Genomic DNA, 57,671 nt, shown 5'->3' on the forward strand with positions numbered 1-57,671 from the left:
CCCGTCTCTTCGTTGAGCCACTTCCTCCTTTTTATTTTAAGGAAACAGGCTTTGCCTCGGAGAGGAAAATCCTGTACGGTTACTTCCTCATAAAATCCTTTAGAAATCAGTTTAACTCCTTGGAGATGTTCAGGATGGATATTGAGCTCTTCCAGATAAATCTGATAAGCATTGTCCTGAAGGTTAGCTGAGGTAACCTTAAAAAATTCCAGTAGACCTTGAGGCAAAAGTAAACTGAGGTAATCCTTTTCTTCCATTTGTTTTTTAAACAAAGAAAATCAATTCACTCTAATCCCCCAAGTTTTCAGACTGATCCGTTGCTTGAGGCTTTCGAGATAATCCTGATAAGCAGCGAGATCGACCTTAGGGTCAATTTCGGAAGGGATCGTGATTGGGTTTTCATCCAGAAAAGTGTACAATTCGGGATAGTTGTTTTCGATATTGACAGTGAGCTGTGTGATTTCAGTCATGATCTGATTTAAGTCATTCATATAGATGGAGATTTAAAGATTTGGACACAAAAGGGGCATAATCACGAAGAGATGGATAAAGAACAAGAATACAAATAGAAAACCCATGAGGAGCGGAAAAAAAACCATTTTGCTCTTCTTTAAAGTACTGAGCGAATGCGCCAAAAACCCATGGAAACCGGTAACAAACATAAAAAAAGGCAGCATGGCAAAATAGTATAAAAATTCCGGATCGAAATTTTGGACGGATATTCCGTAAAAATAAATCCCCATCACCACAGACAGGACCATCAAAGCCAAATACAATCTTCTAGCCACCATGATTTTAATTGTTAAGGATGAAAATTTGGCTTTGCCTACGGAAGTCCACGCAAATAATGCTCATTGAAACTCAAAAGGGGCATGGTTGTGTGAAAATCCATGCGCTTGACGAGATCCTGGTGAAAAATCTTATCCAGGAAACTCTCCCGTCTTTTTTCAAGCATCACGAGCATATCCAACCGGTTGTCGTTGAGATAGGAATTAATGCCATCGTAGATATTATCGGCCAAAATTTGATGAAAATGGATTTTTTTAGCGGGGAGATTTTCCTTGACCAAGTTCTTAAACCATTCTTTCTTTTCATGTCCGCTATCGATTAAATAGGTGTTCACATGGGTGATGCTGATTTCCGGATCATAAGGTGCCAGGATTTCTATCAACTTTCGAATGGCCTCCACATCCATTTCATGGAAGTCTGTCAGGTACAGTACATTTTTTACCTCCCTGAAAATGGCAACTTCAGGCACCGCCAAGACGGGTGCTGGCGATCTTGGGATCAGGGATTTGGCAGTTCCACCCACTATAATCTCCTTGGCCATGCTCCCCCCTCTGGTCCCTATCACGATCAATTGAGGCTCCTGTTCCAGAGCAAACGAAACAATGCCTTTTACTTGAGAAAGGTTTTCGCGTGCATGGTAACTCACTTCCAGCCCCACACTGTCATCCTTCGCATATTCTTGAAAATAGGCCTTCAACTTGCTCAAGGAATCCTTGAGTGCCTCCCTTTCCATTTCGATAGGATCATCAGTATAGGGATAATTCCAGGAAGTGGGCACATCGAAAATATGAAGCATTACCAGAGACGCATGGTGTTTCTGCGCCATTTTTATCGCAAAAACCAAGGCCGCCGCCGCATTCTCAGAAAAATCGGTCGCAAAAAGGATTTTTTTCATCATGGTCGTCCTTTTGATTTAGAAATGAAGTTAGTCAAAAGCCGATGATTTGACAATGATATAAATCACATTTTATATCATTATTATGCTCTATATCAATATTAAATTGTTATTTCGCATATTTTTTAAATTTAAATACAATAAATTAGTGTAGAAATGAGCAATTTTCCTCTGCTTTTGAATTCAAAAAGTATTTACAACTTTTGCTTTGCACCGGATTTACTTATGCATGAATCCCAAAAAAACGGCTTTTATTTTTTAAAACCTTAACTCTACCATCACCCTTAAATAACAAGAAACCAAAGTTTTTCCTTCAGAAAAAAAACGCTGACAATTCCCGAATTTCTTTGTGAAAAGAGCAAAACAAGAACCCTAAAAACAAAAATCCCTTTTCCCACTTAAAATATTCTTTAAAAATTATATTTTTAAATATATTAATTAAATTTTTGTTTATTTAAATCGTTTAGATGTAAATATTAATTATTTTTAATATACTATAGTACATGTTTTGTTTTTGAAATAAACACTTTTCGACATGACCAACCTGCATTTCATTTTTGGTGGGCTTGTTTACGGATTCTTTGAAGTCTAAAATATACATACAGGATATGGAGTTGAATTCAGCAAAAAAAAACCAGTCTCTGAATTATGGAAAAGTCATTTCCGTAAGGGGTAGCGTGGTGGATATTTGGTTTGAAAACAATTTGCCTTCCATTTTTAACTTGCTGCACACGGGAAAAGACGGCGAGATTGCCATAGAGGTCATGGCACAAATAGATGCCAATCGGATTCGGGGCATTGCTCTGACGGCCACCCAAGGACTCGCGCGTGGGATGGTGGTGGAATCTTCCGGAAAGCAAATGGAAGTCCCCGTTGGTAAAAATATACTGGGGAGGATGTTTGATGTTTTTGGAAATACCATTGACCACAAAGAAGAGTTGAAGGAAGTCGTATGGCGCAGCATCCATCAGGCACATATTCCTTTGACAAGAAGATCCACTAAATCCGAGGTTTTTTTGACGGGTATCAAGGCCATCGATGTGCTCATCCCATTAGAGCGTGGCGGAAAGGCGGGCTTGTTTGGCGGTGCCGGAGTGGGCAAAACGGTTTTACTGACGGAGATGATCCACAACATGGTCGGGCACGGCAAGGGCGTCAGCATGTTTTGTGGCATCGGCGAGCGCTGCCGTGAAGGCCATGAACTCTATCATGAAATGAAAGCCGCCGGTGTTCTGGACAATATGGTCATGATGTTTGGCCAGATGAATGAACCTCCGGGTGCTCGTTTTAGGGTTGGACACGGAGCGCTTACGATGGCCGAATACTTCAGGGATGATGAATTCAAGGATGTTTTGTTGCTCATCGACAACATCTTCCGCTTTATCCAGGCGGGCATGGAAGTCTCTGGATTACTGGGTCAGATGCCTTCCAGATTGGGCTATCAACCCACCATGGGCACCGAGTTGTCCAAATTGGAGGAGCGGATCGCCAACACGGCTACGGGTGCCATCACTTCCATACAGGCCGTGTATGTTCCTGCAGATGACCTTACCGATCCGGCAGCGGTACACACCTTTGCGCACCTGTCGGCGGCTATCGTGCTTTCCCGAAAAAAAGCCAGTGAAGGCCTTTATCCGGCCATCGATTTGTTGCAATCCAATTCCAAAATGACTACTCCCGGAATCGTCGGCAAGGAACACTATGACCTTTCGCGAAAGGTCAAGCAAACGCTGGCGCAATATGAAGACCTCAAGGACATCATCGCCATGCTGGGACTCGAACAACTCTCGACACAAGACCGGAACCTGGTCAACCGCGCCAGGAGATTGGAGCGATTTCTAACGCAACCATTCTTCACCACCGAGCAATTCAGTGGCATCAGCGGAAAATACGTCAGCTTGGAGGATAGTCTTTCGGGTTGCGCAAGAATCCTTGCAGATGAATTCAAGGAAATACCCGAAAGCGCATTTTATATGGTTGGCAACATCGAGGAAGCATTGGAAAAGGCCAAGTCCATGGCCAATAATGAAAACCTTCACGATTCCAAAATCGCAAAAAACCAGGTACCCGTAAAATAAAAAATCCGCCATGGAAAATCAGTCGATGACACTTAAAATTCTCCTTCCCTTTATGGTTTTCGCAGAGATCGAAAATGTAATCAGGATAGTCGTGGAAACCGGCTCTGGGGCTTTTGGTTTGCTTCCGCAGAGATTGGACGGTGTGGCGGCATTGGTCCCGGGGATTTTGATTTTTGAAACGGCTTCGGAGGACGTCCAATATCTGGCCATAGATGAGGGAATCCTGATCAAGTCGGGCCGGGAAGTCTTGGTGGCTGTCCGCAATGCGATTGGCGGAGCCAACTTAGGAAAACTCCGGGAATCGGTTGAAAAGGAATTTATGGAATTGGACGAAACCGAAAGAAAAGTCCGATCTGTGATGGCGAAATTGGAAAGTGGCTTTATTTATCAACTGGAAAAATTCAGCAAACGATAAGAAAATGGAACCTCCCGGACAACGAAAAAAGGAAGATGAATTTTTCAGTCAACAGGTCGGGGCCAAAGAGCTTCGGAAACTGAAAACCCTCCGAGAAAAAAAAAGAAGCATTTGGTTTGGCTTGGGGATGTTTGGCATGGTCGGTTGGTCGGTGACGGTACCTACCTTATTGGGAACGATCTTGGGCATCTGGCTGGACAAGCACTATCCCCAATCGTTTTCTTGGACCTTGACCTTTTTGATCATTGGACTATTTGCAGGTTGCATGATCGCTTGGTTCTGGGTCGCCAATGAAAACCGGGAAATGAACCCGAATGAAGCACAGCAAAAGTTGGACTTTAAAAAAGAAAAAGACAATGGATGAGATCATAAATTTTGCATGGGGATTTATCGGCGGTTGGGTTTTGGGCATCTTCTTTTTTGGGGGCCTTTGGTGGACTGTCAACAAGGCAATTGCTGCAAAAAAACCGGGGTTTTGGTTTATCGGCAGTTTTTTGGTCCGAACCAGCATCACGGTGTTTGGCTTTTATTATCTCTCCCAAGGGAGTTGGCAAACCGTCCTTTTCGGCATTTTGGGTTTTCTGATTGCCCGGCACCTCATCCTCCACTCCACCAAACCAAGTGAGGAAAAGCAAATTCAACTGAAAAAAAAACCATCCAAACATGAAGCTCAGTCCTGACGAAACGGTTTTTTGGGAATATGGATATATCCATATCAACCTCACCGTGGTGACCACCTGGGCACTGATGGCGGTGATGGTCATTTCTTCCGGATGGATCACCAGAAACCTAAAATCGGACATCCGGATTTCCCGCTGGCAATTGATCCTTGAGATCATCGTCATCATGATCAACAATCAGATCAAGGAAATCGGCCTGGAAAAACCGGAGAGATACATCGCCTTTATCGGGACCTTGTTCCTTTTCATTGGGTTGGCAAATATCTGTATGATTTTTCCTTTTTACCAAGCACCCACAGGTTCTCTGTCCACTACTGCCGGTTTGGCAATCTGTGTATTCCTGTCGGTTCCGTATTATGGAATTCGGAAAAACGGTCTTCTGGCCTATTTACAAAGCTACTTGAAACCCACCTTCATCATGCTGCCCTTCAACCTGATCTCTGAGGTTTCACGGACGCTCGCGCTGGCGGTGAGGTTGTTTGGGAATATCATGAGTGGTGGCATGATCGTCGCCATTCTTTTGACCATTGCTCCTTTCATTTTCCCTGTGGTGATGAGTATGCTGGGCTTATTGACGGGAATTGTGCAAGCCTATATTTTCAGCGTTTTGGCAACGGTTTACATTGCCGCAGCCATCAGAATCAAAGCCATTGCCTAAACTCAATAATCAACTAAACAGAATTAAAATGGATAGTCTTACACTTATCGGAGTAGCCTCCATCGTTACGGCTGGATTGACCACCGCCATCGGAACAGCCTTTCCTGCCCTTGGCGAAGGCCGCTCGGTTTCCCAGGCATTGACCGCCATTGCGCAGCAACCCGATGCGGCACCCACCATCACAAGGACATTGTTCGTGGGTTTGGCCATGATCGAATCTACGGCAATCTATTGCTTTGTGCTTTCGTTGATCTTGGTGTTTGCCAACCCATTTTGGAATCATTTTCTTTAAGGACGAAATCGCTTCAAGATGCAAATCGATTGGTTTACCGTTGTCGCCCAGATACTCAATTTCCTCATTTTGGTGGGATTGCTCAGGCGATTTCTCTACCAACCCATTCTCAATGCCATCGATGCCCGAGAAAAAAAAATAGCCTCCCAACTTGAAGAGGCTGCCTCCAAGAAAGAGGAGGCCGAAAAGGAGAAGGAATTGTTTCTCCACAAAAACGAGGATTTTGACAGTGCCAAAATGGAATTGATGAAGAAAGCACATGACGACTCCGAACAGAAGCGGCTGCAGCTCCTGGAGGAAGCCAGAAACGAAGCCTCCACGATGCGTACCCAGTTGGTGAAGACCACAATGGAAGCACATCACTCCCTTAAGCAAGAAATCCAAGAGAAGGTCCATCGGGAAGTTTTCGCCATCACACAGAAAATGCTGTCAGACCTTGCTTCGATGGATTTGGAAGATCAGACCATCAAGGTCTTCCTAGGCCGGTTGAAAACCCTAAATGAAGGCGAGAAAAGACAATTTTTGGAAGCTTTCCAATCCAGCTCGACCCCGATTTTGGTTCGGAGCGCATTTGATTTGCCCGAAAAAAAACGGGAAGAAATTGAGCAAACGGTCTCTCAGGTTATCGGTGTACAAGCCCATTTCCTTTTCAAGACCGTCCCCGAATTGGTCAGCGGCATTGAGCTGACGACCAAGGGGTACAAATTGGCTTGGAGTATTGCCGAATATCTCCATGCGCTGGAAAAAAACATATCCGAAACGGCAATTGAAAAATCGAAAACAGTCTTTGATAAAACCTGATATGCCCCCGACCGAATCAAAAGAGTCTATCACCGATGCCTTTGATAAATTAAAGAAAGGCAGAGAAACCTTCGTTCCTTCTTTTTCTCCTCGGGAAGTAGGATATGTGATGAGTGTTTCGGCCGGAATAGTACGGGTTTCAGGACTTCAGGCAGCTGGTTATGAGGAATTGCTAAAGTTCCCCAAGGACCTTTTTGGCATTGCCTACAACCTGGACGAAACTGAAATCGGGGTGATACTACTCGGGGAAGACTCCCTGTTGAATGTCGGAGATGAGGTGGAACGAACCGGTCGGGTCTTGGACGTTCCTGTTGGGGAAGCACTGATAGGCAGGGTCGTCGATCCCTTGGGAAAGCCTTTGGACGATAAAGGGCACATTGGATTTAGCAAAAGGCTCCCCATCCAAAGACCCGCACCAGCCATCATGGATCGCGCCGAGGTCACCGTACCTTTGCAGACCGGGCTGAAAATCGTGGATGCGATGATCCCAATTGGCCGCGGACAAAGGGAGTTGATTTTGGGCGACCGCCAAACGGGTAAGACCGCCATCGCGATAGACACCATCCTCAACCAGCATGACAAAAATATGATCTGTGTGTATTGCGCCATTTCGCAACGCTCCTCTTCGGTGGCCAAAGTAATCGCACAACTGCATGAGAAGGGCGCAATGCACTATACCCTTGTCGTGGTGGCTGAGGGGAATTCTTCGCCGGGTCTAAAATACATTGCCCCATATGCGGCCACGAGCATTGCCGAATATTTTATGGAACGTGGTCAGGATGTGCTCATCGTGTATGACGACCTCACCCACCATGCACGGGCTTATCGTGAACTTTCCCTTCTGCTCAGAAGACCGCCCGGTCGTGAAGCTTTCCCTGGGGATATTTTTTATATCCATTCCAAATTGCTGGAAAGAGCCACCCATTTGAGCGATGAACTCGGAGGCGGATCGCTGACGGCTTTGCCGATCATCGAAACCGAGGCCCAAAACATCTCGGATTATATTCCCACCAATCTCATCTCCATCAATGATGGACAACTTTTTCTCTCTCCCAAGCTATTCGAGATGGGCGTTCTGCCTGCGATAGATATCGGGAAATCTGTTTCTCGGGTAGGTGGAAAGGCCCAATTGCCAGTTTTTCGGTCGATTACGGGGACACTGAAACTCGCCTATTCCCAGTTTGAGGAACTGGAAAGTTTTGCCCGATTTGGTACCCGCCTGGATGATGATACCCGAAAAAAAATCATCCATGGACAACGCATCCGAGAAGGACTCAAACAGGCAGAATTCCATCCCATGTCTGTTCCTGAACAAATTCTTATCCTGTTGGCTTTGACAAGCGGATTATTTGATTCCATTCCCCTTCAAAGAATGTTGGAATCTGAGCAGGCCTTGTTGATGAGCGCCAAAGAACTCCCGAGAGCGCTTGAGGGTCGATTGTACTCCGATAAAAAACTGAACGAAGCCGACCGCCAATCCATCTTAGAGATTGCTGCAGAAGTACTCTCTTCCTTCAAAGAAGAATTCGAACCCAAAAAAGACAGTCGATAATGGATACATTGGTGAGCTTGAGCCGAAAACTGGAAAGTGCAGAAGACCTCAAGTCGGTCGTGAGAACCATGAAGACAATGGCCGCTTCCAATATCGTCCAATATGAAATGTCTGTAAAATCCTTGGGAGATTATCATAGGGCGATAAACATGGGGATTTTCGCCTATTTTATGGAGCAAAAAAATACTATCGCGAACGAATTCCCCGGAACTAAAAAAAATCACCAAAAATCAATCTGTGCGATTGTTTTTGGCTCAGATCAAGGGTTGGTTGGCGGTTTCAATGATACGCTTGCCGATTTTGTGGCAAAAACCCTCAAGGATTTCCCAGGTGAAAAAGAAATCTGGGCGGTGGGTGAACGCATCCGGTTCCGCTTGATCGATGGTGGATTCAGGACTACACGGCTTTTTCGTGTGCCCAACTCGGTGGTAGCGATAACGCCCTTGGTCAGGGAAATCTTATTGGAAAGTCAGGAAAACAAGGATATGGATGCCTCCAAGGAATATCAAATCTTTCATAACCAGCCCAAACCAGTGATTGGATACCAGCCCATTGTGCAAAAATTATTGCCTTTGGATGAAAAGTGGAAAACCCTTCTGGGTGAAATTGACTGGGATTCAAAGAACATCCCTGAGGTGATGGGCGAAAAAGAACCCACCTTAAAAGCCCTTATCCGAGAATTTCTTTTTGTTTCCTTATTCAAAGCCTGCGCTGAATCTCTGGCGAGCGAAAATGCAAGCCGTTTGGCTGCGATGCAGCGAGCAGAAAAAAACATCGAAGAGATGTTGGTTGACCTCCATCAAAAATTCCATCAGATGCGGCAGCGCAATATAGACGAAGAATTGTTTGACTTGATGTCGGGATTTGAAGCTTTGAAGAAGGACCCAAGGAATAAGCAAAAAGACTCCTTAGCCGATTAGCCTATTGAGTGTCACGCTGCCAGTTTCCACTTCTTCTGCCAGTACAGAAATGCTTTTATTGGAAAGAATCGTTTTCAAATTGTCTCGGATCACCTTGAATTCATGGTGCATGGGACAGGGATTGATTTCAGAACATTTATTCAATCCCAAACCACAGCCGATAAAAAGATTATCCCCGTCAATGGCTTTGACGATATCGATCAGTGCAATCCCCTTTTGATCTTCATCAATATAAAACCCTCCATTTGGACCTTTTGCCGAACTTATGATTTTGTTTTTTGCAAGCATCTGCAATATTTTTCCAGTAAAAAATTCAGGGGCATCTATTGCCTGACAGATTTCCTTCACCCCTACTCTTTCAGAATTTCTACTTTTGGAACAAACGTAAATCACCGCGCGAATGCCGTATTGACAAGTCTTTGAAAACATCTTTTTTTTGGTTCTTGATTAATCTGCCAAAGGCCATTTCTTTGATGGTGATATTAATCCTTATTTCCGGAAATTAAAAGAAACCTCCAACAAGATCAAAATCCATTGCCTCAAGTCAGTGAACAAAAAAGTCGGTTCCAAGATTCAAGTTGAGTAATATTTGTTGCCCCTTGAAACTCGGCTCTTGGCCGTTCGCCTAATTTTCAGGATTATCGATTCCCCAATCCATCCGATTTTCTTATATTCTTTGGGCATCTCTACCCAGAAAACGGGTCATTTTTTCACAGAAGGAAGACCATTTAGCCAAAAAAAACAGGACAGTTAGACCTTATCCCAATGCACCCCTGCTATGCAGCACCAATTCTACGCCTTCTGAAATCGCCTAACCCTCTACCTTTCTTTACATTTTTTAAATTGACCAAATCGGTCAAATCCGTGGCTCTTCGAATGGCCTGATTTTCTTGCGGCTTCAACCCCATTGGGAAAGCCAATGCATATTTCGGAGTCAACATTTTCCAAAAAAAACGATGGCATCTTTCCCACCTCGAGGATTTCAGGTCGATCTCCCGATCTGTGCATGCTGGTCCCCAAACGAACGCAAATCTTCCCTTCCCTGAAATACAGATTGGATGGTTTTTTGAAATGCTGTTCTTTTTGAAAATCAGCATTCCAAAAAAACAATCCAATCTCCAGAACCTCCTATTTGGAAGTCGATTGAAATCCGGCTTCGAATTCCAAAGCTTTCGGAAACAAGATGTTGTTTTCCAGGTGAAAATGTTTGTGAAGGTCTTTTTCGAAATCGGCTAATAAAGTATAAGCGACATTGAAACTATTGGAGGCATCTTCTGGCGCCATAAAGTTGTTGGACAAGGCCTTTATTTTTCGAAAGATTTTTGCCTCCTGAGCATGGTCTTGGAGTATCTTCCGAATCGATGCCTCAGCGATACCTAAATGCTGTTCACCGATTTTCTTTTTCCCATCACTGGATTTGATCATTTTTCGGATATAGGGAAACAAAACAGCTTCCTCCTCTTTCATACTGACCAACAATTCCTCGGCAGAGGTTTTGAAAAGTTCGTGGATTGTCTGGATCTCGGGATAAAGTTCCGCCTCGGTTTTCGAAAGTTTCTTGAAGAATTTGAGCAGCAAGGGAATCCTTTCCCGGGTATAGCGGTGATGCTTTTTTTCGATATAATCGGCCAAAAGATCAATCGGCCAGGAATTGTAATCGAAAGGCTCATGGTTTTCCGTTTTTAGGACGCCATACAAGAGCGAAATCAATAGTTCCGGATCGTTTTGTTTGGATGCACACGCTTCCGGAATTGTTCTCTGCCCGTCACAGCAGAAGTCAATCCCAAAGGATTTAAAAATGGTGGCAGCCCTGTAATCGTTGGCGACGATCTCGCCGATGGTAAGTTGCATGAAATCAACCATAATACATTTGTTTTAGTTATAAAAATGATTTTGACTTTTATTAAATGCATATAAAACGGAAAATCAAAGCCGCTTTTTATGCATCCACAGCACTTAGTTTTTCAATTTCATTTTGAAAGCCAAGGATTTCCAATTTCATCCGGTTCAGCATGTCCTCCGCATCAGGTCTGATCGATGAGATCAGCGTTTGGTAGTACACTATTCCCGAAAGAAGATTGTTCCGAAATCGATCCAGATAGGCCTCATGTTTTTTGGGCTTTTCGGGGAGGAATTTTTCCATCTCTGTTTTCAGGTAACTCACATAAAGCTCCAGTTCTTTGACAAACATATGGGGACGGGCGGCATCCACCATGACAGAAGCCTTGCCATAGATATGGTCCACCATTTCTTTCAAGCTGAAAACAGCAGAATAATATGCCAAGTTTGGTCCTGGGCAAATGGTCACTGCCCTTAAGTTTCGGGCCGGGTTTACTTGGTTCACAAGAAGTGCCGGAGCCCCCAAACCTTCACAAAGACAATCTTTTTCCATCACTTTTTCAGCAGCTTTGGCATAACTTTCTCCGCTTCCCAACTCGGCCGACAACTGTTTCAGCTTTAAATGCTGGTATTGTCTGGAGGCAGAGCAAATCGGAATTTCTGTAAACTCGGTATTCAGCGACAGAAATTTCTTGTAACATGGGCTTCCCGGCCTGTTTTTGTCGATCCTTTCTTTCCGCTGGATTTCGGAGCTGGTCGTACGGAGATTGTTGAAAGGAACGCCCAATGGAGAGGCGTCGCTCAGGTAGTAGTCAGATTTTTTGGCATGTATCAACTTTTGGAGTGTTTCTTCATCCACATTCGTGGCTTCCGGCACCAATAGAAATGGACTTCCCCAACCTGTTCCGTCCAAGGCATAATGGTTCATCAAAAACTGGTTTTCATTGGCATTGCCGATCCCGCCCTGGACGGTTACTTTCACCTTCATTTCCTTTGGAAACTGAAATTTACCTTTGCCCACAAGTGCATTTTGGCAGGAATCCCAAAGCTGTTCATTCAGGGATTCGCGATTGGATTTGAACTCTTCCAAGATGGGTCCGAGAAGGATCCCCTCGGTGGCAAAGGCATGTCCACCACAGTTCAATCCTGACTCTATTCGAAATTCAGATACCCATAAGCCTTTCTTGGCCAAATATTTCCCTTGGATCAGCGCAGAGCGATAATCACTCACTTTGAGCACGATGCGCTTTTTGAGAAATCCATTTTCATCGGGAAAAAAATCCTCAAACTGCTCCATGTAAGCAAAAAGCCTGGGATTCAGACCCGCCGAGAAAACCATCGCCCCATTCAATTCACTCAAGGCAAAAGCCCTCAGCGCCGACATGGCATCCGCAAATTCGGGTGGCAAAGCAATTCCTTCCTGATCATAATTGGTTTTGTCCAATTTGGTCATGATGTTTACATCAATGCTGCCGGGAACGATGCTCTCCCTTAAAAGTGACTGCAGCCTCATTTTCTCCTCGCCATCAGCAGACAGCATTTGGGTATATGAAACTTTGTCGGGATGGAATGCCGGAAGGAGTTCAAAATAACGGGAAAGGTCTCCCCCATCCTCAAAGGAACCGGCTTTCATGTTGCCAATTTGGAGGTTAACAATGGTATGGAGCATGTTCAGGTAAGCGGTGATCCTTCTGGCCCGATAATCCTGTTCCGTGTCCCGAATGACTTTGTATGGAAGGTCAAATTTACGGCTATGGACAAGCCGCATCTGTTCGATCAGTCCGTCCTCCATGATCGACAGCACGGAAGAAATCCCGTATTTTGCAACTTTAAGTGGGGTATCAATGGTATATCCCAAACCCATTACGGGTATATGGAAGCTGTGGGGAGCATTTTGAAGCAACATATTCAGATTTTTGTTTTCATTCCAAAAAAGGATCGTCGGGAGAACCAACGCCAATGCACAAAAATATCACCCCCTTTCTGCTCTTGCTAATTTCCTGCTCCTTAATTTAAGACAAAAAGGTATGATTTAAATCATATTTTGAGATGACCAAAATCTTTGCCCATAAGCCGCCACTGCCATGTGGCATCGGAAATGAGAAGTTTCCTCTCAAGTTAGAAGTTTTCAATTGTGGGCACTTGAATAATCCTGAAGCATTGGGAATTTCTTTAATTTTTTGGGTAAATTGAGTACAATACTTTTGCGCCTATTGCTTTTATAAACAGCTGTTTATAAATTAAATGAACCTAGTTCCCTTCCACCATGAAAAAGCCATCGCTATTGGGTTTGATTTTTTTACTTTCTCTTTCGTCCCAAAATATCCAAGCCCAATTCAAAATCGATGGGCAGATTATCCAGCGTGCTGAATTCAGAAACGGGTTCGGAAGACTCATTCCGGACGACCAAGATCCATTTTCATTCATCGCCCATCGTGCAAGATTGCAGGCCACTTATGAGATGGAAAAATTCACCTTTTATATGAGTGTCCAGGATGTTCGGGTTTGGGGAAGCACTGCGCAACTCAAGTCAACGGATTCTTTTTTGTCCGTTCATGAAGCTTGGGCATTGGCGAGTATCTCGGACAATTGGAAAATCAAACTCGGCCGCCAGGAGCTCAATTACGACAATTTTAGGTTTTTGGGGAACCAAGACTGGGAATTACAGGGAAGGGCGCACGATTTGGTGCTGCTGATGCACGAAAAAGAAGACATGAAATTGCATTTTGGCGGGGCTTACAACCAAAGCAAAGCCGCACTGTTCGAAAGTCCCTTTGACACGCCCAACCAATACAAACTCGCCCAGATGGTCCGGTATGAAAACAAATGGGGTAAATTTCGATTTTCCACCCTGTTTTGGAATGACGGAAGGGAATTCAATCGGTTCAACAGCGACGGTGTATTGATCCAAAAAGGAAATTATTACCGGCAAACGTTGGGTATCCCGACCCTACAATACAATTCCGGAAATTCCCAGATTTCCGCCTATCACTACCAGCAATTTGGAAAGGACCCTGTGGGAAAAAAAGTCAATGCCCATAATTTCAGTCTTGCCTTCAACCAGACCTTTCCAATTGACAGGGAAAAGGGAAAGTCATGGATCCTATCCGCAGGATATGAACAACTCAGTGGGACTGCCAATAATGAGTTTCAAGAGAACCGTTCTTTCAATCCTTTGTATGGCACCAATCACCTTTTCAATGGCTACATGGATCTTTTTTACAGAGAAGAAACGCTGGATGAAAATGTGGGATTGCGGGACATTTTCCTTCGCTCCAAGCTCGCTTTCAGCGATAAATTTTTTCTACAAGGGGACCTTCATGCCTTTTTTGCCCACAATAAAGTCCTGCGGATTGATGTGTCCGGAGACTTGCAAAGAATGGACGATTTCCTTGGTACCCAACTGGATTTTTCACTGGGGTATGTCGTGAATGATGTTTTTTCTATCCAAAGCGGATACAGCCAGTTTTTCAAAACGGATACCTTTTCCTTTGTCCAAAGCGCCCCAAATCCAAAAAACAACCAGAACTGGGCCTACCTGATGCTGATTTTTAGACCAAGCCTTAAGGACAAATTCATCGGGATTCAGTTGTAAGGTTCCGCGGTACATTAGGATCACCTGTTTGCGGCAGCAGCCGCTGTCTTGCTGTGATCAGGATCGTGCCTCCACCAGGGTTATTGTTTCGCGCAAAAGTATTCTCCTGACAATGGCATTTTGAGCCGGGGATTGCATTCTGCTTTCCCCAAAATGAATCGTGGGGTAAAAAGTACGGAGAAGCCTATGGCTTTCAATCCGAAATGTGCATTCGATTTCCCCATGGGCTTGAAACGGCAAGAAAATTAGAATATCCAAAGAATAAGACAAATCATCGATGCGGTGAAGTCAAGAATTGCAAACAACTGAAGATTATTGGGCGATTTCAGGTCAAATTGAATTGTTCATGCATAAAACGGGTTAGGTTCAAAATTGATCGATTTCGCAAATTTCTTTCCCCATTTAAAAAATTAATTGCCCCATCACTTGAGAATGCTATATATTAGTTGTCTGAAAACCCTCTTATGATTTTACTAGACTACCCCTTTGTATCGGATTTTTTGATTGAAACCATTGTTGAAAACAATTTTGAAGTCATTGCCACTCCTGAGGCCAAGAAACTGACGGAAGGAAAGCCTATTCGTTGGATTTCAGAGCAGGATGCGGCTTCGAAACTTCGGAACAATGAAAACGAATTGGTCTATACCAATTCGGAAAATTCAATCAGTTGGATCCAGAAAAATGCCCAAGGGACAAAATTCCCGAAGCACATCGACCTTTTCAAAAACAAAGTGAAATTTCGGGAACTGGTCAAGGATGCATTCCCGGATTACTTCTACATGGGTGTTCCTTTTGAGGGGCTGAAATCACTCGATGTTTCAGGATTCAAATTCCCCTTGATCATCAAGCCCGCCGTCGGTTTTTTCAGCATCGCGGTCTATAAAGTGGATGGCTTGGGGGAATGGGAAGAAACCTTGGCCAAGATCGAAAAAGACATTTCCAGAACCCAATCTCTTTACCCCAAGGAAGTGCTGGGCAATACGGACTTTATCATTGAAGAATACATAAAAGGAGAGGAATATGCCTTTGACTGTTATTTTGATGAAAATGGAAGTCCGGTGATACTCAACATTCTCCACCATGTCTTTATTTCGGAAAAGGATGTCAGCGACCGTGTGTACTCCAGCTCGCAAGAGATCATCGAATCGCTTTATCAACCCCTCATGGACTTCCTTCAGGACATTGGTAAAAGGGTGGATTTGAGGAATTTTCCGCTTCACATTGAAATCAGGGTGGATTCCGAGGGGAAAATCATCCCCATAGAAGTCAACCCGATGCGGTTTGGAGGCTGGTGCACGACAGCGGATTTGACCTGGTTTGGGTATGGAATCAATTCCTACGCCTATTTTCTCAACAACCAAAAACCAGACTGGGAAGCCATTTTCAAAACCAGAAAGGACAAAATCTATAGCTTGGTTTTGCTGGACAATCCTCTCGGTTACAAGCCTGAGGAAGTAGAGGCATTCGATTTCGAAAAACTGCTCCGGGATTTTGAAAACCCACTCCATGTGCGAAAAATCAAATTCGACAAATTCGGTGTCTTTGGATTCTTGTTTACCGAGACCAGCAAAGGCAATGAACAGGAATTGGAAAAGATCCTCCATTCGGATTTGAAAGCCTATGTCAAAATCAGGGCAACTGCAGATTGAACCCGATATGGGCATCAGGTTTCTTTATGGGGATGAAACCGTAAGAAAAACAGACTGCAAGAGCAGGAATAAGGCAGAATAAGAATTGAACCCGTTTTATGCATTGCGAACTCAATTCAATAGTATAATTAACTGTTATTCAATTAGGTGTTGATTGATTTTGACTTCACCCTATTGGCATCAGGAATTAGTCTCCCAATAATCTGATTTTCCTGCAGTTTCAATCCCATTTCGAAACGGAATGCATGTTTCGGGTTGAATGGTGTTTTGTTAGAAAATCAGCCCGTCTTCGGGAAACAGGAGATTTGGGAAGCATGGCAAATGCCACATAAGGAAAGAAAACTCCCTGAATAGGGTATTTTTCCTCCATTGCTGTTTCTTAGGTAATTTTTATCACATTATCAGAAAATTATAATCCCTTATTTTGCAGTGTAAATAAAATGAATTTAAACCCAACTGTCCGCTATGGTGGAAGCATGGGACTGAAAATTCACAAATCAGGTTAAACAAACAAATAAGGAAAAATATGTTCTTCGAACTCGTTTATGACAAAAGCCTTGCGCAGGCAAGTTATGTAATCGGATGTCAAGCAAGTGGAATTGCCGCAGTCATCGACCCAAAAAGAGATGTGGATACCTATCTGCAGATCGCCAAAGCCAACAATTTTAAAATCACCCACATTTTGGAAACCCATATCCACGCAGACTTCCTGAGTGGATCCAGGGAATTGGCAGCCCTCACGGGTGCAGAAATGTACCTTTCGGATGAAGGCGACGAAAATTGGAAATATGAGTTTCCGCACAACAAAATCAAGCATGGTGACATCATCAAGTTGGGAAACATCACCTTTGAGGTATTGCATACCCCTGGTCATACACCAGAATCCGTCAGTTTCCTATTGACAGACAAACCCGCTACCACTGAGCCAGCGATGCTGTTTACAGGAGATTTCGTGTTTGTGGGAGATGTCGGAAGACCGGATCTTTTGGAGCAAGCCGCTGGCTTGGTCGGAACACAGGATATCGGAGCCGCACAGATGTATGACTCCCTCCAATCCTTCGTTCAGTTGCAGGATTATATTCAGGTATGGCCTGGGCATGGCGCCGGTTCGGCTTGTGGCAAAGCTCTTGGAGCCGTACCCATGACGACCGTAGGTTACGAAAAAATCAGAAACTGGGCCTTGCAGATGCTGGATGACAAAACTGCATTCAGCAAAGAACTCCTGGCAGACCAACCAGAACCACCCAAATACTTCGCCATGATGAAGAAGTTGAACAAGGTGGACAGAAAGTTGCTGACAGAAGTTCCAAAAATCAAAAACCTTTCAAAAGCTGAATTTGAAGAAGCCAAAAAGAAGGCCTTGAAAATCATCGACACCAGAACGGCCGAAGACTACAGAAACGGATTCTTGAAGGGAACTTTGAGCATCACCAACAACAATTCATTCTCAACATGGATGGGTTGGTACCTGAACTATGAGGAATTCTTCGTCTTGATCGCGGAAGAAAACCAAATAGACGACCTCACACGGAAATTGATGAGAATCGGTCTGGACAATATCCATGGCTTTATCACCCCTACCCAATTGGCGGAGTTTGAAGGAGCATTGGAGTCTTACACTCCGATTGATAAGGAAGCTGTAAAGGCCAAATTGGAAAAAGGAAATGTACAGGTGATCGACGTCAGAGGTGTATCCGAATTCAAAAAAGGACATATCGAAGGTGCAGACAATCTTTTCCTAGGCAAGCTTTATCAAAATCTAGATAAAGTATCGAAAGACAAACCCGTCATCATTCACTGTCAAGGTGGTGCCCGTGCAGCAATCGCTTATTCCGTTTTGAAGGCAAATGGCTTCGACAATATCGAAAACTATGCAGGCGGATGGAATGATTGGACTGCCTAATTGAACACTGAAAAATCCATAAATAGAATCGGGCTGCTGAAAAGCAGCCCGATTTTTTTTGTCCATTTATTCCTGGAAATACGCATTGAATTTCTAAATGGGGATTGAAACTGTAGGGAAATCAATCTGTTTGGAGAATTGTGAATAGCACCGATAGAATGAAGTCGAAGACATCAAATAGGTGACTGATTTTTAGGTAGTTAAAGACTGAAATGGAATTGGGTACGCAACGTTCGGGGTTTAGAAAATCGGTACTCCACTCCCATTGGCGCGCTGGTTTTAGATTGGTGAAAAGTCCGGTGATGGGTTGGATATTTAAGGATTAGTTTTACTTTTAATGAATTGAAAAATATCAACAAGTATTGATGATAATGCATTAAAGCTCATTGATAAAACAGACCACACACCATTAAAAATGAAATACGGAAAAACAATAAAAATTTTCTTAATCGACGGAGATCCAAATGGACGCATGAGTGTTGAACTTTCAAATTGGTCAGGTAAGGCATATAAAATACCGCGGGTGAAAATAAAAGACTGCGCAGATAGATCTGATTTAACTAGTCCAGGAATTTATCTGCTATTTGGAAAAGATGATGAGGAAAAAGATCAAGTTTACATAGGAGAAGCAGAGTCAATTTTAAAAAGACTTAATCAACAACTGACACAAAAAGATTTTTGGAATGAAGCCGTTGTTTTTATAAGTAAGGATGATAACCTTAATAAAGCCCACATTAAATACTTGGAAAATAGACTACATGATATTGCTAAAACAGCAAAGAGATACAAAGTAGACAATTTTGTTATTCCAACCCAATCTTCAATTTCAGAATCAGACCGAGCAGAAATGGAAGAATTTATTGAATATGTAAAAATGCTAGTGAATACATTAGGACATAAAACATTTGAGGAAAAACGGGAAATCAAAACAAAACAGAAACAAGCCATTTTTACAATTAAGGCAGCCCGCGGAGCAGACGGACAAGGAGAACCAACATCTGATGGATTTGTTGTTTTTAAAGGATCAAAATCCGCCGCCACAACAGTTAATTCAATGAATCCTAACTACCTCATTACCAGACAAAAATTAATTGACGAAGGAGTCCTTATAAACAAAGGAGAATTTTTTGAATTCTCGGAAGATTATATTTTTAGTAGTCCCTCCTCAGCAGCTGTGATGATTATGGGTCGAAATGCAAACGGCCTGACTGAATGGAAACAAAAAGATGGGACAACACTAAAAGATTACGAAACAAACGAAAAAGGAACGAAGGTATAAGAAAGCTATAAACGCTAGTCTCAACAATTATGAACCTAGCACTTAACATCAAAAACTGGTCTGACGGAGGAAAACTCTGCTTCGCGTTTTTGATTCCGAAAGTTTTCGAGAGTCCCAATGCTAATTTGGTACAGCTTAGGAAAAGCGGAAGGGTGAATAATTGCCAATGGGATGAGCATACCACCATTAGGAAGGTGTTTTTTTAAGCTGCCTTGGAATGGTAATTTTAGAATATTTTGTTTACCATTGATAAGATGCACTACCCTTAAATTGGGTTTTGATTTTTTATGACACCTTAAACCCGAAACATGCATTTCATTTCCTGATGGGCTTATTCCTCAAATTAAAAATCAAAAACAGAAAACACCATATTGATTGTGTAGCCATCTCAGGCTGGAAAGGAATCGGCAATGCCCAACACAGGTTGAATATGACCGAAGACTATTTTCCTACTCTTTAAAAACTGAATATCACTTTTATAAACAGGCATTTTTCTTCATTTTTAGCACATGGATATCAAAGAAGCCCCGCATCAGAAAATATCAGACGACAGGAATTTTATTGTGGATTGCTATACAGAAATGTTGGCCCGCATCAACGAAGTTGAGGTCATCTCTCTCATCATGAATACCTCACAACAGATCCATGGAGATGAAAAGAAAATTTCAAGTGAAAAGACAATACAATCCCTGAGCATTTATTTCCAATTGTTGACTTTGGTAGAGGAAAATGCAGCTACACAATCCCGGAGGAAAATGGAAGACTTGGAAAACGTCACTCCAATCAGAGGTTCCTGGGCAGAAGCATTGAAAATCTGGAAAGATGCCTCAGTAAATGAGGATGAAATACGCAAAGCCATTTCCGAAACTACAGTAAACCCAACACTTACGGCACATCCTACGGAGGCAAAAAGAGTGACCGTTATCGAGATTCACCGGGAGCTGTACTTGCTTCTGGTCCGAAGAGAAAACACGGCATTGAGCAATCGGGAACAAAATGTCATCAAAGAAAAGATTATTTATTTATTGGAACGGTGGTGGAGAACGGGAGAAATCTATTTGGAAAAACCAGACATCAAAGACGAGAGAGCCAATGTCTTGCATTACTTGAGTAGCGTTTTTCCTTTGGTATTGGAAAAAAGTGATCAGCAATTAAAAAGTTCATGGATAGCGTTGGGTTTTGACCCTGACAAAATGAAAGATCCGGATGCGTTTCCCAAAATCAATTTCGGTAGTTGGGTTGGTGGTGATCGAGATGGTCACCCCCTGGTAACCCCTACGGTGACACAGGAAACTTTGGTCCTTCACAGAAACAAAGCACTCCTGCTGGTGAAAGAAGAGTTGTTGCATTTAGCAAAAAAGCTTTCCATATCGGGAATTACCAATCCCGTCCCCCTTTTGCTGACAGAAAGTATAGAAAAGAAAATAAGTGCATTGGGAGAGCCTGGCATAAAAGCAGTTCAAAGAAATGCCCACGAACCTTGGAGACAATTTGTAAATCTTATTGTACTCCAAACAGAAAATACCATTTCCGGAAAATTTGCTGATTCTGGTGTCTATTATAGATCAAGTAGATTTTTGGAAGAGGATTTGAAAATTTTAAGAAAAACCTTGTTGGAAAGCGGTCTCAATGGCATTGCTGAAGATTTGCTTTTTCCGGTTGAAAGGACTGTAAAATGCTTCGGGTTTCATTTGGCAAAATTGGATATCAGGCAGAACAGTGATTTTCATGACAAAGCCTTTTCTCAGATTTTGAAGACCAACGGCGAAAAAGAGAGTGATTTTGAAAATTGGGACGAGCATAAACGGGTTGATTTTTTAAATCACCTATTGGAGCGCAATTCGCCGATTACCGATGTTACCGTTGCCTATGGAGCGGAAGCCGACAATGTTCTGGACTGTTACAGAGTGGTCCGTCAGCATGTAAATCAATATGGCTCAGATGGAATAGGCTCTTTCATCATCAGCATGACCAGAAATCTCAGCGATTTATTGCTGGTCTATCTGTTGATGAGAGAAGCACAGTTGTTGAATTCCAACATTATGGTTGTGCCCTTATTCGAAACCATCACAGACCTGCACAATGGCCCCGGAATTTTGGAGAAATTCCTGCAGCACCCAATTACCAAAGAAAGGGCCGAAAAATTATCTCATAAGCAAGAAGTCATGTTGGGTTACAGTGACAGCAACAAAGATGGAGGAACGATTGCCAGTAAATGGAATTTATATAAAGCCGAAAAATTACTTTTCGAGGTTGGGACAAAAAACAAAACGGAAATCTACTTCTTCCACGGCACAGGAGGCACTATCAGCAGAGGTGGGGGCAAATACCATCGGTTTATAGAAAGTATGCCCGAAAACACAGTCAGTGGAACCATCAAGCTTACGGTGCAGGGAGAGTCCGTAGCGCAACTCTTTGGCAACCCAATGACAGGCACATACAACCTCAACGCACTTTCATCGGGGGTAGCAAGGCATATCATCAAAAACAGGGTTGATCCGAAAGAAATTGCCCTTCCCCTGCAAACGATGGAGTACCTGGCTCAAAAATCATATGCGCATTACAGAAAACTTATCGAAACACAAGGCTTTATAAATTTTTACAGCAAAGTGACCTGTATTGATGTTTTGGAAAGAAGTAAAATCGGCTCAAGACCGGCAAGAAGAACCGGTTCCAGGACTTTAAACGACCTAAGGGCCATTCCATGGGTGTTTAGCTGGAATCTTTCCCGAACCACAATCACTGGCTGGTATGGACTTGGGGAGGCACTAAAGGCATTAAAAACGGAAAAGCCGGAAGAATATGCGCTATTGAAAAAATCCATTAACCATTGGGGATTCTTCAAGTTTTTAATGATACAAACGGAGACCAACCTCATTCTTTCAAATCTGAATATCATGAAGCAATATGCCGGATTGGATGAAGAAGTGGAAGAAAGAGAAGTGTTTATGGACAAAATTCTAACAGACTACCAAAATGGATTTCAAATGATAGAGGCGCTTTTTGAAGAGCCTGCATCCATCAGAAGAAATAGACAATATGACAATCTAAAATGGCGGAATGATAAACTGGAGTTACTCCACCATTTACACATTCACTATTTAAGCGCATGGCGGAATATTAAGGAGGAAAACAGTGTAGAAAAAGAGGAGATATTAACCAAGTTGCTTGGACTGATAAATGCTTTGTCCAGTGGATTGAAAAGCACTGGTTGAGTACCCTTGACTTATCCATACACCAAGAGAGGATACGCATGTATTGGAAAATATAAGTGCATCTCTCGGAAGAAGTCATCTATGAAATGGCTGTTGAAGTTTGAACAAAAACACATTTCACCAATGTGGTGAGGCAATAACTGTAGATAACTGACTGATTTCTAATTAATTTTAGCTTGAAATTGATTTGGTGCTGCATCACATCACTTTGGACACAAGCATAGAAGATGGCTCGACATGAAATTACCGGAAGAACAAATAAAAGAAATAGCCGAAAATCTTGACCTGGGAATGCGTTGTTTTTACCACCTGAAAACGGGTGAAATTGAAGCAACTCCGGATTTTCTTGAAGGTGACTGGATTGGACAGGATACCGAGCCCTGGCAAGAGACTCTGGACAAATTAGATGAAAATTGGGGGGACTATTTCGAATTTGAAAAAATGACAGCGCATGAGCGTTTCGGGATGATGACCGATTTCTCCGAGACAGTTGAGGATCCGAATTTACAGGACAGGCTCTTTAAAACATTGAATAAATCCAAACCATTTCGGAACTTCAAATCGGAAATCGACAACTCAGGGGAATACAGACAAAAATGGTTTGCTTACAAAAACCAGAGACTGATTGAATTTGTCAAATACCAGATTGAACAGCACAACCGAGGATTTCCGGATGAATAACAGGGATATAAACGAATTAAAAGAAACTAATGGCGGTGTGCAAAATGCTTATCCAACAATAGCGGGGCAGAGTAGCAGTTTTATGCTCGCTGCTCCGCAGGGGCTTCTGCAGCGGTGGACAGGTTAGCGGCCCGCAAATCCGACCGAAGGCCAAGCACCAAAACATTGGTCAGGCAAAACGACAGCAAAAAACTTATCCTTAAGAAACGACACAAAATATTTTCAGGCGAATTTTCAACAACTCAAATAACCTGAATTGCATAAAAACTAACCGATATGTCAAATCAAAATTTCAAAATTGAACCTTACACCGATAATGACAAAGCACAAATTATCGAGGTTTGGGAAAAATCGGTGTTGGCGACCCACGACTTCCTCGACCCGATAGACTTTATAGAAATCAAAGCGCTCGTACAGACAATTGACTTTAACGATTTTGAAGTGTATTGCCTCAAGCAAAACAGCGAAGTTGTAGGGTTTATTGGAGTTGCTGAAAAGAAAATAGAAATGTTGTTTTTTTCGCCAGAATACATCGGCAAAGGTCTGGGAAGAAAACTAACTGAATTTGCTTTTTCAGAACTAAAAGCCGACAAAGTTGACGTAAATGAGCAAAACGGAAATGCAATTAAATTTTACCAAAAACTCGGTTTTATAACTTACGAACGAACAACCAAAGACGACCAGGGAAAAGATTATCCTTTGTTGAGGATGAAACTAGCAGCAGAGTAAAACCCCAAACCACTAAAATCGGTTTGCCAATAGGGAGACTGAAATGCTTCCATACAAGATTTTTGCAAGATTCATCAGTAGCAATTTCATTGAGCCTTTGTGCTGAAAATCCGCCATATCATCAGTCTCAAAACTGTTTTCTGGAATGCTAATCCACCGTACAAAATATGAACAAGAAGGAAAAATGATCAACATATTCGCACATTGGACCACTATTGTTTTCGGGCTATTCTTTATTGGCGTTGGATTTTTGATGCTCATTGAGCCAAAAAAAGCGAATGAAATCTTACGAAAAGCAGGAAGCACAAATTTCATCAACTATGCAGAAATAACCTTTAGGATAATTCCGGCCCTTGGGCTTATTCTTTCAGCAGACAATTCAAAATACCCAGACATTTTTAAGATCTTTGGTTGGTTTATGTTGTGTACTTCTTTGGTTTTGTATTTTGTACCACGACAACTTCACCACAAATTTTCATTGAAAGCGGCAGACATTTTGAAGCCTCTCTACTTTCAATTGATATCGCCATTTGCCTTTATAATTGGGACATTGCTTATTTATAGCATCATTTAGAAAATATGTAGGTGGACTGACTTGACAAGGACTCAAAAAATAACAACTCAAAATAAGTGGCCTTAATTTACATACCACGGGTTTAACCATTCCTAAATCAGAATTGATGAAAAGAACATTGTTGCTATTTCTATGCATCACAGGCATGCATGCTGCTCAGGCCCAGTTTTCTGAACACCATGCCATCTATGGGACAAATGAACTGAATCTCGGGAATTACTCTGGTATTGATTTTGGCCTAAATTATGTCTTTGAAGAAACCTATTCTTTCAAAATCGGGTATTCACGAAATTTTAGACAACCCAAAACCCAACCCAGGGATTATTCTTCCGGTCTGGTGGGCGTTTGGTTGTATGGGACGACAAATCCCTATGACCAAATAAGAAACTTCCAAATCACTGTTGGAAAGATTGTTCAATTGAATGAAAGTGGCACCATCAGGGCCAATCTTTCTATGGGAATGGGCTTTACCACCATCAAAGAACCAGAGAATTGGGTTAAAACCCAAAACAATTTTATTACCGAAAACTACACCTGGGAATATGACAAATACAACACCGTGAGCCTCATCATCAATCCAAAAATCGAATTTCCTTTTTCTAGATTTTACGGCCTGACTGTTTCACCAATGGTCCAAATCAGCCGGGAAAGGACATACTTTGGATTGGGTTTTGGACAAATGATTGGCTTGTTAAGAAAGAAACGGGAATTCTAACCTAAGCTCTCCTCTACTGTTTGATCCTAGAAGTTGTCGAAAACTATCTCTTTCTAATATTTTGAAATTTGGGACACTACCCTTCCAGGCCTATGTCACGCAAACCACAAGCTTCATTCCCGTTTTCGCCTGGATGAACTGTGAAATTTGGCTGCTCCGCAGTCGAAAAAGCATTGTAAATCAAACCGAACAGCGTTCCGAAAGGTGCTCCTGAAGGGATTAAACATCTCTTTACCCATCATGGATAGGAAAAGGCATCCAGCTCCCACAAGCCCGAATAGAGTCGAGTGAGTAGTTTGGCAATACAAATCCTACGATAAAATATGCAAGTTGGACAATACTGGCTTTAAAAAAGGCAGTCTAGCCAAACATCCACCCACGCCAAATATTGGGGATTCGATTTATTGTTCGTAACTTTGCGAACAATAAATCTTGAAACGGATGCCAAGTACTATCAACACAGATTATTTCACTGAAGAACAAGAGCAAACAGCAAGGTTTGCCAAAGCGCTTGGCCATCCTGTTCGAATAGCCATTTTGGAATTACTCAATTCACAATCGTGCTGCTATCACGGTGATATGGCAAATGAGCTTCCCATTGCAAAGTCCACCCTATCACAACACCTGAAAGAACTCAAGGAGGCAGGTCTGATAAAAGGTGACATCACCCCACCCACCACGAAATATTGCATCAACCGGGAGAATTTCAATCTCGCGAAAAGCTTGCTGAACAAAGTATTGAAATAATTTTTTGGAGATATTGTTCGTGATATTACGAACTTCAAGCAATTGTTCGTAAATTCACGAACTGAATCACAAACACAAGAAGAATATGCTACAAATAAAAGTATTGGGTCCCGGTTGTCCAAAGTGCAAAACCACTTACAACAATGTCCTTGAAGCGCTGAAACAAACGAACGTTGAAGCCAATGTGGAAAAAGTGGAAGACATAGAGGAAATGATGAAATACAATATTCTCACGACTCCTGTCCTGATGATGAACGACCAAATAAAAGTCAAAGGCAGAATTGCTCAAGTAAGTGAAATCATTGAACTCTTAAAAAAGTAATACAATGGAAAACCAATCTTTGGTCAAAGAAATCTGTCCTACCACCACACAAGAATGGATAAAAAACGGTGCCTTGTTGGTGGACATCCGTGAAAAAGACGAAGTGGAGCAACTTGCCTATGATGTTCCCCTCCTCATCAACATTCCGTTGAGCGAATTCGAAGACCGATATACCGAAATCCCAAAAGACAAAGAGGTGGTCATGGTCTGTAAAAGTGGTGCGAGAAGTTTGAGAGCAGCTGGATTTTTGGTCAATCACGGATACAAACACGTAGTCAATATGCAGCATGGAATTACCCGGTGGGTCCAAAAAGGATTTCCTACCAAAGGAGATGTATCTACCGAAACAGGAAATGACTCGTGTTGCGCATCTTCGGCTTGTTGCTAAAAACTAGACCATGTTTGATTGGATCCAACATTTTGCCGATTGGCTGATTTATAGTGTATTTGGAATCGGAGCAGAAACCCATCTGGGAACCGCCCTGAATTTCTTTGTGTACGATACATTGAAAATCCTCCTTCTTCTGTTCTTGATTGTTTTCCTAATGGGGGTCGTCAATGCCTACTTCCCAATTGAAAAACTGAAAGACTTTCTAAACAGAAAAAAACTCTATGGATTGGAATATTTTTTTGCTTCCATTTTCGGGGCGATTACCCCATTTTGTTCTTGTTCATCAGTCCCCCTTTTTATCGGTTTTGTACAGGGGGGCATTCCATTGGGGGTGACTTTTGCTTTTCTTATCACCTCCCCCTTGGTAAATGAAGTTGCCATCGCCATGTTTATCGGGATGTTTGGCATTAAAGCAACCCTTATTTATGCGACATCAGGGATCTTACTGGGGACTTTGGGCGGCTGGTTGCTGGGGAAATTCAATCTTGAGCCCATGCTTTCTGACTGGGTAAAGAAAATTTTGGAAAACAAAATGCAACAAAGCGACTACGAGGAAGAAAAGCTGACTTTTCGCCAACGTTTGCCGGAAATCACCCGAAGTGCCTGGGACATTGTAAAGGGTGTTGTCCTGTATGTCATCATCGGTATTGCCATCGGTGCGGCCATGCATGGATATGTACCCGAAAATTTCTTTGGTCAATATTTGGGAGGTGGTCAATGGTGGACGGTACCCATTGCTGTTATTTTAGCAGTACCGATGTATGCCAATGCGGCAGGGATCGTCCCAGTCATTCAGGTGTTTGTAGCAAAGGGAGTTCCATTGGGCACAGCCATCGCCTTTATGATGGCGACAGTAGGTTTGTCCATTCCTGAGGCTACTTTGCTCAAGAAAGTAATGTCGATAAAATTAATAGCCATCTATTTTGGAGTGGTTACCTTATTTATAATTCTTTCAGGATTTTTATTTAACCTTTTATTATGAAAACGAAAACAGAAATATTGATTGAACTTTGGGTGGAAGCCAGAACACGGTTTTCCAATCAGTTAGAAAACATCACCCAAAGTGATTTGACAAAGACTCTTGGCGACTCGCCCAATTCGGTTGGCTTTCTCCTGCGCCATATTGGTGATGTGGAATTGCTTTTTGCCAAAAATGTTTTTGGGGAGAGCACTGTAAAAGTGATGGCCAAAACTGTGATCGATAAACGAGATACGGGAGAATGGACCGATTTGGAAGCTTTGAAAAGCTACGTTTCTGATTCATTTGAGCAACTCAAATCCATTGTTGAAAAACAGACGGATGAAGATTGGGAAACGAACATCGTCACCAAGGAATTTGGCACCAAAACCAAAGCGGAAGCCTTCGGGAGAATTATTTCGCACACCACTTACCACGCTGGACAATTGGCAATCATCAATAAATACGGCTTATGAAATTCACAATGACATTGGCAATACTACTCCTGTTTTCCCAACTCGAAGCCCAAGTCCTTCACGTGGGTTCGATGGATGAGATGGGTAAAAATGGCTTTCAACCCACTGTTTCAATTGACAGTCTGTTGCAAGACAAAAATACGCTATACGGAATGGGTCCTTACGGATTCATGCAGGGAGAAATTACCATTGTAAAAGGACAGCCCTTCGTTGCCTATGCAGATGAAAACGGTCAACTTATCGTGCGCAAAGATCCCAAGGCCAAAGCTCCATTTTTTGTTTATGCCTATGTCAGGGATTGGAAAGAATTTGAAATCAATGCAGAAATCATTGATCAAAAAAGTTTGGAAATGGCCATCCGTGAATTGGCCCAAAAGCAGGGATTTGATACTTCCACCCCTTTCCCTTTCCGAATAGTGACCGAAATGGAGGAACTGGCAATTCATGTGGTAGCACCGCGCTCATCCAACATACCGGGCTTCAAGGAAGGTGTAAACAGTGTGAAATATGTTTTCAATAAGATATCCGGAGAGATCTTGGGGTTTTATTCAGAACAAAGTCAAGGCATTTACACGGCTAAAGACAGCAATATACATCTCCATTTTATCAGTTCGGACCAATCCAAAATGGGGCATGTCAACCACATCAGGATTTCTGAAAAACAAAAAACAAAAGTCCTGCTTCCTCTTTCTCCCATGCAGGGTGACAAGGTGTCTTTTAATACGATCGATACTGACTTTTCCAAAGGAAGATTAACAAATGAACAAAACATCACCATCAGTGATTTGGAGAAATTTCACGGTCATTTATGTGATGGTTTGGTCGTCGGTGCATTGGCGATGCAACAAGCCATGACCGTCTTATATCCCAATCAACCCATTGACAGAACCAACTTAAGAATCGTAAGCAAACCCTCGCCCTGCCTGACGGATGTTGCCATTTACCTCACGGGCGGACGCCAGCAATTCAACACTTTTTATGTGGATACTGCTATGGAAGGACTTTACGTGATTCAGCGCATCGACAACTTAAAAACCGTTTCAGTATCCCTAAACAAGGGCGTAAAACCCGAAGAAATAGACAGTTTGGGCAATATCGCAACCAGACGGGAATTGTCCCCTTGCGACCTCGACCATTTGAGGGAGTTGGAAGACGACTTTACAAAAACGCTGTTCGATTCAGATCCCAACAAAATTTTTATGGTCCAAGAAATTCCCGCCTTTGAATGGAATCCCAATACAAAAAATGATTACCTAAAAACGGATATAGTTAACAAGGATCTGCCCAATTGCAAATAAAAACACGCTTTTGATGGCAATTTTGCAATCTCAACAGTAGATTGATTTTTATTGCTGCTCGCTGATGTTTCGCATTTAAACCGAAATATGTATTGGGTTTCCTGATGGGTGATAACGACAAGAAAATCAGGCTATTTGAAGAGCAATGATCCGGTAAAAAGGAAAGAGAATTTGAAAGACTGAAAGAAATCTAGACATCCATATCAAACTCAGGCATGAAAGATACTTCCAAGCAGGACGAGAAAATCGCGAAAATGACATTTGCTTCGGTCTATCCATTTTACCTTGCAAAGGTCGAGAAGAAAGGGAGAACCAAAGAAGAATTGCATCAAGTAGTGGAATGGTTGACCGGCTTTGATGAAAAAAAGCTGCAGGAAATCATCAAGGAAAAGGCAACTTTTGACACATTTTTTCAGTCAGCCACTATCAACCCCAATGCAAACCTCATTACTGGAGTAATCTGTGGTTATCGGGTGGAAGAAATCCAAAATCCGCTCACGCAAAAAGTACGGTATTTAGACAAATTGGTAGATGAATTGGCAAAGGGACGGAAGCTCGAAAAGATCCTTCGGAAAGTCTAACAATACTATCCAGATGGAAGGCAAATCAAGATTTAACCCGAATTCTAAGACAGCGAAAAAGTAACGTAAAGCAGCTAACTTGATTAGGTTAGATGGAAATATGCAATAGGTTTCCAAATGGCATTGAAACTTCAAAAAAATCAGACTGTTTGAAGAATAATTCCTGACACCAATAGGGTGAAATCAAGAATAGTCAACACCCAATTGATTGACAATCAATTACAATATTCCGTTGAGTCCGTAATGCATAAAACGGGTTAAAATTTTCACTCCGGTTTGCAGAGGACCCACCACAGTTCACAAAACTTCTCAGATCAGAATATCACGGTGATTTTTTTAGCCCGCTCCTTCCCTACTGATCATCTTGATGGATGGGTTTCTCTTTTATTCCATTCAGGCTACCCAATATCCTTCCCTGAAACAGGACAAATTCAATAGATGCTGGATTTTTTTTTAGACCAGCAAATAGACCATATAGACCGCATAAAGCAGAAGGAACACGATGCCTTCCCATCTGTCCAACCTTCTTCCTTTTCCCGTAAAGACAAAGACAAACAAGAGCAAACCCGCCAAGACATTCAGCAAAATGTCCACCAAGGAACTTTCATTGATCTCAAAAGGGCTGACCACTGCAGAAACACCCAAGACAAAGAAGATATTGAAGATGTTCGATCCAACCACGTTGCCGATGGCGATATCCAACTTCCGTTTCCTTACTGCAGCAACGGAAGTGGCCAATTCCGGAAGGGAAGTGCCAATGGAAACGATCGTCAGACCGATGATGCGTTCGGACAAACCAAATCCCTCAGCGATGGAGACGGCATTGTCCACGATCAATTTTCCCCCAAGGACCAATCCTCCAAGACCCAAAGCGATCCAAAGCAGGGATTTTCCGAGCGGAAGCACCAAAGCATCACTTTCGTCGGCTTCCTGTGGACTCAGGGAAACGGTGATGTTGTACACCATGAAAATGGAAAAAAACAGCAGCAAAATAATCCCATCTCCCCTACTGATATAATTGGCGACCGAGCCATCCAGCCAAAGATCCTGGGTAATGACCAAGACGGCGACTGCAGCCAAGAAGCTAAGCGGAATTTCGATCCAGGTCGTGTTTGACTTGACGGATAAAGGATAAATAATCCCACAAATCCCCAGGATCCCAAGAACGTTGAAAATATTGCTTCCCAGGACATTTCCGAGGACCATTTCCGAGCTCTTGTTGATCGAGGCAAAAACGTTGACCACCAGTTCAGGGGCAGAAGTACCGAAGGCGACAATGGTCAGACCGATCACAATTGGCGGAATTCCGTACTTCATGGCCAAGGCAGAAGCGCCTTCCACCATTTTGTCAGCACCAACAATCAAGGCGACAAAACCCACCAACAAGAGAACCAGGGACAAAACCATAGGAGATTGATCAGAAGATTTAAATTAAAAATCATGCAAATCTAGCAAACGTTTTATTCACTGAAGGATTATTTTTTTGGCCTGGTCCATTAAAGGGGATTGATAAAAAGAAAAGCCATCCAAAGCGGTAATTTCCTTGATTTTTGTTCGGGAGCGCTTTTATTTGCCGTATCATTGCAACGACAATTCAACCCGAAATATGCTTTACCATTTCTATTCAAGACCAAAAACGCCTATTGATAAGTCCGCTGTTTACAGTTTTTGGAATCACGATATTGGTGCTAAACCTTATTTCCGAATATTTTGATTTTCTTTCAATTTCAACCCCATTGGGAAACATAATGCATATTTCGGGGTCAAGTCTTTTTTCAAACCAAAACAGGCCATGCAAACAATAAAGATAGGCATCATCACCTCTTCCGATCGGGCTTCCGCCAATGTGTATGAGGATATTTCCGGGAAAGAAATCATCCGAACCCTGGGAGAATATCTGGTCAACGACTGGATTCCCGTTTATCGCGTAGTACCCGATGAACAGGAAATACTGGAAGCCACGATGATCGAATTGTGTGATCGGGAAGGTTGCTGCTTGGTGGTAACCACGGGAGGAACGGGACCAGCCTTGCGGGACGTGACTCCAGAGGCAACGGAAACCGTTTGCCAAAAAATGTTGCCGGGTTTCGGGGAGCTGATGCGACAAGTCAGCCTCCAATACGTTCCTACCGCCATTCTTTCCAGGCAAACTGCCGGCATCAGAAATCAAAGCCTGATCGTCAACTTACCGGGAAAACCCTCCGCAATCCGCCAATGCCTCGATGCCGTATTTCCGGCCATCCCCTACTGCATTGACCTGATTGAAGGCCCATATCTTGAAACAAATCCGGAAGTGATCAAAGTTTTCCGACCCAAAAAATAAAGTTTTTTCGACCAAAAAACCCAGTGCGTTAAAAAAAATCTCTCGCAAAGCCCGCAGAGGTCTTCGCGGAGAACCCAAAAAAAAAATACAATCTCCCAATTCTTCTGAAAACCAACCGATTTTCAAAACCACAATAAAACCTTTGCGTCCTTCGCACGAAACTTAGCGCCCTTTGCGTTGAAAAAAATCTCTCGCAAAGCCTGCGGAGGTATTCGCGGAGAACCCAAAGAAAAAAATACAATCTCCCAAATCTTCTGAAAACCAACCGATTTTCAAAACCACCAAAAATCCTTTGCGTCCTTCGCGTGAAACTTAGTGCCCTTTGCGTTAAAACCCCGCAGAATCAAGGTTTTTCGCAAAGACCGCAATGAAAAAATGAAATCACCCTCCGGAAAATGGAGGCAACAAGGCCACCTCAGTGATCCCGGTCAAGGAAGCATCTCCAGACATGATCTTTTTATCCAAAGCGATTTGGTATTTCATATTCTTTAAACCTGGATAATGGGCCCCTAAATACGCCTTCATTGCTTCTGTTGATTCGACCCTTTCCATGAGGAACTCTTCCTGTTGGAGGATTTCGGCAATTTTACCGAATGCTTTTACTTTTAGCATATTTTTTTAGCTTTCGTGAACAACAACATCAATTTATCAAATCCAAAAGAGGAACAAAACCTTTGGAATCCATTCAATTGCAATCAATCCAAGAAATGAACTCTCACCAAGTCTCCCTTGACAAACATTTCCTTAGTTTCCTCGAATTCAATCAGGCAATTGCTCTGGGCAAAGGCATTCATTTTGTAAGACTCCTGATCGGAAAGGACCTTTACTTCCTGATTGCGAACCAAACCTTTCACAAAATGTGTCAATCCCAGCCTCTTTTGGAAATCCCCTTCCAAAGAAACCAGTTGCGGCTTTTCTCCAGCAGCCTCTTTTCCCATTATCTTTAAAATACTGGGTTTTACATATTGGTAGAAGCAAGTGAGTGTCGAGCCGGGATTGCCGGGAAGGCCAAATACCAATTGGTTTTCCCTTTTCCCCGCAAACAACGGTTTCCCGGGTTTCTGGCGGATCTTATAGAAAAGTTGCTCCACGCCAAGGTTTTTGAATGCCTGGTTGACAAAATCAAAATCACCGACAGAAATCCCACCAGTGACCAACAGGATATCCGAATTTCCCAAAGCAGTTTCGATGGATTCTTGTATGCGCACAAGATCATCCTCCACGATAGGCATGCTCGTTACCGGAATCCCCATTTCCCTCAAGGCTGCTTTCAGGGTGTAGGAACTGCTTTCATAGACTTGTCCAAAACCCAGTGAGTTCCCAGGGGAAACCAATTCCTTGCCCGAGGTCAATATCGTGACATTGGGTGGCCGAAAAACAGAAACGCGGTCAAATCCCAATCCAGCCAAAAATCCAATCATGGCGGGTTTTAGCAGCCAACCGACTTGCGCCACCTGATCTCCCATGGAGGTTTGGGAAGCTTGCTTGCGGATGTGGTCTCCTTTTTTAACTGTATCGGCTTCGATGGTCAGAAAATCGTCCTTCCTGCTGGCTAATTCCTGCATCACCACAGTATCACAACCTTTGGGAATCGGTGCTCCGGTAAATATCCTGGCAGCCTCACCCGATTGGAGCTCGGGAAGATCAACCGTCCCCGCTGGAATGGTGTACTTTACGACCATAGGCAATCTATTTTGACAATCCTCAAATGAAAAAGCGTAGCCATCCATGGCCGAATTGTCAAAAGAAGGCACATCCAATGGTGCCGCCAAATCCTCAGCCAATACCAAACCCACTGCATCCTCCAATTTGACCGTTATGATTTTTGGCTCTGGCAAATGCTTGAAAAGGATTTGCTTCGCTTCTTGTACGCTGATCATAGTATTCAATTTTTTATTTCAACCCGTTACACACATTTTCAAGCCCGATCATCCTATAATTATTTAAGAATCAATTAGATGTTTACTGTTTTTGACTTCACAACCTTGGTCGCAAGCCTTATTCTTCCAATAGTCTGATCACTTGCATTTTCAAGGCCATTCAGGAAACCCAATGCACCTATCGGGTTCAAAGTTAAAAATAAGGAAAACCAAGCGGCAATGATAATTTTCCTTGGTTTTTGGCTCTGGATTTTGAAATCCAACTTGGATGATGCCCATTCCACAACCAAAATGGAATTACTTCCCGATCTGGTAATTGAACAAAGGCTCCTCCCCCAACAAATGCCTGATAAAATAATCCCATCTCTTTTTGGTGAAGTAATCCCCGTTGACCCTACCGAAATTGTGGTTGTTTGCCGGCAGGATAAACATGTCGAACTCCTTTCCCGCTTTGATCAAGGCATCTGCAAGTTTATAGGTGGCTGAAGGATTGACATTTTCATCCACAGCCCCATGCGCCAACAGTAGCCGGCCTTTCAGATTCCCAGCATTGGTAATGTTGGATTGCTCCTGATAAAAATCACCTATGGGATAGCCCATGTACATTTCCGGCCACCATGCCTTTTCCATGCGGTGATCATGGTCTCCCGCGGAAGCAACCCCAACCTTGAAAAAATCAGGATGAAGCAGCATGGCCCGCACCGCATCGTAACCGCCGGCCGAATGCCCGAAAACCCCAACCCTTTCCAAATCCAAGAAACTGTTTTGCGCAGCAAGACTTCGAATGGCCAACACATGATCAGTCGTCCCATCACCCAAGTTGCGGTAGGAAACATCCCTGAAAGCCTTGGACCGGCCTGCTGTCCCTATACCGTCCACTGTCACGACGATAAAACCCAATTCAGCCAGTGGCTGTTGCAGTCCAATCAGTCCCGACTTGAAGGTTTTGGGCGTGACGGCGGTATGGGGTCCGGTATAGGTATAATCCACAACCGGGTAGATTTTGCTTTCATCAAAATCAGTAGGAAGATGATAAATCCCAAAAATATCTGTTTTCCCATCTTTCCCGATTGCAGAAAAGGATCTTGGGGATGCGTAGCCCTTTGCCAGAAGATTCGAGATGTCCGCTTCACTGATTTCCATCGACAGCTTTCCCGTAGACAATTCCCTCAGAATCGATTTTGTTGGTTGAGCAACTTTTGAATAATTGTCGACGAAAAACTTCTTGTCTTCTGAGATATGGATATCATGGTAGCCGTTTTCAGGTGTCAGCAATTTCAAATCCTTTCCGTCAAAATTGATCCGGTACAAATGGGGATAATAAACATTTCTGTCTTTTTCCTTTCCCGTGGCTTCAAAATACACCCATTCATTTTCCTCATCGACATGGTTGAGCTTGGTCACCACAAAATCTCCATTCGTAAGTTGCCTGATCCGTTTGCCAGTTTCCCAGTCATGCAAATAAAGCTGCATCCAACCCGATTGAGCGGAACTGATCAAAAACTGACCATTCTCCAATTTCCTGAAAAGGATGTTCGAAGGCTCCAAGGAAGTCGTCGTGCTATCCCTCCAGATGGTTTTTGGGATTCCATTTTCCGCATCCACCTTGATGAGCTCCATTTTTTTGAATCCCCTGTGGGTCAAAAGCCCAGTCAGTTGCTTGCTGTCTTTTTCCCAAGTCAAACCCAATCCGATAAAATGAGGAATCATCGGTACCTTGATCCGGGTTTCTGTTTTTTGTTCCAAATCAAACAAAACCGCAATGTACCGCACAACAGTGGTATCTCCCGGAGAACCTCGGTAATAAGAAAGCAATTTGGGACGGTATTTTTCTTCCTCCGTAAAATCCAAGAGGTACATTTTTTCCGCCAAGCGCAGGTCTACGATTTGGGTTTGGATTTTTTTGGAATCGGGTGACCAGTTGACGGTAAAATGTTCGGGTCGTGTTCCATTTTCACCTTCGATCATGTCTCCCCAACCCAGATAACTGGCATATTCAAAACCTGTCTTTCCATGGATACTCAACTGGATCTCCTTCCCTGTATCCAGGTTCTCGACAAAGAGGTTGTGGTTTTTGACAAATGCCCTCCATTTCCCATCAGGCGAAATCCCCTGTCTGTTTTCTCTTTTCTCTGTTTCTGAGGAAGTGAGTTCCTTTGTATTTGTCCCATACACCCACTTTTTATTGTTGAAATTGAATCCGACTTCATCTTCCGACACCATTTGGATGTTGTCAAAAGGTAGATTTTGGGGATCCACTTCCCGGTTTGTCTTCTCTGAAAGCAACTCGGCCAAATGGATATGGTCAAAGGCTTCTTTGCTGGTTTTGTCCTGAATACTGGTCAGTAAAAATCTTTTCCCCTCCTTAATTTGTGTGAGGTGCCAAAAAGATTCTTTTCCGGCCAACCAATTGGGAATCACTTCCAGATGGTGGACTTCCTTCTGGATGGAATTGCTCAGAAAATATTCGGCTTTTTTATAGGTTTCTTCGGTGACTTGAGCCAGCAGGTCCTGCTGTGCAATGGCAAACAACAAGAGAAAAAAAGTCAGGTTTTTGATTTTGTGAAATGAAAGTTTCATGGTGTTTATAGGTTGGCTGTAGGCAGATGAAAGTAATCCAATTTGAACACCAATACAAAACAGAATCCTTTTAATCGTTTCGGATTGTTTTTAAAAGGTATGAGAAAAGGATGAAACGGTTTTGGGGAAATCAGATTTCCAAAGCCCGCAATTCAAATCAAAATGCCCTATGGGCATCATTCTATCGAAAAATATTAAATATTTGAAAATAAAGCGATTAAGATTTTCTCCTCATCAATAAAATCCCTAAATTTATTTATTGATAAAATAATTTATCATTTGATAACAAGACAATGACACAGAAGCGCTATCAAGATTTGACAGAGACCTTGGGCAAGAGTAATTTCCCAGAAGAAATTGACAATCCCATGGATTTTTTATCAGCCGCTCAGGAAGGTATTGCCATCTATGCCGTCCAAAACTTTAGGGAAGCATTTGATGTGTCATTGGGTCAGGTAGCCGCTATTTTGGACACCTCCGAGCCCACACTTTATCGGCATCTCAAAGCCCAGCAAAAGCTTTCCCGCAATGCCTCTATTAAGTTATTGGAGGTCACGGATTTGTTTCTTTATGGCATGGAAGTCTTTGGATCCAAAGAAGATTTTTTCAAATGGATGGAGCTTCCCAATACTGCATTGGGAGGATTGAGACCTATGGCACTTACGGAAGTTCCCGAAGGAATATCTAAGATTTCCGACCTTTTGGGAAGGATCGAATATGGGGTGTATAGCTGAGGATGTTGGTTTACAGGATTGCAGGGAGTAAATATGCACATGATCTTTCCGGGATGGGCGCAGCCCTTTTCGGCGGAAGATGGAATAAAAAAGGGATTCCTGTGCTTTATACCAGCGAAAGCCAAGCCCTTTCCCTTTTGGAAACCGTGGTGAATACTCCCCCGATGTTGGTCCCTCAAATGGAATTGCTGATCCTCAAGATTCCGGATGATTCCATTGAGGAAATTAAAGGAGATGCCTTGCCGAAAAATTGGTTCAAATATCCTGCTCCCACGATATTGGCCGAAATGGGAAGCAAATGGGCCATCCAAAAATCCACCCTTGCTCTCAAAGTACCCAGCAGCATTATTCCTTCCTCCTTCAATTACTTGCTCAATTGTTGGCATCCGAGATTCTCGGAAGTAGAATTGCTCAGTCGGGAATTTTTTCATTTTGACCCTAGGTTAAAGAAATAAATTGCTGATGAAGCGAGGGACAAGCTGATTGGAATCAAGAATTAAAGTTGAATGAATTTCTATTATTCCCCCAAAGGATTTGCTTCCACTCCTTCAAAAGTGATTTTTACAGGCAAAATAAATCCCTTTTCATCAAATTCCATTTTATCGATACAAGTAACGCGATGGTTGCGGTCGGTCTCGCCAAGAGGCCTCCGGTGATAAACAATGTAATATTGACCCGATTCGGGTTCATGCAAAACGGAATGGTGCCCTGCTCCCGTGGCCACCTCGGGATCTTGTTCCAGCACGATGCCCACCCGCTCGAAAGGACCGAAAGGATTGTCAGAAATCGCATAAGCCACTTTATAGTCGGGACCTGTCCAGCCACCTTCGGACCACATAAAATAATATTTCCCATTTCGGACAAACATAAACGGACCTTCCACATAATTTTCCGGGGTGACTTCCCTGAAGATTTCACCATCTTCAAAAGGAACCAAGCCCGTAAAATCCGGATTCAGCTTGACCACATTGCATCTTCCCCATCCCCCATAATACATATAATGCGATCCATCGAGATCCTTGAACACGAATTGATCAATGGGTTGGGCACCATTGACGATCTCATTGATCAGCGGTTTGCCCAACAAATCCTTAAAGGGCCCCTGCGGCACATCTGCAACGGCTACGCCTATTCCGCCGACTTGGCCTTCGTGCACATCATTGGCGGCAAAGAACAGGTAATATTTCCCCTTGTTTTCAATCACACCAGGAGCCCATAGTGCGCTATCTGCCCAAACCACGGCTGCAGTGTCGACTATGTTCTCATGCTTGGTCCAATTGACCAGGTCCTTGGAAGAAAAACAATCCATAAATGTCTGCTTGGAAAACTCATCCGAATACGTCGGATAAATCCAATACGTATCCCCATACAAGATCACTTCAGGGTCGGCATACCACCCTTCGAAAATCGGATTTCCGGAAAACACCAAGGCTTGATTTTCACTCTTTGGATTGCAGGAAAGCAAGTTGAGGACAAAGAAAAAGTAAGAAAGGCGAAATAAAATTTTCATAATTAAAGGTTTTGGACAGAAAAGTGTTTTGATGAAGATCGGCAATTCGGTTAAGGGTTATTGAACCAAGGAGTTAATTTCTTCAAGCCGCTCTTGGAGCATCCCATTCGCGATTTTTAGGAAAGAAAATCCATCGGGAAAACTGATTTCCCGATAAATTCTTTCCTGCTATTGTCTACGGTTTAGACAAGAATTTATTTCTGATACAAAGGCTGATGCAGTTTTTTCAGCACTTCTACCGGGATTTTGATCACTTTCCGATCATAGGTCATCAAGCCATTGGTCTCTACTTCCACATCGGTCGTCTGGGTATAGACCGCCGCAGCCAAGCCCTTTGGAATGAGTTTCTGAAGATCCACCATCAGCTTTTCATATCTTTTGAGGAGTTCTGCCTCGGACTTAAAACTTTGGTAACCCCAATTGTCTTTTTCCTGCCAGGTATGGCCTTCGATGGGCAGTCCCAAACCACCAAATTCCCCCAAAACCAAAATCTGTATTTTGCCATAGATACCGGGATCGGGCATGACCGGATCGGGATAGTTGTGAAGGTCAAAAATGTCTCCCGTGATCTTGGCGCCTTCCATCTCAAAATTCCCTCCACTGGCACTGTTGACCAATCTGGTGGGATCGTAGTTTTTTGTCCATTCTGTGATTTCACGGGTTTTGAATTGTCCCCAAGCTTCATTGAAGGGAACCCAGACGACGATGGAAGGGAAGTGATGGTTGGCATCCATGATCGCTTTCCATTCCTGGTTGAATATTTTTTCTGATTCGGCAGTTCTTTCCTTGTCTGTTCCTTTCCCAATGATTCCCGGCCTAGATTCCCAATTGTTGCCCATATCTCCACTTGGCATGTCCTGCCAAACCATTATTCCCAATCGATCACAATGGTAATACCAGCGGGCAGGTTCTACTTTTACGTGTTTCCGGATCATGTTGAAGCCCATTTCCTTGGTTTTGAGGATGTCAAAAGCAAGGGCCTCATCTGTGGGTGCGGTGTAAAGTCCGTCCGGCCACCAACCTTGATCCAGGGGGCCGTATTGGAACGAGACCTCATTGTTGAGCTGCATTCTTTGAAAACCTTGCGCATCCTTTACCATGCTGATTTTCCGGAGTGCCGCATAGGATTCTACCTGGTCGATGATTTTCTTTCCTTGGAGCAGGTTGATTTCGAGATCGTAAAGAAATGGATTTTCAGGTGACCAACTTTTGGGTTCGGATATTTTCAAAACCAATTCCTGGCCTGGATTCCCCATTGTTTCGGCCAAAACCTTTCCGCCTTCCAAGACCTTGATTTGAACCTTTTGATTCGCCACTCCCCCTTCCAAATCGGTTTGGATCCTAAACTGATCCTTGTCCCAATCCGGGCTGATTTTGAGCTTGGAAATATAAGTTTCCGGCACATTTTCCAGCCAGACCGTCTGCCAAATCCCGGTGACTGGGGTGTACCAAATACTTCCGGGTTTGTTTACCTGCTTGCCCCTTGGCTGTGGGCCCTGATCGGTTGGATCCCAGACTCGGACCATGATTTCCTGCTTACCGGATTTCTTCAATTGGGCGGTGATATCAAAGGAAAAGGGAGCAAAGCCTCCCTGATGCACGCCAACAGAGGTTCCATTGACAAAAACTTCGGCTTCCCAATCCACCGCTCCAAAATGCAGAAGCGTTCTACCTTTTTTGGAGGGAATCTTTATCTCCAGGGATTTTTTGTACCACAGGTGATTCTCTGCCCCCACGGCTTTGGCCACTTTCGAAAGATGGGATTCGACGGGAAAAGGAACGAGGATATCCCCCTGAAAGCCAACTGGCTTGGAGATGTTCTTATCCAAAATCGCATATTCCCAAATACCATTGAGGTTCATCCAGGAACTTCTGACCATTTGCGGCCTCGGATACTCCGGAAGGGGAAGCACTTTATCGACTTGGGCGGCCCATGGCGTGGCAATGGGATTTTGATTGATTGGTGTTGGACTTTGCTGGGCGATGGCAGGGACAAATGCGCAAAATCCAAAAAGGGAAAAGCAAAAAAGGATTGACTTGTAGCTTATTTTCATCTTCAAAGGTTTTTTGGTTGTGTGGGTTTTGTCATGTATTGATCCAGCTTTCTGGTCTTGTCTTTATCGAATATTTGATTTTTTCTCTCCCCTGTTGATTCCCAAAATCAAATAATCATCCTTTTGGGAGCCCAAACTTGAGCGTATCAAGAATATTCCGCTCGAAAATCGGATTTGATAATCCAAAAGATCCACCGGTACCTGCTTGAAATTTTGGGATTGAAAAGAACAATTCCCGATAATTCTCTAAATCGAATTTTTTAAAGAAGCCTATTAAAGTTAATTGTATATTTTAAGAATAAAAATCTGAAAAACGCAAATAGTCGCAAACGTTTCCGTAAATAAACTCTTTGCCATCCTTGAATTTGATGCGCTATTTAAGGAATTTGAACAATCGAAATCCGAAACCCAAAATTTAAACCATGAAAAAATCCAGTATTTCAATATTCACCTGTATCCTTTCTTTTCTAATTTTATCCTGTTCCCCTGCCGAAAAAACGGAAGTCAGTGAATGGAGAGCGCTGTTTGATGGAAAGACCTTGACCGGCTGGAAAGCGGTCATGGGAGAAGCCCCATTTGAGATCAAGGACGGGGTGATCATTGGATATGCCAAGGCCAACACACCCAACACCTTTTTGATTACCGACGAAGTATTCGGAGATTATATTTTCGAAGTGGACCTTAAAATCGAGGACCTTACGAGCAATTCCGGTGTGATGGTAAGAGGTCAGTTTGATCCTGCCGCCCGGGATGGAAAAGGTTTGGTATTTGGCTACCAGATCGAAGCGGATCCGACAGAAAGAGCTTGGTCGGGTGGCTTGTACGACGAGGCAAGAAGAGGATGGCTTTATCCGCTTGACTTGAATCCAAAAGCCAAAAGTGCTTTCAAAATGGGCGAGTGGAACACCTACCGTATCGAAGCGATCGGAAACGAAATCAAATCCTGGATCAATGGACAAGAAGTTGCCTATGTCGTGGATGATGTGGATGCAAAGGGATTCATCGGTCTTCAGGTGCACAGCATTCAAAATCCGGAAGATGAAGGTAAAATGACCTATTTCAGAAATGCCAGGGTCAAAACCGAAAATCTGGAACCCACACCTTTTGAAGGGGATGTCTTCGTGACCAATACCAAATTGAATGACTTGACCGAATACGAAAAAAGCAAGGGCTGGAAACTGCTCTTCGATGGCCAATCTTCCGAAGGGTGGATCGGTGCTTACAAGGAAACATTTCCCGAGAAAGGATGGAACATCAAAGAGGGCATATTATCGATGCAGGCTTCTGACGGAAGTGAATCCACCTCTTATGGGGATATTGTCACCAAGGAAAAATACAAAGCATTCGACCTGACTTTTGACTTTAAGTTGACCGAAGGCGCCAACAGTGGCGTAAAATATTTTGTGACCCTTTCAGAAAAAAACCAGGGTTCCGCCATCGGTTTGGAATATCAGGTGCTGGATGATGAAAAACATCCCGATGCCAAAATGGGATTTGAGGGAAACAGAACGCTCGCTTCGCTTTATGACTTGATCAAGGCGAACAAACAACCCCGATTTGTCAAGCCAATTGGCCAATGGAATACGGGCCGTGTGGTCGTTTATCCTGACAATAAAGTGGAACATTACCTCAATGGTGTAAAAGTGCTGGAGTTCCAAAGAGGTTCTCAGGAATACAGGGACTTGGTTGCCAAAAGCAAATACAGCGTCTGGGAAAATTTCGGTGAAGCCGAAGAAGGACACATCCTCCTTCAGGATCATGGCGATGCGGTAAGCTACAAGAATATCAAAATCAAAACCTTGAAATAAACCTGATCAACTTGCAAATAGGATTGACAAGAACCCATTATATATGAAAAAATCGAACCATTCAAGAAGGGATTTCATCAAGAAATCCACCTTGGCCACTGCCGGACTTTCCACATTGGGAGCCATCGGGTTTTCTGCAAAAAGCTATGGAAACATTCTTGGTGCAAATGACCGACTGAACATCGGAATCATCGGTCTTGGAAGAAGACTTGGTGCCTTTTACCAACCCATTGGTCTGAAAAGCAGCAATGTCAATCTCGTCTATCTCTGTGATGTGATGAAATCCCAAAGAGAAAAGGCTGCCGCCAATTTCTCCAAGCATATCGATTACATTCCCAAACTGGAAAACAGTTTTTTCAAAGTCATCGAAGACAAAGACATCGATGCGATCATCAATGCGACACCAGACCATTGGCATGCACCGGGAACCTGGCTTGCCCTTGAGGCCGGCAAAAATGTCTACGTGGAAAAACCCTGCAGCCACAATCCCCGAGAAGGTGAATTGCTCGTGGAGTACCAAAAGAAATATGGGAAGGTCGTGCAGATGGGCAACCAGCAAAGATCATCCGATCATACCATCGAAATCGTCAACAAGATCCACAACGGGATCATCGGAAACGCCTATATGGCAACAGCATTTTACACCAATAACAGAGGCGAATCTCCGGTTCCAAAAGCCGCAAATGCTCCTGAAGGCTTGGATTGGGATTTGTTCCAAGGGCCTTCTCCCAGAAAGCCGTACATGCATGACACCTGGGATTACAATTGGCATTGGTACGGCTGGGATTTTGGCACTGCCGAAACCGGCAACAATGCCACGCACGAACTCGATGTGGCCAGATGGGCACTCCAGACAAACTTTCCAAACAAAGTGACAGTAGATTCTGGAAAGTACCATTACGTCAACGACGGTTGGACCATGTACGACACGATGTTGGCCACTTTCAAATTTGAAGGAGACAAGACCATCCAGTGGGATGGAAAAAGCCGCAACAATTACAAAACCTATGGCGCAGACCGGGGCACGATTATTTTCGGCACCGAAGGATCCGTGATGGTGGACAGAGGGAAATATCAGCTGTTCGACATTTCAGGAAAAATGATTGAAGAAAAAGTGTCTGGAAGTATTGAAGGAAGCACCAATCTTGGTGGTGGCGGAGATACGAGCACGGACCACGTGATCAATTTCTTCGATGCCATAAGGGGAAAAGCCACACAAAAATCCCCTATCGATGAAGGCGCAAAAAGCACTTTGCTCTGCCATTTGGCCAACATCTCCTCCCGCACAAAGGAAAACTTCGAATGTGATCCAAAAAACGGTCATATTTTGAACAATCCAAAAGCCATGTCCCTTTGGTCAAGGGAGTATGAAAAAGGCTGGGAGCCAAAAATCTAAAACCACTTGAACCTGTTGGAAAAAGCGCTGAATCTGAAAAGGTCCAGTGCTTTTTTTTGACCAAAAACGAATTTTACCCTTTTTATGCCTTGCGAATGCCTTTCAATACTGTATTGATCTGATCATTAGTCCGCTGTTGACTTGTATTGACATCGCCATATCGGTGTCAGGAATTGGTCTCCCAATTGTCTGATTTTCTTTCAATTTCAATCCCATTTGAAAACCTATTGCATATTTCGGGTTTATCCCGAGTCATGCATTATCAATTCAATTCCAGTCTGAAATCACCTGATACGCTTCCGTTCTTTGCATTTTTTGACTTCACAATATCAGTAATTTGCCTTAATCCCCAAATAATCTGTTTTTATTTAGGTTCAAGCCCTTTTAGGAATCCAGACACCTATTTTGGGTTCAAAAACCGAAATCGTTTCCGTAACTAAAAAAATTCAAATTTGACTATTTTCCATACTATTGTTTTATTTTAGTCAAGTATATAAAATTTAATTGTTCTTAAATTCAATTAAAAAGAATTTAATTCCATTCAGGAAATTACATATCAACGCCATTATGGACAAGCTAAAAATCAAAAAGACCCTTATCGTTACTCTTTTATTCATTTTCTCATTAGGGAACGCCACAGCACAACAATCCGCCCAGATCAAATTGGGATATAAGAATGTCGAGCTATTGGAAAAGGAGGGTTTCCTTTTCAAAGACTTGAACAAAAACGGGAAAATTGATGGTTACGAAGATTGGCGCTTGCCTGTAGAAGATAGGATCAGTGACCTTATCCAACGAATGACTTTGGAAGAAAAAATCGGTTTTATGCTGATCAGCACCACCCGGTTGGCGGGGGATTTTTCTTTCGAGCAAGGGGCTCCAAAGGCCGAGATTTCTAAGGGGTTCAATGAGAAAGACCTTGTCCAGGAAATGAACATGTTTACCAGGAAACCACTCCCCTATCCCATGATGATGGCTGCCGGCACGACCAAAGGGATTACCGAATTGCATTTGCGCCACTTGATCTTGCGGGCCAATACGTCCACAAAAATCATGGCGGAATGGAGCAACAATCTCCAGGAATTGTGCGAAAATTCCCGTTTGGGCATACCTGCAATCGTTGCTTCCAACCCCCGAAACCATATCACCGTGGACGCCTCCATTGGACTGAGCCAGGGCACAACTGTTTTTTCCAAGTGGCCAGGGGAACTGGGATTGGCGGCCATGCGTGATTTACCGTTGACGAGAGAATTTGCAGAAATAGCAAGACAGGAATGGGCAGCTGTCGGCCTCCGAAAAGGATATCAATATATGGCAGACCTCGCCACTGAGCCGAGATGGCAAAGAAATGAGGGGACTTTTGGCGAGGATGCAGATCTTGCTGCGGACATGATCCGAGAAGTGGTGTTGGGTTTTCAAGGGGAAAAATTAGGGCTTGGGTCGGTTGCATTGACCACAAAACATTTTCCGGGCGGAGGTCCGCAAGTAGCGGGACATGATCCACATTTTGTTTGGGGTCAGGATCAACATTATCCAGGAAACATGTTCGAATATCACCTCAAGCCATTTCAGGCGGCCATCGATGCCGGGACTTCTTCCATCATGCCCTACTATGCAAAACCAATCGGGACAGAATACGAGGAAGTGGCATTTGCTTACAATAAAGCCATAATCAAAGATTTGTTAAGAGATAAAATGGGTTTTCAGGGAATCGTCAATTCAGATACCGGTCCCATAGAAATGATGCCTTGGGGAGTAGAAGAACTTTCGATCCATCAACGCTATCAAAGAGCCTTGGAAAGTGGTGTCGATTTATTTTCCGGAACGGCAGACCCCACCCTATTGCTTGAAACGGTAAAAAACGGATTGGTTTCAGAAGCGCGCATTGACGAATCCATTGCCAGATTATTGAAGGAGAAATTCTTATTGGGCTTGTTCGAGGACCCCTTTGTGGATGTTGCTGCCGCCGAAAAAATCGTAGGAAATGCTGATTTTCAAGCCAAGGGAGATCTGGCCATGAGAAAATCCATTGTATTGCTGAGGAATGACAACCAAACTCTTCCAATGGCACCCAAAACGAAAGTTTACTTTGAATCCTATTATGACAATGGGCGAACCGACAATCCCATAACAGTCATCCAACCGACGGCCAACCATTGGGCACTGGATTTTGTGGGCTCAAAAGAAGAAGCTGATTTGGTCATCTTATGGTTGACACCCACTTTTACAAGCTTGTTCAATTCCACTGATCAGCCACTTTCCCTCAAATTGTCGGATTGCAAAATTGATGTAAACCATGTGAACAGCATCACCTCAACCAAACCCACAGTGGTCCTCATCAATTATACGAGCCCTTGGATAATTGAGGAAATCTATAATGAAAACGTGAAAACGGTATTGGCCACATTCGGCACTTCATCAGATGCCATTTTAGATATTATGACAGGGAAGTTCTCCCCAACCGGGAAAATGCCTTTGACCACACCTCTTTCCACTCAGGCGGTTTTGGAAAACCAATCGGATGTACCGGGACACTTGAAACCTTCAGGATATGCACTTTTTAAGTTTGGTGAAGGGCTTTCCTTTGATTGAAAAAAACACAAAAGAAAGGATTGTACTTGAATACCGATGACCGCTTCTGTTCTTTGATTCTGAAAAATATTGAACAAAATAAAACCGAAAAGCAGAAAAAAACAGAAGCGAATTTAATGAAGATTGGACCAATCAAAGCAGCTGATCCTTTGGGTAGACGGTCAATTGATAATTTTGCAGGTCAAAATCTAATTTATTCAGCGAAAATATTGCGCAATCGATTGCGTAATATTTTATTTTCTTTGTTGGACAGCACCACATATTTTCGCTAATTTATTGAATATTTTAAAAGAATTATACCTGAACATCTGCCTTCAGACAAATATACTTTTATTAAACACGACTTATAACAAATATAACACACCTTAAAAACACAAAAGGATGAAACAGAAAGAGTGAGGATTTCCATTGATCGCAAAAAAATTAACCAACCCAATAACCCAATTGACATGATAAAATTCATTTACCAAAAAATAGGAATCTTGTTATTCCTTTTTACCCTCAGCGTTCAGGCCTATGGGCAGAACAGGACCATTACGGGTAAAATAACAGATCAAAGCGGAGATCCCGTGCCAGGAACAACCGTACTTGTAAAAGGCACCACCATCGGCACCGCCGCAGACTTGGATGGTAACTATTCACTTAGCGCACCTCAAAGTGGCGTTTTGGTATTCTCCTTCATCGGCTTTGTGCCACAGGAAGTGACGATAGGAAACCAATCCATCATCAACATCAAGCTTGCCCTTGATCTCTCCGATTTGGAAGAGGTCATTGTCGTAGGTTATGGAACGGTCAAGAAAAGCCAATTGACAGGGGCGATTTCATCCGTGGGTTCAAAAGAAATCGGAGAGCTCCCCATCACGGATGCGAGACAGGCATTGCAGGGAAGAGCATCCGGTGTGGATGTGACACAGGCAGGAAGTAAGCCTGGGGCAGCGCCACAGGTAAGAATCCGGGGACGGCGATCGTTCAATGCAGGAAACGATCCCTTGTATGTGGTGGACAATATCCCGATCGCAGGGGGTATCAATGACTTGAATCCTCAGGACATCGTGTCCATGGAAGTTTTGAAAGATGCATCGGCCACCGCCATTTATGGATCAAGGGGAGCAAATGGAGTCGTCATCATCACCACCAAGAGAGGAAAAGTTGGGAAAACGGTGGTATCTGTTGATTCTTACTATGGTGTCAACAGCAGTTTAGGGAGAATTGAAAACTTCAACGGGGAAGAATTTGCTGAATACAAAAGAGAATCAAGAAGAGCCAACAACCAATATACAACTGATGAGGCTTTGTTCGAACCGAATGAATTGGAAAGCATCCGTCTAGGCAGAAGTTTTGACTACATTGATGCCTTGACCAGAACAGGAAATATCCAAAGTCATCAAGTGGGTGTATCAGGAGGAAGCGATAAAACAACCTTCTACATTTCCGGTAACTTTTTCAATGATGTGGGAGTGGTGAAAAACCAGGATTTTTCGAGATATTCCTTCAGAGCCAACATTGATCACAAGATCAATGATAAAATCAGAATCGGTACATCCACTTTAACTACTTATAGCGAAAGAAATGGGGAGAATTTCAATCCACTCGGTGGAGCTTTACAGGAAAACCCTCTTGGTAAGACCTTCAACGATGACGGCTCCATCAATTTCCAACCCACCCAGGATGGTTTAAGAACCAATCCTTTGGCAGAAATAGTACCAGGTGCCCAAGTTGATCTACAAAAACGCTATCGGATTTTCAACAGTATCTATGGTGTTTATGATATCGCACCAGGATTGTCCTATAGGATGAATTTCGGCCCGGATATCACCATCAGAAGATATGGAAGGTTTACCGGCCGTCAAACAAACGCAAGAAGAGGCGGAGATCCAACTGCAAGCATACAGGAAGAATTCCAGTTCAATTACACCTTGGAAAATATTATTTCCTACACAAAGACCTTGAAGGAAGCACACACTTTCAATTTCACAGGGCTTCAATCCTTGCAGAAAGACAACAGAGAGTTTAGCAATATCAATGTGTTAGGTGTACCCGCAGCATCACAGTTGTGGCACAGGTTGAATGATGCCAGTCAGATCACCAGTGTGGAAACCAACCTCATCCAATGGACATTATTATCTTTTATGGGCAGGTTAAATTATGATTATAAAGGAAAATACATGTTTACCGCTACCATGCGTGCAGATGGTTCCTCCCGTTTTGGTGAAAACAACAGATTTGGTTATTTTCCTTCTGTGGCCTTGGCCTGGAATTTAGGTGATGAAAATTTTATAAAGGACAATAACTTTATCGATCAATTGAAACTAAGAACCAGTTATGGTGCGATTGGAAATCAGGGTATAGATCCTTATCAGACGCAGCCTTTGTTGGCAAGAACTTCCTATGCCTTCGGAAACACTGCCGCTTTTGGGTATAGACCCAACACCATCGGAAATCCGAATTTAAGGTGGGAGACTTCAACCACTGCGAATGCCGGACTTGATTTTGTGTTGAGTCAGGGAAGAATCTCTGGTACATTGGAGTATTATGTGACCACTACTTCTGACCTTTTGGCTCCACAGCCCCTTCCGAATTCCACTGGATTTGGAGGTTTTACAACCAATGTGGGTAAAACCCAAAACAGAGGAATCGAACTTACCTTGTCTACCATCAACATTGATAGAAGAGGTTTCAGATGGTCTACTGATTTTATTTTCAACCGAAACAGGGAGGAAATCCTTGAATTGTCAAACGGTGATGATATTGGAGCAGGAAGGTTTATCGGCCAACCGATAACTGTTTTCTTTGATTGGAAAAAATTAGGGATCTGGCAAACCAATCAAGCTGATGAAGCACTGACTTTTAGTGACCGCGTCGGGGAAATACGCATTCAGGACACCAATGGGGATGGCAGAATCAATGCTGATGATAGACAGGTTTTGGGTTCCCCCGTTCCTGATTTCTCAGGTGGTATCACCAATAGATTTTCCTATAAAGGCATAGATTTCTCCTTCTTTGTTTTTGGAAGGTTTGGCTCGATGATCCAAAGTGCATTTCATACAGGAGGTTTCAATGCTTTGGCTGGAAGATACAATAACCTTGCGGTCAATTACTGGACGCCTGACAATCCAACCAACGATTATCCACGCCCGAACCAAAACCAAGAGTTCCCAAAATATTCCTCCTCACTACAATACTTTGATGGAACTTTCCTGAAAGTAAGGAATATCAATTTGGGTTATATGCTTCCTGCCAATGTGGCGGCCAAGCTGGGTATGGAAAGTTTGAGAATTTACAGCAGTGTGCAGCAGCCGTTTATTTTCTCGGAATATAGGAGAATTCATAAGGGTATAGACCCAGAAACATTTATTGATGGTGAGCAAGGCGTAGAAGGTGGGGTCATCAACTCCAACATTGCACCTGCAGTGACGCAGTATACTTTTGGTATCAACGCCCGTTTCTAATTGTCAAAATTTAAAACACCTGAAAAAATGAAAAATTTAATTATATATAATTCTATAAAAAGATATTCCCGAATAGGAATACTGGGATTGGCTTTGATGGGCACTCAGGCCTGTGAGGATATCCTGGAGGAAAATGTAATCTCGAATGTGGGAAACAATTACCTCAACACAGCCAGCGGTTTAAATGACGGTGTCAATGCGGCCTACAGTTCCATAAGGGCTTGGTACGGCACGGAAAGAGGTAATAATTTCAGTGTTTTTGGTACGGATACCTATACCAATGGTGCAGATGGTTCTTTCAAATTCATGAACTTCTACACCTCTGACTTTGACAGTCAGAATGCACATGCAAGAGAATTATGGGATCAGTTTTACCAAGGCATCAATACCTGCAATGCGGTGATCGAAAGAGCCCCCAATGTGACGGGCTTGTCAGAAACAATCCGAAAGCAAAGGGTCGCTGAAGTCAAATTCATCAGGGCGCATCATTACTTTATCATGACCCAACTATTCGGGGGAATAGACCTTCAGTTGTCCGAATCGGTGATTCCTTCCAATCAGGTAAGTCGGGCGACCGTCCCGCAGATGTATGCGGCAATCATCAAAGATTTGGAAGAAGCCATTCCTGATCTGGAGCCACTTTCCAAATCTGCAAATTATGGAAGAGTCACACGCCCAGCTGCGGAAAATCTATTGGGTAAGGTGTACATCACCAAAGCTACCTCAGAAGCAGCAGCCAATGATGATTATGCCAAGGCGGAACCTTTGTTCCAGAAAGTGATCAGCGACTATAGTTTTAGATTACTGAATAACTTTGCAGATGTTCATGCTTTTGGGAATGAAACCAATGACGAGATTATCTTTTCGGCCCAATATACCAGAAGCCCTCTGACCAATGGTGGGGGAAACAATTCACATGTTTTTTTCCTGATGGAATACGATGTGCAGCCGGGTATGAGAAGGGATACTCAGAATGGAAGACCCTTCAAAAGGTTTAAGCCCACCAATTACACCTTGAACGTTATTTTTGCAGACCGCGTAAATGACAGCAGATACCAAGGATCCTTCAAACAAGTCTATTTGTCCAACAATCCGGGAACCTTCAACACCAATTTCGACAAGTCAAAACCAACGGTTAATTTTTCCTTAGGCGACACGGCGATTTATGATCCAGGCTTTGAAATGAGTGAATCCGAAAGGGCAAAAAAACCCTATCAGGTCTTGGTACCAAGCAGATACGATGAGCGTTTATTTCCGGCCCTTAAAAAGCATCTGGATCCGGGAAGAGTCGATTTGACCCAATTTGAAGGTGGTCGGCATTATATAGGCATGAGATTAGGAGAAACCTATCTGTTGCTGGCTGAAGCCCAGTTGAAGTTGAATAAGATAGCTGAAGCCACGGCAAATGTGAATGCTGTAAGAACCAGAGCTGCTTTTCCGGGAAAAGAAGCCTCCATGCTGATCACTCCAGCCCAGATGACCATGGAAATGATCATTGAAGAAAGAGCGCGTGAGCTTTTGGGTGAGCAGCACAGATGGCTGGATCTTAAAAGATGGGGAATCCTTTTGGATCGCGTAAAATTGCACAATCCACAGGCAACAGGTATTCAGCCATTCCATGTCTTGCGTCCAATTCCACAAAACCAAATAGATAGAACAGAAGGCAATGCCAGCAGTTTCCCCCAAAACCCTGGTTATTGATTAGATCATATTGCATTAAAAAAAGGCCTTTCGAAAGATTGGCCTTTTTTTTTATCCTTTGGAGGATTCCCTGATATGGATTTTGGAGGGCAGTACAATTACTTTGTTTTCCAAATCGGGTTGATTTTTCCGAGTCAGTTTTTTCATCAGCAATTTTGCACATTCCAGACCGATTTCGTAAGCAGGCTGAGAGATGGTGGTCAAGGGAGGATTCAACAATTCGGCAATCCGCATATTGGAAAAGCTGACCATTTTGAGGTCCTGTGGGATTCTTAACTTTGTTTTTCGGATGGCATGATACGTGGCAATGGCCAGCTTTTCGACGGAGGCCAAAATCCCGTCCGGCCGCTCCATGCTGTACAAGAGCGCCGTCATCTGCTGGATATTTGCTTCCTCGGATTGTGAACACTGGATGACCCAATCTTCGGCAAAAGGCAAATTATGGTCCATCAAAGCTTGACGGTATCCTTTCAGGCGCTCTCTACCTATCGAGATTTCTTTGGACAACAATAAGAAAAATATTTTTTTGCATCCCCCTTCGATCAAGTGAACGGCTGCCTGATAGCCGGTTTCATAATCATTGGTAATGAATTTTGTCGTTGGGATTTCTTGGCATATTCGGTCAAAAAATATCAGTGGAATGTCTTTTTGATGCAACATCTCCAAATGGTCGATCGTGGAGGTCTGGCTGGATACCGACATCACGATGGCATCTACCCTCCCATTCAATAAAAAAGAAATGATCTTTCGCTCTTTTTCAACATCCTCATGCGAATTGTACACCAAAAGATGATAACCCAATTCTTGTGTGATGTCCTCGATTCCGTCGATTACCTGGCTGAAGAAGTTGTTGATCCTTTCTGGAATGATCACTGCAATGGTTTTGCTTTTGTGATTCCTCAGACTTCTCGCGTAGGGATTGGGCTGGTAATTGAGTTCTTTCGCAAGGGCTTTCACCTTGATTTTGGTGGGTTCGCTGATTTCATAACTGTCATTGAGCGCCCTCGAAACGGTCGAGGGGGACATTTTTAATCTCTCAGCTAAATATTTGATGTTGATTTCGTTCATTCTGTGTTTTTCTTTGCCCAAAATCACTGATAGTGGACATCCTTTTCTGGAATATCTTCTTTAAATCTTGTGAAATTAAAGCTAAAAATCAAATCTATCGCTGCACAAGGTTGTAAACGCTGTCAAAAACAATCGGTGGAAACCTTTTCTTCATATGATTGAGCATACCCGAATACCTGACGATTTTAAAGTCAAGGACCTAGGTGTCCCCTGAAATCTGAAAGAATCATAAACAAGAGAAGTACTAGTTTACGGAATCGATTGCATGATAAATTACAGCCCTTTGGCGGGAAAAGCAGCGTAAATTCGTTAAAATTATACCTTAACAAACCTTTATAACCTATGAGGATTTCAAATAGCCGCACCCAAAAGGGCTTCATGGATGAAGATTTCTTGTTGGAAAGTGAATTTTCCAAAATCCTGTACCACGAATACGCCAAAGACCAACCGATCATAGACTACCACAACCACTTATCGCCCATAGACATACACCAAAACCGAGTATTTGACAACATTTCTCAAATTTGGTTGGCGGGAGATCATTACAAATGGAGGGCCATGAGAACCTTGGGCATTCCCGAGCATTTCATCACCGGAAATGCCTCTGATGAAGAAAAATTCGAAAAGTGGGCCTACACCCTACCCTATACTTTAAGAAATCCGCTTTACCATTGGACCCACCTGGAGCTTAAGCGGTATTTCGGCATCACCGAATCCCTGAACCCTGACAATGCAAAGGAAATTTATGACTACACTTCCAAAATCATCGCCAGCCCGGAAAGCAGCAGCCAGATGTTGCTGAAGAAAATGAATGTGGAGATTGTCTGCACCACAGACGATCCTGCGGATGACCTGCAGGCGCACCAGGATTTCAAAAAATCAGGAAATGCCCTTGGGATGTTCCCGGCCTTTAGACCCGATAAGTCTTTTGCGGTCGAGAATCCGGATCAATATGTCCTTTACCTCGACAAACTGGCTTCCGCATCAAAAGTCAAAATCAATACCTATCAAGATTTACTGGAAGCGCTACAGCAGCGGGTGGATTATTTCCATCTCCATGGGGGAAGACTAGCCGATCATGGATTGGAAAGACTTTATTATTTTGAGAAAAACACCTTTGGCATCGAGGATTTATTTAAAAAAGCCAAAGATGGACTGCCCCTTTCAGACATTGAAATCCAGTTTTTCAAATTCAAAACCTTGTTGGAATTGGCAAAAATGTACCATGGAAAAGGTTGGACACAGCAATACCATTTGGGCGCATTAAGAAATGCCAATTCCCGAATGTTGCAGCTGCTGGGCCCCGACTCGGGTTTTGATTCCATCGGGGATTTTAACCAAGCCTATCCCCTTGCCAAATTCCTGAATGAATTGGACAAAACAGATCAGTTGGCCAAAACCGTCCTGTACAACCTCAATCCCAAGGACAACGAGATCTTTGCGACCATGGCCGGGAATTTCAGCAGCAGTGCTTTCAAAGGAAAAATACAGTTCGGATCGGGTTGGTGGTACCTCGACCAAAAAGACGGAATGGAAAGACAAATGAATACCCTTTCCAATATGGGAATGATCAGTTGCTTTGTGGGAATGCTGACGGATTCCAGGAGCTTTTTGTCTTTCCCAAGACACGAATATTTCCGCAGGATCCTTTGCAATCTTTTCGGAAAAGATGTCGAAAACGGAGAATTGCCGGCGGACGAAAAATGGCTGGGCAAAATCATTTCAGATATTAGCTACCACAATGCAAAATCATACTTTAACTTTCCAAAAGAATAAAAACATATTTTCATGCCTCTATTTTCAATTGAAAACAAAAAAATCATCGTAACCGGAGCCACTGGTGTCTTGGGAAAGGCAATGGCGCAGCATCTTGCAGCCGAAGGCGCAGATGTCATCGTACTCGGCCGAAACGCCGAAAAAGTAAATGAATTTGTCGGTGAATTGACAGCTTCTGGGGGAAAAGCCTTGGGCATTATCGCTGATGTCACCCAAGAATCCGATCTCCAACATGCAGCACAAAAAATCAAAGACACCCACGGGACCGTTGATGTCCTCATCAATGTGGCCGGAGGAAACATGCCTGGCGCAGTCGTCAGACCTGATCAGACCGTAGCAGACTTGTCCGCAGAGGATGTCAAAAAAGTCATGGACCTCAATTATCTTGGGACTTTTCTCCCCATAAAAGCATTCCTTCCCCTGATGCTGCCCAATGACAAAGGAAATATCATCAACATCTCCTCCATGGCTGCTTCCCGCCCCATGACACGGGTGTTGGGTTATGCCTCCGCCAAAGCAGCGATCGACAACCTGACCAAGTGGATGGCTGTGGAACTCAACCAAAAACATGGCGCAGGATTCAGGGTCAATGCCATAGCGCCGGGTTTTTTCCTGACGGAACAAAACCGTACGCTCCTCACTGAAACAGACGGAAGTCTTACACAGCGGGGAAACCAGATTATCAGTCATACCCCAATGGGCCGATTTGGAAATCCTGAGGATCTACTCGGCGTGCTCCAGTGGCTTTGCAGCGATGCTTCTCTGTTTGTCACTGGGACCATCATCCCGATCGACGGTGGATTCAGTGCGTATAGCGGCGTTTAGATGAATAAAGTAAAACAGTAAAAACCCTTGAGATCTAGGCCTTAGGCAAAAATTGAATTTGAGTCACAGAAAAAGCGGATTTGAGGGCCCAGAGAATAAATTCAATTCTACCTTATTTCTGCATGATTTCGAGACTATTTCGCCCTTCTTCTTTCCTATTTCCAATCAAAAAACAATGAACCCATGACATATAAAATGGAACAAACCATGCGCTGGTATGGGCCCAATGATCCCGTCAGCTTGGCGGATATCAGGCAAACCGGTGCCACAGGGATCGTCAATGCCCTCCACCACATTCCCAATGGTGAAGTCTGGACAAAGGAGGAAATCCAAAAAAGGAAATCCCTGATTGAAGCGGCTGGCTTGGTATGGTCAGTGGTGGAATCTGTGCCCGTACACGAGCAGATCAAAACCCGATCAGGAAAATTCCAAACCTACATCAACGCCTATAAAACCACCTTGGAAAACCTGGCTTCGGCGGGAATCCATACGGTTTGCTATAATTTTATGCCGATTCTGGACTGGACCAGGACCAACTTGTCCTTCACCCTCCCGAATGGTGCTAAAGCCCTTCGATTTGAAAAGAATGCAATTATGGCATTTGATCTTTTCATCCTCAAAAGGCCAAATGCTGAAAAGGAATATTCTCAGGAAGAATTGATCAGAGCAAAGGCTTATTTTGAAGGTTTGCCAGAAGACGAAAAAGACCTGATCGTCACCAACGTGATCAAGGGACTTCCGGGATCTGAGGAAGGCTATACGGTGGAGCAATTCCAAGAAGCACTCAATACCTATCAGGGGATTGATCGGGCAAAATTGGCCGACAACTTACGCCTGTTTTTGGATGAGATCATCCCAGTTGCAGAAAAAAACCGTGTGTACATGGCGATCCATCCAGATGATCCGCCATTTGATATTTTCGGTTTGCCCAGGGTGCTCAGTACCGCCAATGATGTAAGAAGATTGCTAAAGGACAATCCAAGTCCCTACAATGGCTTGACCTTTTGCACAGGTTCTTTTGGTGTCAGGGCTGACAATGACCTGCCGGCGATGGTGGATGAATTTGGCGACCATATTCATTTTATCCATTTGAGAAGTACCAAAAGGGATGCTGAGGGAAATTTTCACGAAGACAACCACTTGGAAGGCGATGTGCCGATGGTGGAGGTCATCCAGGAAATCCTCAAAATCCAGCAAAAAAGGCAAAAATCCCTTCCCATGCGTCCCGATCACGGTCACCAAATGCTGGATGATCTGAAGAAGACCACCAACCCAGGCTATTCGGCCATCGGAAGGTTAAAGGGATTGGCCGAAATCAGGGGTGTGGAAGAAGGATTGCTTTTTGTGTTGGAGAAAAAATAGTGTATGGGTTTGGAATTAAAACTCTCCAAAAATCAAGGATAAAAGAAAGTCAAATCATAGAATTAAGCTTTTTTTACTTACTTTGAGATAAATTTTTTGGAGGGCCCATGAAAACTATTTTTATCAAAAATGCTGCGTTTCAAAAAAAGCAATTGGTGCTGCTGGAGTTCCCTTTTGATTTTGAATTGAAAGAATTGGTAAAGACCCTTGCAGGCGCTGACTGGAAACCGTCTCTGAAAGCTTGGACAATCCCCTATTCCGATGCTGTCCTTCCAGATTTGCTGGCTATTTTCAAAGGCAAGGCTTGGTTGGACTATTCCGGATTTAAAAAGGTGGAAATCGAGACCACACCGGAAGCTTTACCGACATTGGCTCCAGCGTTGGCTCTGGAGATCCAACACTTTACCGATTGGATGCGGAACAGGCGATATTCAGAATCCACCATCAAAAACTACACAGGCGGGCTAGGGCTCTTCTTCCGGTTTGTCGGAAATAAAAATCCTGAACAGATTACCAATGAGGACTTGGAATCCTTTCATAAAAATTATATCATAAGAAGAAAATACTCTGCCTCCTTCCAA

The 57,671-nt window shown here is 43.2% G+C and carries 52 protein-coding genes (1 of these 52 running past the window's edge); 38 read left to right on the plus strand and 14 right to left on the minus strand.

Features of this window, described 5'->3' with window-relative positions:
• The 4 genes from Q7J63_RS02505 to Q7J63_RS02520 form a co-directional block, all read right to left on the minus strand.
• A partial coding sequence (locus Q7J63_RS02505) for a transposase (RefSeq protein WP_304883825.1) occupies positions 1–257 on the minus strand: 257 nt, incomplete at its 3' end.
• Positions 258–278: 21 nt separating this feature from the next.
• Positions 279–491 (minus strand): hypothetical protein, encoded by a 213-nt coding sequence (locus tag Q7J63_RS02510; RefSeq protein WP_304883826.1) that lies wholly within the window; start codon positions 489–491, stop codon positions 279–281.
• A gap of 12 nt (positions 492–503) precedes the next feature.
• Positions 504–791, minus strand: coding sequence for a hypothetical protein (locus tag Q7J63_RS02515; RefSeq protein WP_304883827.1), 288 nt, complete (start codon positions 789–791; stop codon positions 504–506).
• Between the two features lie 35 nt (positions 792–826).
• Positions 827–1,687 (minus strand): universal stress protein, encoded by an 861-nt coding sequence (locus tag Q7J63_RS02520; RefSeq protein WP_304883828.1) that lies wholly within the window; start codon positions 1,685–1,687, stop codon positions 827–829.
• Between the two features lie 605 nt (positions 1,688–2,292).
• Here Q7J63_RS02520 and atpD point away from each other — a divergent pair.
• Genes atpD through Q7J63_RS02565 form a run of 9 tightly spaced genes read left to right on the plus strand, consistent with a single transcriptional unit; the run spans position 2,293 to position 9,080 of the window.
• On the plus strand, positions 2,293–3,762 hold the full coding sequence (atpD, locus tag Q7J63_RS02525) for a F0F1 ATP synthase subunit beta (RefSeq protein WP_304883829.1): 1,470 nt from the start codon (positions 2,293–2,295) through the stop codon (positions 3,760–3,762).
• Between the two features lie 10 nt (positions 3,763–3,772).
• Complete coding sequence (locus Q7J63_RS02530; RefSeq protein ID WP_304883830.1) at positions 3,773–4,177, plus strand: F0F1 ATP synthase subunit epsilon; 405 nt, start codon at positions 3,773–3,775, stop codon at positions 4,175–4,177.
• Positions 4,178–4,181: 4 nt separating this feature from the next.
• Complete coding sequence (locus tag Q7J63_RS02535; protein ID WP_019598120.1) at positions 4,182–4,541, plus strand: AtpZ/AtpI family protein; 360 nt, start codon at positions 4,182–4,184, stop codon at positions 4,539–4,541.
• Positions 4,534–4,857, plus strand: a complete 324-nt coding sequence (locus Q7J63_RS02540) for an ATP synthase subunit I (protein WP_019598119.1) — start codon at positions 4,534–4,536, stop codon at positions 4,855–4,857. The genes Q7J63_RS02535 and Q7J63_RS02540 overlap by 8 nt, the downstream gene beginning before the upstream one ends.
• On the plus strand, positions 4,841–5,515 hold the full coding sequence (locus Q7J63_RS02545) for a F0F1 ATP synthase subunit A (protein ID WP_304883831.1): 675 nt from the start codon (positions 4,841–4,843) through the stop codon (positions 5,513–5,515). The genes Q7J63_RS02540 and Q7J63_RS02545 overlap by 17 nt, the downstream gene beginning before the upstream one ends.
• A 28-nt stretch (positions 5,516–5,543) precedes the next feature.
• A complete protein-coding gene (locus Q7J63_RS02550) occupies positions 5,544–5,807 on the plus strand; it encodes a F0F1 ATP synthase subunit C (RefSeq protein WP_019598117.1) in 264 nt (87 codons plus the stop codon).
• Between the two features lie 18 nt (positions 5,808–5,825).
• Positions 5,826–6,608, plus strand: coding sequence for a F0F1 ATP synthase subunit B (locus Q7J63_RS02555; protein ID WP_304883832.1), 783 nt, complete (start codon positions 5,826–5,828; stop codon positions 6,606–6,608).
• Position 6,609: 1 nt separating this feature from the next.
• Complete coding sequence (locus Q7J63_RS02560; protein WP_304883833.1) at positions 6,610–8,160, plus strand: alternate F1F0 ATPase, F1 subunit alpha; 1,551 nt, start codon at positions 6,610–6,612, stop codon at positions 8,158–8,160.
• The gene (locus tag Q7J63_RS02565; RefSeq protein WP_304883834.1) at positions 8,160–9,080 is read left to right on the plus strand and encodes a F0F1 ATP synthase subunit gamma; all 921 of its coding nucleotides are present in this window, start codon (positions 8,160–8,162) and stop codon (positions 9,078–9,080) included. Before Q7J63_RS02560 ends, Q7J63_RS02565 begins: the two co-directional genes overlap by 1 nt.
• Here the strand turns inward: Q7J63_RS02565 and Q7J63_RS02570 are convergent.
• From Q7J63_RS02570 to Q7J63_RS02580, 3 genes are all read right to left on the minus strand, one after another.
• Positions 9,069–9,509: an Rrf2 family transcriptional regulator gene (locus Q7J63_RS02570; RefSeq protein ID WP_304883835.1), complete on the minus strand. Its 441-nt coding sequence runs from the start codon at positions 9,507–9,509 to the stop codon at positions 9,069–9,071. The genes Q7J63_RS02565 and Q7J63_RS02570 overlap by 12 nt on opposite strands.
• 699 nt (positions 9,510–10,208) lie before the next feature.
• Complete coding sequence (locus Q7J63_RS02575) at positions 10,209–10,943, minus strand: DUF542 domain-containing protein (RefSeq protein ID WP_019598111.1); 735 nt, start codon at positions 10,941–10,943, stop codon at positions 10,209–10,211.
• A gap of 76 nt (positions 10,944–11,019) precedes the next feature.
• A complete protein-coding gene (locus Q7J63_RS02580) occupies positions 11,020–12,825 on the minus strand; it encodes a hypothetical protein (RefSeq protein WP_304883836.1) in 1,806 nt (601 codons plus the stop codon).
• Between the two features lie 360 nt (positions 12,826–13,185).
• Here Q7J63_RS02580 and Q7J63_RS02585 point away from each other — a divergent pair, with 360 nt between their 5' ends.
• From Q7J63_RS02585 to Q7J63_RS02660, 16 genes are all read left to right on the plus strand, one after another.
• Positions 13,186–14,514, plus strand: coding sequence for a hypothetical protein (locus Q7J63_RS02585; RefSeq protein WP_304883837.1), 1,329 nt, complete (start codon positions 13,186–13,188; stop codon positions 14,512–14,514).
• A 464-nt stretch (positions 14,515–14,978) separates the two neighbouring features.
• A complete protein-coding gene (locus Q7J63_RS02590; protein WP_304883838.1) occupies positions 14,979–16,163 on the plus strand; it encodes an ATP-grasp domain-containing protein in 1,185 nt (394 codons plus the stop codon).
• A gap of 526 nt (positions 16,164–16,689) precedes the next feature.
• Complete coding sequence (locus Q7J63_RS02595) at positions 16,690–18,066, plus strand: rhodanese-like domain-containing protein (protein ID WP_304883839.1); 1,377 nt, start codon at positions 16,690–16,692, stop codon at positions 18,064–18,066.
• 415 nt (positions 18,067–18,481) lie between these two features.
• A complete protein-coding gene (locus tag Q7J63_RS02600; protein ID WP_304883840.1) occupies positions 18,482–19,345 on the plus strand; it encodes a GIY-YIG nuclease family protein in 864 nt (287 codons plus the stop codon).
• 29 nt (positions 19,346–19,374) lie between these two features.
• On the plus strand, positions 19,375–19,551 hold the full coding sequence (locus Q7J63_RS02605) for a hypothetical protein (RefSeq protein WP_304883841.1): 177 nt from the start codon (positions 19,375–19,377) through the stop codon (positions 19,549–19,551).
• 303 nt (positions 19,552–19,854) lie between these two features.
• Positions 19,855–22,560 (plus strand): phosphoenolpyruvate carboxylase, encoded by a 2,706-nt coding sequence (locus Q7J63_RS02610; RefSeq protein ID WP_304883842.1) that lies wholly within the window; start codon positions 19,855–19,857, stop codon positions 22,558–22,560.
• 237 nt (positions 22,561–22,797) lie between these two features.
• The gene (locus Q7J63_RS02615; protein ID WP_304883843.1) at positions 22,798–23,241 is read left to right on the plus strand and encodes a UPF0158 family protein; all 444 of its coding nucleotides are present in this window, start codon (positions 22,798–22,800) and stop codon (positions 23,239–23,241) included.
• 276 nt (positions 23,242–23,517) lie between these two features.
• Positions 23,518–23,970: a GNAT family N-acetyltransferase gene (locus Q7J63_RS02620; protein ID WP_304883844.1), complete on the plus strand. Its 453-nt coding sequence runs from the start codon at positions 23,518–23,520 to the stop codon at positions 23,968–23,970.
• A 680-nt stretch (positions 23,971–24,650) separates the two neighbouring features.
• On the plus strand, positions 24,651–25,259 hold the full coding sequence (locus tag Q7J63_RS02625; protein ID WP_304883845.1) for a hypothetical protein: 609 nt from the start codon (positions 24,651–24,653) through the stop codon (positions 25,257–25,259).
• Between the two features lie 441 nt (positions 25,260–25,700).
• Positions 25,701–26,006 carry a helix-turn-helix transcriptional regulator gene (locus Q7J63_RS02630; RefSeq protein WP_019598092.1) on the plus strand — a complete coding sequence of 102 codons (306 nt, stop codon included), beginning with the start codon at positions 25,701–25,703 and terminating at the stop codon, positions 26,004–26,006.
• Between the two features lie 85 nt (positions 26,007–26,091).
• Positions 26,092–26,328 carry a thioredoxin family protein gene (locus Q7J63_RS02635; protein WP_019598091.1) on the plus strand — a complete coding sequence of 79 codons (237 nt, stop codon included), beginning with the start codon at positions 26,092–26,094 and terminating at the stop codon, positions 26,326–26,328.
• Positions 26,329–26,332: 4 nt separating this feature from the next.
• On the plus strand, positions 26,333–26,716 hold the full coding sequence (locus Q7J63_RS02640) for a rhodanese-like domain-containing protein (RefSeq protein ID WP_019598090.1): 384 nt from the start codon (positions 26,333–26,335) through the stop codon (positions 26,714–26,716).
• Between the two features lie 10 nt (positions 26,717–26,726).
• Positions 26,727–27,701, plus strand: a complete 975-nt coding sequence (locus Q7J63_RS02645) for a permease (RefSeq protein ID WP_019598089.1) — start codon at positions 26,727–26,729, stop codon at positions 27,699–27,701.
• The gene (locus tag Q7J63_RS02650) at positions 27,698–28,153 is read left to right on the plus strand and encodes a DinB family protein (RefSeq protein WP_019598088.1); all 456 of its coding nucleotides are present in this window, start codon (positions 27,698–27,700) and stop codon (positions 28,151–28,153) included. The genes Q7J63_RS02645 and Q7J63_RS02650 overlap by 4 nt, the downstream gene beginning before the upstream one ends.
• Entirely contained in the window at positions 28,150–29,451 is a 1,302-nt protein-coding gene (locus Q7J63_RS02655; protein ID WP_304883846.1) for an acetolactate decarboxylase, read from the plus strand. Before Q7J63_RS02650 ends, Q7J63_RS02655 begins: the two co-directional genes overlap by 4 nt.
• 215 nt (positions 29,452–29,666) lie before the next feature.
• Positions 29,667–30,032, plus strand: coding sequence for a DUF2200 domain-containing protein (locus tag Q7J63_RS02660; protein ID WP_019600734.1), 366 nt, complete (start codon positions 29,667–29,669; stop codon positions 30,030–30,032).
• A 453-nt stretch (positions 30,033–30,485) separates the two neighbouring features.
• Here Q7J63_RS02660 and Q7J63_RS02665 read toward each other — a convergent pair whose 3' ends face one another.
• Positions 30,486–31,439, minus strand: coding sequence for a calcium/sodium antiporter (locus tag Q7J63_RS02665; protein ID WP_019600735.1), 954 nt, complete (start codon positions 31,437–31,439; stop codon positions 30,486–30,488).
• A 385-nt stretch (positions 31,440–31,824) separates the two neighbouring features.
• Between Q7J63_RS02665 and mog the strand changes: the two genes are divergently transcribed.
• Positions 31,825–32,355, plus strand: coding sequence for a molybdopterin adenylyltransferase (gene mog / locus Q7J63_RS02670; RefSeq protein WP_304883847.1), 531 nt, complete (start codon positions 31,825–31,827; stop codon positions 32,353–32,355).
• Between the two features lie 381 nt (positions 32,356–32,736).
• Here mog and Q7J63_RS02675 read toward each other — a convergent pair whose 3' ends face one another.
• From Q7J63_RS02675 to Q7J63_RS02685, 3 genes are all read right to left on the minus strand, one after another.
• Positions 32,737–32,967, minus strand: coding sequence for a MoaD/ThiS family protein (locus tag Q7J63_RS02675; protein ID WP_304883848.1), 231 nt, complete (start codon positions 32,965–32,967; stop codon positions 32,737–32,739).
• A gap of 83 nt (positions 32,968–33,050) precedes the next feature.
• A complete protein-coding gene (gene glp / locus Q7J63_RS02680) occupies positions 33,051–34,235 on the minus strand; it encodes a gephyrin-like molybdotransferase Glp (RefSeq protein ID WP_304883849.1) in 1,185 nt (394 codons plus the stop codon).
• Between the two features lie 297 nt (positions 34,236–34,532).
• On the minus strand, positions 34,533–36,815 hold the full coding sequence (locus tag Q7J63_RS02685) for a DPP IV N-terminal domain-containing protein (protein ID WP_304883850.1): 2,283 nt from the start codon (positions 36,813–36,815) through the stop codon (positions 34,533–34,535).
• Between the two features lie 293 nt (positions 36,816–37,108).
• Between Q7J63_RS02685 and Q7J63_RS02690 the strand changes: the two genes are divergently transcribed.
• Both Q7J63_RS02690 and Q7J63_RS02695 read left to right on the plus strand, forming a co-directional pair.
• Positions 37,109–37,549: an antitoxin Xre/MbcA/ParS toxin-binding domain-containing protein gene (locus Q7J63_RS02690; RefSeq protein WP_019600645.1), complete on the plus strand. Its 441-nt coding sequence runs from the start codon at positions 37,109–37,111 to the stop codon at positions 37,547–37,549.
• Positions 37,550–37,551: 2 nt separating this feature from the next.
• Complete coding sequence (locus Q7J63_RS02695; protein ID WP_304883851.1) at positions 37,552–38,004, plus strand: RES family NAD+ phosphorylase; 453 nt, start codon at positions 37,552–37,554, stop codon at positions 38,002–38,004.
• 62 nt (positions 38,005–38,066) lie between these two features.
• Here the strand turns inward: Q7J63_RS02695 and Q7J63_RS02700 are convergent, their stop codons facing one another.
• Both Q7J63_RS02700 and Q7J63_RS02705 read right to left on the minus strand, forming a co-directional pair.
• The gene (locus tag Q7J63_RS02700; RefSeq protein ID WP_304883852.1) at positions 38,067–39,059 is read right to left on the minus strand and encodes a glycoside hydrolase family 43 protein; all 993 of its coding nucleotides are present in this window, start codon (positions 39,057–39,059) and stop codon (positions 38,067–38,069) included.
• Between the two features lie 194 nt (positions 39,060–39,253).
• Positions 39,254–41,113 (minus strand): glycoside hydrolase family 2 protein, encoded by a 1,860-nt coding sequence (locus Q7J63_RS02705; RefSeq protein WP_304883853.1) that lies wholly within the window; start codon positions 41,111–41,113, stop codon positions 39,254–39,256.
• Positions 41,114–41,535: 422 nt separating this feature from the next.
• Here Q7J63_RS02705 and Q7J63_RS02710 point away from each other — a divergent pair, with 422 nt between their 5' ends.
• From Q7J63_RS02710 to Q7J63_RS02735, 6 genes are all read left to right on the plus strand, one after another.
• Entirely contained in the window at positions 41,536–42,921 is a 1,386-nt protein-coding gene (locus tag Q7J63_RS02710; RefSeq protein ID WP_304883854.1) for a DUF1080 domain-containing protein, read from the plus strand.
• Between the two features lie 43 nt (positions 42,922–42,964).
• A complete protein-coding gene (locus tag Q7J63_RS02715; protein WP_304883855.1) occupies positions 42,965–44,317 on the plus strand; it encodes a Gfo/Idh/MocA family protein in 1,353 nt (450 codons plus the stop codon).
• Positions 44,318–44,884: 567 nt separating this feature from the next.
• Entirely contained in the window at positions 44,885–46,909 is a 2,025-nt protein-coding gene (locus Q7J63_RS02720; RefSeq protein WP_304883856.1) for a glycoside hydrolase family 3 N-terminal domain-containing protein, read from the plus strand.
• Between the two features lie 26 nt (positions 46,910–46,935).
• Entirely contained in the window at positions 46,936–47,181 is a 246-nt protein-coding gene (locus Q7J63_RS02725) for a hypothetical protein (RefSeq protein WP_304883857.1), read from the plus strand.
• 177 nt (positions 47,182–47,358) lie between these two features.
• Positions 47,359–50,358, plus strand: a complete 3,000-nt coding sequence (locus Q7J63_RS02730) for a TonB-dependent receptor (RefSeq protein WP_304883858.1) — start codon at positions 47,359–47,361, stop codon at positions 50,356–50,358.
• Positions 50,359–50,385: 27 nt separating this feature from the next.
• Positions 50,386–52,059, plus strand: a complete 1,674-nt coding sequence (locus tag Q7J63_RS02735; RefSeq protein WP_304883859.1) for a RagB/SusD family nutrient uptake outer membrane protein — start codon at positions 50,386–50,388, stop codon at positions 52,057–52,059.
• Positions 52,060–52,110: 51 nt separating this feature from the next.
• On the opposite strand, the gene Q7J63_RS02740 is transcribed toward Q7J63_RS02735, so the two are convergent.
• Positions 52,111–53,127: a LacI family DNA-binding transcriptional regulator gene (locus Q7J63_RS02740; RefSeq protein ID WP_026333866.1), complete on the minus strand. Its 1,017-nt coding sequence runs from the start codon at positions 53,125–53,127 to the stop codon at positions 52,111–52,113.
• Positions 53,128–53,505: 378 nt separating this feature from the next.
• Between Q7J63_RS02740 and uxaC the strand changes: the two genes are divergently transcribed.
• From uxaC to xerA, 4 genes are all read left to right on the plus strand, one after another.
• Positions 53,506–54,903 carry a glucuronate isomerase gene (gene uxaC / locus Q7J63_RS02745; RefSeq protein ID WP_370691861.1) on the plus strand — a complete coding sequence of 466 codons (1,398 nt, stop codon included), beginning with the start codon at positions 53,506–53,508 and terminating at the stop codon, positions 54,901–54,903.
• A 12-nt stretch (positions 54,904–54,915) separates the two neighbouring features.
• Entirely contained in the window at positions 54,916–55,728 is an 813-nt protein-coding gene (locus tag Q7J63_RS02750) for an SDR family oxidoreductase (RefSeq protein ID WP_019600183.1), read from the plus strand.
• A 183-nt stretch (positions 55,729–55,911) separates the two neighbouring features.
• Complete coding sequence (gene uxuA / locus Q7J63_RS02755; protein WP_304883861.1) at positions 55,912–57,090, plus strand: mannonate dehydratase; 1,179 nt, start codon at positions 55,912–55,914, stop codon at positions 57,088–57,090.
• A 107-nt stretch (positions 57,091–57,197) separates the two neighbouring features.
• Positions 57,198–57,671, plus strand: the 5' end (the start) of a protein-coding gene (gene xerA / locus Q7J63_RS02760) for a site-specific tyrosine recombinase/integron integrase (protein ID WP_304883862.1). It continues 633 nt past the right edge of the window; the window shows 474 of its 1,107 coding nt (coding positions 1–474); its start codon is at positions 57,198–57,200; its stop codon lies off the right edge, out of view.

Source organism: Rhodonellum sp., assembly GCF_030656585.1.
Lineage (GTDB): Bacteria > Bacteroidota > Bacteroidia > Cytophagales > Cyclobacteriaceae > Rhodonellum > Rhodonellum psychrophilum.

What these genes read in the sequence shown, in the direction of transcription:
- Q7J63_RS02510 (WP_304883826.1), bottom strand. Translation starts at nt 491, where the DNA reads ATGAATGACTTAAATCAGATCATGACTGAAATCACACAGCTCACTGTC.
- Q7J63_RS02515 (WP_304883827.1), bottom strand. Translation starts at nt 791, where the DNA reads ATGGTGGCTAGAAGATTGTATTTGGCTTTGATGGTCCTGTCTGTGGTG.
- Q7J63_RS02520 (WP_304883828.1), bottom strand. Translation starts at nt 1,687, where the DNA reads ATGATGAAAAAAATCCTTTTTGCGACCGATTTTTCTGAGAATGCGGCG.
- atpD (WP_304883829.1), top strand. Translation starts at nt 2,293, where the DNA reads ATGGAGTTGAATTCAGCAAAAAAAAACCAGTCTCTGAATTATGGAAAA.
- Q7J63_RS02530 (WP_304883830.1), top strand. Translation starts at nt 3,773, where the DNA reads ATGGAAAATCAGTCGATGACACTTAAAATTCTCCTTCCCTTTATGGTT.
- Q7J63_RS02535 (WP_019598120.1), top strand. Translation starts at nt 4,182, where the DNA reads ATGGAACCTCCCGGACAACGAAAAAAGGAAGATGAATTTTTCAGTCAA.
- Q7J63_RS02540 (WP_019598119.1), top strand. Translation starts at nt 4,534, where the DNA reads ATGGATGAGATCATAAATTTTGCATGGGGATTTATCGGCGGTTGGGTT.
- Q7J63_RS02545 (WP_304883831.1), top strand. Translation starts at nt 4,841, where the DNA reads ATGAAGCTCAGTCCTGACGAAACGGTTTTTTGGGAATATGGATATATC.
- Q7J63_RS02550 (WP_019598117.1), top strand. Translation starts at nt 5,544, where the DNA reads ATGGATAGTCTTACACTTATCGGAGTAGCCTCCATCGTTACGGCTGGA.
- Q7J63_RS02555 (WP_304883832.1), top strand. Translation starts at nt 5,826, where the DNA reads ATGCAAATCGATTGGTTTACCGTTGTCGCCCAGATACTCAATTTCCTC.
- Q7J63_RS02560 (WP_304883833.1), top strand. Translation starts at nt 6,610, where the DNA reads ATGCCCCCGACCGAATCAAAAGAGTCTATCACCGATGCCTTTGATAAA.
- Q7J63_RS02565 (WP_304883834.1), top strand. Translation starts at nt 8,160, where the DNA reads ATGGATACATTGGTGAGCTTGAGCCGAAAACTGGAAAGTGCAGAAGAC.
- Q7J63_RS02570 (WP_304883835.1), bottom strand. Translation starts at nt 9,509, where the DNA reads ATGTTTTCAAAGACTTGTCAATACGGCATTCGCGCGGTGATTTACGTT.
- Q7J63_RS02575 (WP_019598111.1), bottom strand. Translation starts at nt 10,943, where the DNA reads ATGGTTGATTTCATGCAACTTACCATCGGCGAGATCGTCGCCAACGAT.
- Q7J63_RS02580 (WP_304883836.1), bottom strand. Translation starts at nt 12,825, where the DNA reads ATGTTGCTTCAAAATGCTCCCCACAGCTTCCATATACCCGTAATGGGT.
- Q7J63_RS02585 (WP_304883837.1), top strand. Translation starts at nt 13,186, where the DNA reads ATGAAAAAGCCATCGCTATTGGGTTTGATTTTTTTACTTTCTCTTTCG.
- Q7J63_RS02590 (WP_304883838.1), top strand. Translation starts at nt 14,979, where the DNA reads ATGATTTTACTAGACTACCCCTTTGTATCGGATTTTTTGATTGAAACC.
- Q7J63_RS02595 (WP_304883839.1), top strand. Translation starts at nt 16,690, where the DNA reads ATGTTCTTCGAACTCGTTTATGACAAAAGCCTTGCGCAGGCAAGTTAT.
- Q7J63_RS02600 (WP_304883840.1), top strand. Translation starts at nt 18,482, where the DNA reads ATGAAATACGGAAAAACAATAAAAATTTTCTTAATCGACGGAGATCCA.
- Q7J63_RS02605 (WP_304883841.1), top strand. Translation starts at nt 19,375, where the DNA reads ATGAACCTAGCACTTAACATCAAAAACTGGTCTGACGGAGGAAAACTC.
- Q7J63_RS02610 (WP_304883842.1), top strand. Translation starts at nt 19,855, where the DNA reads ATGGATATCAAAGAAGCCCCGCATCAGAAAATATCAGACGACAGGAAT.
- Q7J63_RS02615 (WP_304883843.1), top strand. Translation starts at nt 22,798, where the DNA reads ATGAAATTACCGGAAGAACAAATAAAAGAAATAGCCGAAAATCTTGAC.
- Q7J63_RS02620 (WP_304883844.1), top strand. Translation starts at nt 23,518, where the DNA reads ATGTCAAATCAAAATTTCAAAATTGAACCTTACACCGATAATGACAAA.
- Q7J63_RS02625 (WP_304883845.1), top strand. Translation starts at nt 24,651, where the DNA reads ATGAAAAGAACATTGTTGCTATTTCTATGCATCACAGGCATGCATGCT.
- Q7J63_RS02630 (WP_019598092.1), top strand. Translation starts at nt 25,701, where the DNA reads ATGCCAAGTACTATCAACACAGATTATTTCACTGAAGAACAAGAGCAA.
- Q7J63_RS02635 (WP_019598091.1), top strand. Translation starts at nt 26,092, where the DNA reads ATGCTACAAATAAAAGTATTGGGTCCCGGTTGTCCAAAGTGCAAAACC.
- Q7J63_RS02640 (WP_019598090.1), top strand. Translation starts at nt 26,333, where the DNA reads ATGGAAAACCAATCTTTGGTCAAAGAAATCTGTCCTACCACCACACAA.
- Q7J63_RS02645 (WP_019598089.1), top strand. Translation starts at nt 26,727, where the DNA reads ATGTTTGATTGGATCCAACATTTTGCCGATTGGCTGATTTATAGTGTA.
- Q7J63_RS02650 (WP_019598088.1), top strand. Translation starts at nt 27,698, where the DNA reads ATGAAAACGAAAACAGAAATATTGATTGAACTTTGGGTGGAAGCCAGA.
- Q7J63_RS02655 (WP_304883846.1), top strand. Translation starts at nt 28,150, where the DNA reads ATGAAATTCACAATGACATTGGCAATACTACTCCTGTTTTCCCAACTC.
- Q7J63_RS02660 (WP_019600734.1), top strand. Translation starts at nt 29,667, where the DNA reads ATGAAAGATACTTCCAAGCAGGACGAGAAAATCGCGAAAATGACATTT.
- Q7J63_RS02665 (WP_019600735.1), bottom strand. Translation starts at nt 31,439, where the DNA reads ATGGTTTTGTCCCTGGTTCTCTTGTTGGTGGGTTTTGTCGCCTTGATT.
- mog (WP_304883847.1), top strand. Translation starts at nt 31,825, where the DNA reads ATGCAAACAATAAAGATAGGCATCATCACCTCTTCCGATCGGGCTTCC.
- Q7J63_RS02675 (WP_304883848.1), bottom strand. Translation starts at nt 32,967, where the DNA reads ATGCTAAAAGTAAAAGCATTCGGTAAAATTGCCGAAATCCTCCAACAG.
- glp (WP_304883849.1), bottom strand. Translation starts at nt 34,235, where the DNA reads ATGATCAGCGTACAAGAAGCGAAGCAAATCCTTTTCAAGCATTTGCCA.
- Q7J63_RS02685 (WP_304883850.1), bottom strand. Translation starts at nt 36,815, where the DNA reads ATGAAACTTTCATTTCACAAAATCAAAAACCTGACTTTTTTTCTCTTG.
- Q7J63_RS02690 (WP_019600645.1), top strand. Translation starts at nt 37,109, where the DNA reads ATGACACAGAAGCGCTATCAAGATTTGACAGAGACCTTGGGCAAGAGT.
- Q7J63_RS02695 (WP_304883851.1), top strand. Translation starts at nt 37,552, where the DNA reads ATGTTGGTTTACAGGATTGCAGGGAGTAAATATGCACATGATCTTTCC.
- Q7J63_RS02700 (WP_304883852.1), bottom strand. Translation starts at nt 39,059, where the DNA reads ATGAAAATTTTATTTCGCCTTTCTTACTTTTTCTTTGTCCTCAACTTG.
- Q7J63_RS02705 (WP_304883853.1), bottom strand. Translation starts at nt 41,113, where the DNA reads ATGAAAATAAGCTACAAGTCAATCCTTTTTTGCTTTTCCCTTTTTGGA.
- Q7J63_RS02710 (WP_304883854.1), top strand. Translation starts at nt 41,536, where the DNA reads ATGAAAAAATCCAGTATTTCAATATTCACCTGTATCCTTTCTTTTCTA.
- Q7J63_RS02715 (WP_304883855.1), top strand. Translation starts at nt 42,965, where the DNA reads ATGAAAAAATCGAACCATTCAAGAAGGGATTTCATCAAGAAATCCACC.
- Q7J63_RS02720 (WP_304883856.1), top strand. Translation starts at nt 44,885, where the DNA reads ATGGACAAGCTAAAAATCAAAAAGACCCTTATCGTTACTCTTTTATTC.
- Q7J63_RS02730 (WP_304883858.1), top strand. Translation starts at nt 47,359, where the DNA reads ATGATAAAATTCATTTACCAAAAAATAGGAATCTTGTTATTCCTTTTT.
- Q7J63_RS02735 (WP_304883859.1), top strand. Translation starts at nt 50,386, where the DNA reads ATGAAAAATTTAATTATATATAATTCTATAAAAAGATATTCCCGAATA.
- Q7J63_RS02740 (WP_026333866.1), bottom strand. Translation starts at nt 53,127, where the DNA reads ATGAACGAAATCAACATCAAATATTTAGCTGAGAGATTAAAAATGTCC.
- uxaC (WP_370691861.1), top strand. Translation starts at nt 53,506, where the DNA reads ATGGATGAAGATTTCTTGTTGGAAAGTGAATTTTCCAAAATCCTGTAC.
- Q7J63_RS02750 (WP_019600183.1), top strand. Translation starts at nt 54,916, where the DNA reads ATGCCTCTATTTTCAATTGAAAACAAAAAAATCATCGTAACCGGAGCC.
- uxuA (WP_304883861.1), top strand. Translation starts at nt 55,912, where the DNA reads ATGACATATAAAATGGAACAAACCATGCGCTGGTATGGGCCCAATGAT.